A 57,671-nucleotide genomic window follows, 5' to 3' on the forward strand; every position below is an offset into this window, starting at 1 on the left:
GTCTGACCAAAGCGCCTTCTTCTCCAGCAGCTTTAGTTTTAAAAAGTCGATATTCATAATTCTTTTTTTCCAAATATGGAATCAAAGTCTCCAAAGTCCGAGCACCTTTACCTGCACCAGAATTGGGATTTGCAAGGAGATAATAAGTCATAGAATTATTTTACCAAAAATGACAGAGATTTTATGTTTTTAATGATTTTGTCAGTAAATTTAATAAAAAAAGTTACTGACAAAAATAAAAAAATTACTGACAGAAATTCTATCAGTAATTTTTATTTATTTTCTAGATTTAAAATTAGTTTTCCACAGTTTCTGTTTCAACTTCTTCTACTTCTGGAGCATTTGTTAAATCAGCTAAAGGTTCAATGTTACGGTAACGGAACATACCTGTACCAGCAGGAATAATCTTACCGATAATAACATTTTCTTTCAAACCAAGCAAGTGATCTTCTTTACCACGAATTGCGGCATCAGTAAGGACACGAGTTGTTTCTTGGAATGATGCAGCTGACAAGAATGAATTTGTTTCAAGAGAGGCTTTAGTAATACCCATCAAGACTGGACGACCAGTTGCAGGCATTTCACCATTCAAGAGTGCAGTTTCATTCAAAGCTTCAAAGTCAGAAATATCCATCAAAGTACCTGGAAGGATATCAGTTGAACCATTATCCATGACACGAACTTTACGAAGCATTTGGCGAACCATTACCTCGATGTGTTTGTCACCAATTTCAACCCCTTGTGAACGGTAAGTTTTTTGTACTTCACCGAGCAAGTAAGTTTCAACTGACAAAGCATCACGAACTTGAAGCAAGTGTTTAGGTTCGATAGAACCTTGAATCAAAGGTGCACCACGGTGAATAAATTCACCTTCTTCAACCATCAAGACATCAGCCATACCTACAGTATAGCTACGAGTGTCTGTTTTACCTTTAACAGTAATTTCACGAGTACGTGTAGCAGGATCTTCAACGATTGATTCAACTGTACCAGTTACTTCAGTGATGATTGCTTCCCCTTTAGGGTTACGTGCTTCAAAGATTTCTTGAACACGAGGCAAACCTTGAGTGATATCTGAACTTGACGCAACACCACCCGTGTGGAATGTACGCATTGTCAACTGAGTACCAGGTTCACCGATTGATTGAGCGGCGATTGTACCAACAGCTTCACCAACTTCAACAGCATCACCTGTTGCCAAGTTGATACCATAACAATGTTTACATACACCATGTGGAGTTTTACATGTAAATACTGAACGGATAGTTACTTCTTTAACACCAGCATCAATAATTTTACGGGCAATATCTTCAGAAATCAAAGTATCGTCAGCAATAATCATTTCACCAGTTTCTGGATGAAGCACTGATTTACGAGTATAACGACCTACCAAGCGTTCAAAGAGTGGTTCAACCATTTCTTTACCAGTAGCAATATCAGAAATTACAAGTCCACGGTCAGTTCCACAGTCGTCTTCACGAATGATAACATCTTGGGCAACGTCAACCAAACGACGAGTAAGATAACCAGAGTCGGCTGTCTTAAGTGCCGTATCGGTCATCCCTTTACGGGCACCGTGAGTTGAGAAGAACATTTCCAAGACAGAAAGACCTTCACGGAAGTTTGAGATGATAGGCAATTCCATGATTTTACCATTAGGAGCGGCCATCAAACCACGCATACCAGCAAGTTGAGAGAAGTTAGAGATATTACCACGGGCTCCAGAGTCCATCATCATAACGATTGGGTTTGTCAAATCTTGTTCATCAATCAATCGTTTTTCAAGGGCTTCTTTTGCATCACGCCAAACACCTGTAACAGCGTTATAACGTTCATCATCAGTAATCAAACCACGACGGAATTGTTTAGTGATTTGTTCCACACGTTTGTGTGCAGCATCAATGATTTCATGTTTATCTTCAACAACAGGGATATCGGCGATACCCACAGTCAAACCAGCCAAAGTAGATTGGTGGTAACCAAGGTCTTTCAAGCGGTCAAGGTACTCAGATGTAGCTGTTGTACGGTAACGTTTGAAGACCTCAGCGATGATATTTCCAAGATATCCTTTTTTGAATGGACGAACAGTATCAATTCCAGCCAAAACTTCTTTGATATCTTGACCAGCATCCATAAAGAAACGGTCATCAGTTGAAGTTGTCAAGTTAACGTCAGTTGGTTCGTTCAAGTAAGGCATTCCTTCAGGAATGATTGAGTTGAAAATAACTTTACCAACAGTGGTTACCAAGATTTTATCTTTTTGGTTTTCAGTCCAAGGTTTGTTGAGTGATTTTGTTGCGATACCGATACGAGTATGTAAATGTACATAACCATTACGCATTGCAATTTCAACTTCTTCAGGAGTTGCAAAAATCATTCCTTCGCCTTCACGACCTTTTTCTTCCATCGTAAGGTAGTAGTTACCAAGGACCATATCTTGAGATGGTGTAACGACTGGTTTACCATCTTTAGGGTTCAAGATATGTTCAGCAGCAAGCATCAAAAGACGTGCTTCAGCTTGTGCTTCTTCAGACAATGGCAAGTGAATGGCCATTTGGTCACCGTCAAAGTCGGCGTTATAGGCTTCACAAGCAAGTGGGTGAAGACGGATGGCTTTACCATCAATTAAGACTGGTTCAAAAGCTTGAATACCTAAACGGTGAAGCGTAGGTGCGCGGTTAAGAAGAACAGGGTGTTCTTTAACAACTGTTTCAAGTACATCCCAAACATCAGAATCTTGACGTTCAACTTTACGTTTAGCCGCACGAATATTAGCAGCCAATTCTTTCTTAACAAGTTGAGCCATTACGAATGGTTTGAACAACTCAATCGCCATTTCACGCGGAACACCACATTGGTACATTTTGAGTGTTGGACCTACAGCGATAACTGAACGTCCAGAATAGTCAACACGTTTACCAAGCAAGTTTTGACGGAAACGTCCTTGTTTCCCTTTCAACATATGTGAAAGAGATTTCAATGGACGGTTACCAGCACCAGTGATTGGACGACCACGACGACCATTGTCAATCAAAGTATCAACAGCTTCTTGAAGCATCCGTTTTTCATTTTGAACGATAATATTTGGGGCATTAAGTTCCATCAAACGTTTCAAACGGTTATTACGGTTAATAACACGACGGTATAAGTCATTCAAGTCAGATGTGGCAAAACGTCCACCATCCAATTGAACCATTGGACGCAAATCTGGTGGAATAACTGGTAATACGTTTAAGACCATCCAAGATAAAGCATTTCCTGATTTTCTGAAAGCTGACAAAACGTCCAAACGACGAATAATTTTTACACGACGTTGTCCAGTAACTGTTTTGAGCTCTTCTTTGAGTTCAGAAACTTCTTTATCAATATCAACATCGTTCAACAAATCTTGAATCGCTTCAGCACCCATTTTTGCAACGAATGAACCAAAACCATTTTTCAAAAGTTGTTCACGATATTCACGTTCAGTCAAGAGTTGTTTCTTCTCAAGATCAGTTTCTTTAGGATCAATCACAACATAACTTGCAAAGTAAATTACTTCTTCAAGTGCACGTGGACTCATATCAAGAGCAAGTCCCATACGTGATGGAATTCCTTTGAAGTACCAAATGTGTGAAATTGGAGCAGCAAGCTCAATATGTCCCATACGTTCACGACGTGATTTTGCAGTTGTTACTTGAACACCACAAAGTTCACAGACTTGATTTTTGTAGAAAACACCTTTAAGTTTTCCACAAGCACATTCCCAGTCTTTTTGAGGACCGAAAATACGTTCATCAAAGAGTCCTTCACGTTCAGGTTTTTGTGTACGATAGTTAATTGTTTCTGGTTTTTTAACTTCACCGAATGACCAGTAACGAATTTTTTGTGGAGATGCGATACCAATACGCATACTCTCAAATTTATTTACATCAACCAATTCTTTCTCCACTTCTAATAAATTTAACGCTAGACGATTATGAGATTAGAGATTTACTGACAGAAATTTTTGTCAGTAAATCTCTCTCAAAATATTAATTACAAAATCTTATTTTTCAGTATCAGCGTTAATCAAAGCTTCTTCTTCAGCTTCTGCTTGTGCAACAATAGCTTCCTGTGCTTCAAGCATTTCAGGAGTAATTTCTGTATTATCTGGACGAGTCATTACTTCATCTTCATCCAATTCACGTAAGTCAAGAACATTACGGTCAGCATCAAGGACTTTCATATCAAGACCAAGTGATTGTAGCTCTTTAACCAATACGCGGAATGATTCAGGAAGACCTGGTTTAGGAATACGTTCACCTTTAACAATAGCTTCATAAGCGCGCGTACGTCCAATCACGTCATCTGATTTGTAAGTCAAGATTTCTTGAAGAACATTGGCAGCACCATAGGCTTCAAGTGCCCAAACTTCCATTTCCCCAAAACGTTGTCCACCGAACTGCGCTTTACCACCGAGCGGTTGTTGTGTAACGAGTGAGTAAGGACCAACTGAACGAGCATGGAGTTTGTCATCAACCATGTGATGAAGTTTAATCATATACATGACACCGACTGAAATTCGGTTATCAAATGGTTCACCAGTACGTCCGTCATAAAGAACTGTTTTCGCATCATCAGCCATTCCAGCTTCTTTAACGGTATCCCAGATATCTTCATCAGATGCTCCATCAAACACTGGAGTTGCAATGTGAATTCCAAGTGTACGAGCAGCCATACCTAAATGGAGCTCCATAACTTGTCCGATATTCATACGTGATGGTACCCCAAGTGGGTTCAACATGATATCAATAGGTGTTCCATCTGGTAAGTAAGGCATATCTTCCATTGGAACGATGTTTGAAACAACCCCTTTATTACCATGACGTCCGGCCATTTTATCCCCAACGTGAATCTTACGTTTTTGAGCGATGAAGACACGAACAAGTTTATTCACACCTGATGGCAATTCATCACCATTTTCGCGTGTAAATACACGAACGTCATGAACAATACCGCCACCTCCGTGAGGAACACGAAGTGATGTATCACGAACTTCACGAGCTTTTTCACCGAAGATTGCACGAAGCAAACGTTCTTCTGGCGTTGGATCAGTTTCACCTTTAGGAGTTACTTTACCAACAAGCAAGTCGCCATCTTTAACTTCCGCACCAATACGGATAATTCCTGATTCATCGAGGTTTTTGAGCGCTTCATCCCCAACGTTTGGAATTTCTCGAGTAATTTCTTCAGGGCCAAGTTTTGTATCGCGTGTTTCTGATTCATATTCTTCGATGGCAATTGATGTATAAACGTCGTCTTTAATCAAACGTTCTGACATAATTACCGCATCCTCGAAGTTATAACCTTCCCAAGTCATATAAGCAACAAGTGGATTTTGACCAAGGGCCATTTCTCCATTTTCCATAGAAGGTCCATCAGCAATGATGTCCCCTTTCTCAACTTTTTCTCCAAGTCGAGCCAATGGGCGTTGGTTATAAGAAGTTCCTGAGTTTGAACGACGATATTTTGTAATATTGTAAATATCAAGTTCACCAGAAGTACGGCGAACACGAATTTCGTTACCATCAACATACTCAACAACACCAGCATGTTTTGCAAGAAGTGCAGCACCTGAGTCACGAGCAGTTTGATGTTCCATACCAGTACCAATCCAAGGTGCATGTGGGTCAATCAATGGAACTGCTTGACGTTGCATGTTGGCACCCATGAGGGCACGGTTGGAGTCATCGTTTTCTAAGAATGGAATACATGCAGCAGCTACGGCGATAACCTGTTTAGGTGAAACGTCCATATAGTCTGCTGTTGAAGCTTCAACTTCAATATTGTTACCAGTATGACGAGCCATAACTGTTTCGTTAGCAAAGCGGCTATCTTCAGTCAATGGTGAGTTTGCTTGGGCAACAGTATAGTTGTCTTCTTCATCGGCAGTTAAATATTCAACTTCGTCAGTAACCACACCGTTCACACGGTCAACACGACGGTATGGTGACATGATGAAACCATATTCGTTTACTTTGGCATATGATGACAAGTTGTTAATCAAACCGATGTTTGGTCCTTCAGGTGTTTCAATAGGACACATACGGCCATAGTGAGTATAGTGAACGTCACGTACTTCATATGAAGCACGGTCACGTGAGATACCACCAGGTCCTAAGGCAGAAAAACGACGTTTGTGTGAAAGCTCAGATAAAGGATTGTGTTGGTCCATAAATTGTGACAATTGTGATGAACCAAAGAATTCTTTAATTGAAGCTGTTACAGGACGAATGTTAATCAAACCTTGTGGTGTGATATTTTCATTTTCTGAAGATGACATACGTTCGCGAATTACACGTTCCATACGTGAAAGTCCGATACGTACTTGGTTTTGAAGCAATTCACCTACTGAACGGATACGACGGTTACCTAAGTGGTCAATATCGTCTACTTTACCAATTCCTTCAGCAAGACCAAGCCAGTAGCTGATATTTGAAATCACATCGGCTGGTGTCAAGACACGGCATTCTGCATCAGGATTACCATTTGAGAGTAAAGTAACAACACGTTCTGGATCTTTAGGTGAATAAACTTTGATACTTTGCAAAGTAATTGGTTCTGGAATTACAGCGTCGTCAGATGGTTCAACAACAAAGTTTCCAAGACCGTTATCAAGCAATGGTTCGATTAAATCAAGCACATCACGAGTAACAAGAGTATCTGTATTAACAAGAATTTCACCAGTTTCTGGATCAACAATCGGTTCAGCCAAAGTCAAACCAAGCAAACGATTTTTAAGCGCTAATTTCTTGTTAAATTTGTAACGTCCAACAGGTGCGAAGTCATAACGTTTTGGATCGAAGAAACGAGCAACAAGCAAGCCACGTGAGCTATCTGCTGTTTTAGGTTCTCCTGGACGCAAGCGGTCATAGATGTCTTTGAGCGCTTCTTCTACACGAGTGTCAGCTGGGTTTTTATGAACATCTTTTGCAATAGTGTCTGTTAAAAGTTGAGTTTCGCCCAACAATTCAAGGATTTCTTCATCTGAACCAAATCCAAGCGCACGAAGCATAGTTGTAAAAGTTAATTTACGTGTACGGTCAATACGAACATAACCAATGCCTTTAGCATCTGTATCTAACTCAAACCAAGCTCCACGGTTAGGAATGGTTGTATGTCCAAAACTTTCAAGACCGTTTTTATCAGCTTTAAGATGGAAGTATGAACCAGGACTACGTACCAATTGGCTAACGATCAAACGTTCTGAACCGTTATTGATAAATGTCCCCATTTCAGTCATGAGTGGGAAGTCACCAAAGAAGACTTCTTGTGTTTTTAATTCACCAGTTTCTTTATTTACAAGACGGAAGGTTACATAGATAGGTGCTGAATAGTTTGCGTCATGTGCGCGAGCTTCTTCAACAGTGTATTTTGGGGTTTTCATTTCATAACCAACAAATTCGAGTTCCATTGTACCCGCAAAGTTGTCGATTGGAAACATTTCTTTGAAGACATTTGCAAGACCTTCATCGAGGAAGTTTTTATAACTTAATGTTTGAACTTCGATGAGGTTTGGCAAACCGATTACTTCTTTAATACGTGAAAAACTGCGTCTTGTACGGTGTTTACCGTATTTTACGTCATGTCCTGCCAAGTGTTTTCTCCTCTATTTTTTAGATTTGATTAAAAAAGTCTGTGTTTTTGATGAATTTTTAATTAAAAAAACCGAAAAGTCTGTAGTTTGTCTTTTTCATAACTTTTCTGGTTTATTCAATATAAAAGACGCCAAAAAAGCAACGAAAACAGTAGTGTTTCGTTGCTTACAAAGCCTATGGGGACAATATATCCCACAGATTTTGCTGACAAACCATTATTTCCATTATACTATTTTATATGAAAATTTTCAAGCTTTTTCTAGTTTAACGGTCTATTTTTTCAATGATGCTTTTAAATGCTTCTAATTCTGAACGAGATAATGATTGAACTAAAGAAACAAAGGTTTCATTTCGTCTTTGCCCTTCCAATTCTGCCAACATGATATAAGACATTTGATTCCCTATAAATGTTGATAAAAAATCTACCAATATTCTCTTTTCTTCTTCCATGGGAGAATCTGTCAGTAGAAAAAGAGTTCCCAATCTCAAATGATTTCCTTCTATAGGTAGAAAGGTGAGAAATTTATTTGGAAATTTACTCGAAATTTCTTTCACTGGTTCTAAAATTGATTGGCCCATTGGTAGGCTTGCGCTCATTTCATAGTGATTTAATAGTTGACTAGAGATATCTTTTGATATTTTTTGATAGATAAAAAAATTTTGGAGGTTTATATCATCCTGATAAGAATTATCAGAATTAGTAAAACCATAACCTAAACAATTTCGTTTGGTATCTATGATAAAAAGGCTAGACTCTAAAACTTTGGCACTTTTCTCTACCACCTCTTGATAAGCTAGTGGTTTTCCAAGGTCAATAAATGATCTTTTCAAAATAATATTTATGTCTTGGATTTTGTCATAAATTTCTTTCAATTTTTCCCTTTCTCTTCTCAAAAAGCATTTTGAGTATTCTTATGATTACTTTTATAATACCATATAACGCTATAGATGTCAATTTTGTTAGATAATTTGCAAAAATTAATTTTTTAACTAAAATATTGCTATGTTTTTAAATTTTAGGTATTTTATATCCGATAACTATATGATATAATGTATTTGTTACAAATATTAAAAAAATTTATTCAATACATGTTGAGGTGATTTTAATGTTCTATGACCGTCTAAAAACTTTAGTTATTGATTCTCAGAAATCTTTCAACCAGGTCGAAAGAGAGTTGAGATATCCCAGAAACGCCCTTGCTAATTATCGCTTGGGAAAAGAACCTTCTGCCAAAAGATTGACAGAAATTGCTGATTATTTCAATGTCACAACTGAATACCTTCTTGGTAAAGATGACAAGTACAGTTATAATAAGGCAAAGCTTTTGTTTGAATATCTTACATTAGATAATAAACAAAACTTGTTAAATTATATTCAAAATCGAATTGATGAGCTTGAACTTCTTGAAAGAGAGCCCATTTCTTTGAGTACTGAACAATTTGTATTTTGTGGCGACAATACTTGGGCGCTACAAGAAAGCCGCAAAACAATCAAACTGCTCACAAAGCAACTTCCTGATGATTACGATGCAGTTTTTGAACTCGTCGGGGGTCCTTTAGATGCGGAAGCTCCTGGTAATGGAGATTTACTTTTTGTAAAATTTACTGACGCAAATTTTGCAGAGTTGATCCATAATTTCTTGTTGCAACATGACCATTTTGCCAAGCTTTCAGTAAAAGATGAAAAGCTTACTTGTCTAAGCCGTGATGCTGGAAGCCTTGCCGAAGTCCCTGAACTTTTTGGCAAAATTGCTAAAATTTATCGTTTCAGAACTATTTAATTACGAGTTTTCATTAATTTTCAAATTGCTGTTAAAAAGTGCTGATGGAATTCGTCAGCGCTTTTTTGTAAGTGTGATATAATATAAAAAATATCCATAATAGGAGGTCGATATGACAAGGATTCAAGATGATTTATTCGCTACTGTTAATGCTGAATGGTTAGAAAATGCAGAAATTCCTGCTGACAAACCAAGAATTTCAGCTTTTGATGAATTAGTACTAAAAAATGAGAAAAATTTGGCTAAAGATTTAGCTGATTTATCACAAAACCTACCTACTGATAATCCAGAATTGCTTGAAGCAATCAAATTTTATAATAAAGCAGGAGATTGGCAAGCGAGAGAAAAAGCGGATTTTTCTGCCGTAAAAAATGAACTTGCTAAAGTTGAAACTTTAAATACTTTTGAAGATTTTAAAAATAATTTGACTCAACTCGTTTTCCATTCACAGGCTCCTCTTCCATTTTCTTTTAGTGTTGAACCTGATATGAAAGATGCTATTCACTATTCTCTTGGATTCTCTGGCCCGGGCTTGATTTTACCTGATACCACTTATTATAATGATGAACACCCTAGAAAAAAAGAATTACTTGATTTTTGGGCTAAAAATACAAGCGAAATTTTAAAGACATTTGATGTTGAAAATGCAGAAGAGATTGCAAAGTCTGCCCTTAAATTCGATGCTCTTTTAGTTCCGTCAGCAAATACTTCTGAAGAGTGGGCAAAATATGCTGAACTTTATCATCCAATTTCTACTGACAGCTTTGTCAGTAAAGTTAAAAATCTGGATTTAAAATCTTTAATTAAAGATTTAGTAAAAACTGAACCTGATAAAGTCATTGTTTACGAAGATCGTTTTTATGAATCATTTGATTTACTTATCAATGAAGAAAATTGGTCACTCATTAAAGCTTGGATGCTGACTAAAATTGCACGTGGCGCTACTTCTTTCTTCAATGAAGACCTTAGAATTCTTGGTGGAGCTTACGGACGTTTCCTTTCAAATGTTCAAGAAGCAAGAAGTCAAGAAAAACATCAACTTGATTTGACTGAGTCTTATTTTAGCCAAGTGATTGGTTTATTCTATGGTAAAAAATATTTTGGTGAAGCTGCTAAGGCCGATGTCAAACGGATGGTCACTGCAATGATTAAAGTTTACCAAGCACGTTTGTCTAAAAATGAGTGGCTCAGTCAAGAAACAGCTGAAAAAGCCATTGAAAAATTGGATGCTATTACTCCTTTCATTGGTTTCCCAGATAAATTGCCTGAAATTTATAGTCGTTTAAAAACAACTTCTGGCTCTCTCTATGAAGATGCCCTTAAATTCGATGAAATTTTGACTGCTCGAACTTTTGAAAAATTCTCAGAAGATGTTGATAAAACAAGCTGGCATATGCCTGCTCATATGGTCAATGCTTATTATAGTCCTGATAGTAATACAATTGTTTTTCCAGCAGCAATTTTGCAAGCTCCTTTTTACTCTCTTGAACAATCTTCATCACAAAATTATGGTGGAATCGGCGCTGTCATTGCTCATGAAATTTCTCATGCTTTTGATAACAATGGTGCCCAATTCGATAAAGAAGGAAATTTGAACAAATGGTGGTTAGATAAAGATTATGAAGCTTTTGAAGAAAAGCAAAAAGAAATGATTGCACTCTTTGACGGTGTAGAAACCGAAGCTGGTCCAGCAAACGGAAAACTCATTGTGTCAGAAAATATTGCTGACCAAGGAGGAATTACAGCGGCACTGACAGCAGCTAAAGATGAGAAAGACGTTGATTTGAAAGCTTTCTTTAGTCAGTGGGCTAAGATTTGGCGCATGAAAGCAAGTAAAGAATTCCAACAAATGCTTTTGTCAATGGATGTTCATGCACCCGCTAAACTTCGTGCCAATATTCCTCCAACAAATCTCGAAGAATTTTACGAAACTTTTGATGTTAAAGAAACTGATAAGATGTATCGTGCACCAGAAAATCGTCTTAAAATTTGGTAATAATTAATTGAATACAAAAAGTACTTCTAAAATATAGAAGTACTTTTTATTTATTAGAGCAATTCATCTTCAATAATTATTTTCCCTTGAGCTGTAAAAGAAATTCCCTCTTTTTTTAGAAGTTCCATTTGCTCACTTTTAGCAGGCTCTGGCAATCCAATTGTTCTGTCAGAACGGACTACACGCCACCATGGCAGTTCATATTTTTTGGACATTGAATGTAGAATTCTCGAAACCTGACGCGCACCATTTGGCAATCCAGCTAAAGCTCCCACATCTCGATAACTCATGACCTGCCCCTCTTTTAAATTTAGAATAACTTCTAAAATCTTTTTTGTATTTTCGGTAATTTCTGCCATTTATTATCCTTTTTAACTCTTATTAATAAGTCTGTCAGTAACTTTTTTACTGACAGACTTATTTTTTATTAGATATGTAATTTTCGACGAAGTGACAAACCTCTTGGACCAAACCATTTTTCTAGAAGTCCAAGTTTAGCAGCAAACCAGAGATAAGTATAAAAACCTGCACCTCCGGCAATGGCAGCAATAAATACTGAGGCAATTCGACCTGGGCTCTTACCGAAAATAAAACCTAAAATGATTTCGACGATAATAACCACAATAGCCATAAATCCTGTCAGTAAAGTTGCTCCTTGAATTCCGCGAACAGTATTCTTAATTGAAAAATGAGTTAACTCATGTAGTTTTCTAATGAATAAGAAAACACCAACTAAGAATGAAACAGTCGTTGCAAGTAAAGGTCCATAAGTATGGAAAATAAGTATCATTGGAACTTGCAAAACTAATTTAATGACAAGAGTCAGAATGAAAATTCGCATCGCCAAACGTTTATGGTCCATTACTGTCAGTGGAGGATAGACGATCATATAAAGTCCTAACAAGAAAGTTTGTAAAATAGCAAAGACAAACAAACTACTTTGTAATCCAGAAGGAATTTGGTAGAAAATTGTGTAAATCGGTTTAGTCAATAGTGACATTCCAATCACGGCCGGAAGCATAAAACCAACGTATAATTGGAAATTATAACCTACTAACGTTGCAAGTTCACGCCGATTTCCTTGAACATAATGCTCTGTAATCAGAGGGTCTGAAACAGAACCAAGCGTCAATGCGACACCCAACAAGACCATCGTTAATTTATCAGTATTTGCTGAGAAATAACTCATCAGAACAAGCAATTCATTATGACTATAGTTTGTTACCCAAGGCATCATATTCATAAAGGTTGAGTTATCAATAATTTTAAAAATTTGAATAGCTGAACCAATGACAATAAATGGAATGGCTGTGTGTAATGTTGATCTAAAAATTTCTAAAGCATTAATTTTAGATTTTACAGGACCAGGATTAATTAATTTATTAAGATTTCCTGATTTCTGTAAGTAATAGAATAATACAGCATAGGAACCTAACATCCCAATAAAAGCAGCCAAAGTAGATTGTGTCACGGCATTTTGCCAATTGTGCGAACCTAACTTCATGATAGCAAAAGTTGCTGCTAGCATCCAAATGACCCGAACAATTTGTTCCAAAAGCTGACTCATCGCATAAGCTTTCACCTGATTCAGACCTTGGAAATATCCTCGAATAACTGACATCGATGGGAAAATCAAGACAGCCAATGCTAAACTTTTCATGACTGGAATTAAATCTGCGCTATCCTTACCGCCAACAAGGGCTGAGAGTGGACCTGCAAGAAAGAACATGAGCCCTGACGCAACAATTCCAAGAACCAGCATCACGCCGAGCATTTGCCGAACGAGCCGGTAAGCCATGTTAGGGTCATCTAATGTATTATAGCGAGCCACTTCACGCGCAATTGCCGCCGGAATCCCCACCGTTGAAATCAATAGGAAAAGAGCATAGATATTATAACCCATACTAAAGAGGGAGTTGGCCTCATTACCAAAACGCCCCATCCAAGCATACCAAGGAATAATATAAATTACCCCTAGTATTTTCCCAATCATGTCCGCACCAGTCCGCCAAGCAGCACCAGAGAGCATCTGATCTTTTGATTTTGCAGCCGTTTTTGGTGACTGCTGACCTGTATTCATTATTTTTTCTGAATCTTCCATTGTTCCATTTTACCCTAAGTTCTGTATTTTGACAATAAAAGAATGGTTTTAGATCATTAATTCACGATGTCATCTATTACCATCTATAAACAAATGGGACATGCACCAGCTCTTGGCTTGTGCTATAATATAGTGTAATGGGATTTTTTTCCTTAGTTTCCTTGTTTTAGAAAGGTATCGCGAATTTAGCGATAAATAGGCATTCCTCACATGATTAGGCTTGAACAAGTTATAGAAATACTAAAAAAAGATAATAATTTCCGTGAGATTTCTTCTGCTGGCGAATATTATTTCAACTGGGCAAAGGAAGTAAACTTTGACCAACTCTCTTATGATTCACGAAAATCAACAGAAAATACCCTTTTCTTTGCCAAGGGTTTGAATTTTAAAAAAGAATATTTAACAAACTTAGAAGCTGCTTTTTATGTTTCAGAATTTGATTATGAAGTAGCTCTTCCAGCAATTATTGTCACTGATGTTAAACGAGCAATGGCTCTAATCGCTGCAACGTTTTATGATTTTCCACAAAATAAACTCAAAACCTTAGCTTTGACTGGTACAAAAGGAAAAACCACTTCTGCTTATTTTGCTAAAGCAATTCTTGACAAAATGAACGGTGGCAAAACTGCACTTTTATCTACTGCCCAAACAACTTTGGATGGAAAAAATTATTTTAAATCAGAATTGACAACTCCTGAAAGTCTTGATTTACTGGAAATGATGGCAAAAGCGGCTACAAATGGAATGACACATTTGGTCATGGAAGTTTCAAGCCAAGCTTACAAAACAGAACGGGTTTACGGTTTAACATTTGATGTTGGGGTTTTCTTAAACATTTCTCCTGACCACATTGGCCCAGTTGAACATCCAACGCTTGAAGATTATTTTTACTGCAAACGTCAACTTCTCAAAAATTCACGTTATTTTGTTGCTAATTCCGAAATGAATCACTTTGCCATCATTAAAGAGGAACTTAAGGAACGTAAAATTCCACATGCTTTCTATGGTGCTGATTCTGAAAATAAAATTATTGAATCAAAAGGACTTCATTTTGTTACTGACGGTTCTGTCAGTGGAGCATTTGACATTCGCTTATTAGGACGCTTCAACCAAGAAAATGCCTTAGCTACAGCATTAGCAACTAAAGCTTTAGGTGCTTCATTAGAAAATATCCATGACGGTTTAGCTCTTGCTGTTGTTCCAGGACGCATGGAACTTCTTACTGCCAAAAATGGTGCTCACATCTATATTGATTATGCTCACAACGGCCTGTCATTAGAAAATCTTGTTGAAGTTGTTGAAGAACACCATGCTGGTCAGCTTGTTCTAGTCCTTGGTTCAACCGGAAATAAAGGCGAAAGTCGCCGGAAAGATTTCGGACAAGTGATTGAAAAACATCCGCGACTTGATGTCATTTTAACTACTGATGATTCAAATCGAGAAGACCCTAAAATAATTGCTGACGAGATTGCTTCTTTTGTCAGTCGCAGGCTTGATTTTGAACTTGACCGTGAATTGGCAATAAAAAAAGCTGTCAGTAAAACTAAAAGTACTGACGATGCTGTGATTATCGCCGGAAAAGGGACGGATATGTTCCAATTAAAAGACGGAAAACGTCAACCTTATATTGGAGATACAGCTGCTGCTCAAAAATATCTCTAATTTACTGACAAAAATTCTGTCAGTAAATTAATCATAAAAAAACGACTCAATAGGAGTCGTTTTTTCTTTTTCTTCTGACTAGGCAAAAGAATTAACAACAGCAAGAATTCTTTGTAATTCCGCATGAGTTTCATAACTTACAGTATCCGAATAAAGTAATGCTGAAAGATTCCGTGAAGAATAGCCAGCTTTTTCACTTACCTCATCAATATGCAAATTTTTTTCTTTCATTTTGTACAAAATAGCTTCTTTAAAATTGTTTGTAATTTCTTCTTGTTGAAATTGCGAAAGATTGTTAAATTCATCACTTGAATAATTGACCAAATTTTTCGAATTCATCTGCATCGCCTCTTTTATATTTATTTAGTAAAATCAATGACCATTCGGCCTTCAATTTTTCCTGCCTTCATTTCATCAATAATATCATTGATTTCTTCCAGTTTGCGTGTCGCAACAATTGGTTTTACCTTACCTTCTGCTCCAAATTGAAATGCTTCTGCCAAGTCAAGTCTTGTTCCGACAAGTGAACCTGCAACCTCCACTCCATCAAAAACAACTGTTGGAACTGATAAAGTCATCTCAGTATTGGGAAGTGCCACAGCAACCATTTTGCCCATAGGTTTCAAAGAAGCAACCGCTTGTTCAAAAGCAATCCTTGCAACAGCACAAACTATTGCACTTTGTGCTCCTAAGCCGCCAGTTATTTTTTTAATTGCATCAACTGGATTTACATCACCAGAATTGATAATCACATCAGCTCCAATTTTTTTAGCTAAATTTAATTTATCTTGATTAATATCAACAGCAATTACTTTTGCTCCAAAAACATTTTTAGCATATTGAATTGCTAAATTTCCAAGTCCTCCAGCACCAAAAATTACTTGCCAATCACCAGGTTCTACTCCTGATACTTTGATTGCTTTGTAAGTTGTTACTCCAGCACAAGTAATTGAGCTAGCTTCAATTGGGTCAAGTCCGTCTGGAACTTTGACAGCATAATCGGCAACAACAATCGCTTCTTCAGACATTCCGCCATCAGCTGAATATCCTGCATTTTTAACTTCTCGACAAAAAGTTTCATTACCAGATACACAGTATTCACAGTGACCACATCCTTCAAAGAACCAAGCCACTGAAACCCGATCACCAACTTGAAGCGAGCTTACATCAGCTCCAATTTCTTTGACAATTCCAATTCCTTCATGACCAAGAACAGTCCCTGCTTTGTTGCCATAATCACCTGCTGCAACGTGCAAATCGGTATGACAGACTCCACAATACTCCATATCAAGCAAAGCTTCATTAGGTTTGATTGCTCGAAGTTCCTTTTCAACAAGGTCCGCATAACCATCTGGATTGTGTCTTACTACTGCTGCTTTCATAAGAAAGTCTCCTCTATATATAAAGTTTTGTAAACGCATTCTTTTGTTTTATTATATCACTTTTCACTTCATTTTGTATCATTTAAAGTAACAAAAACATCTTGGTTCTTTTAATGTAATCTTTGAACCATTCGTTATCAATTTTTATGAGTCATTTGTGATTTTTCTTCTTCTTTTACGTATAATATAGTAAGAATGAATTTAGAAGCTAAATTAAAAGAAATTTTTGGTTATGACAATTTCCGAAATGGTCAAAAACAAATTATCGAACAAGTCCTAGAGGGCCAGGCCACTCTTGGTATTTTACCCACAGGAGCTGGAAAATCAATCTGCTATCAGTTACCAGCTCTTATTCAACCAGGGCTTACTCTCGTAATCTCCCCACTTATTAGCTTGATGAAAGATCAAGTCGACCAGCTGAATATTGCCGGAATTCCAGCAACATTTATTAACTCTACCTTAGAGGATTCCGAATCTTATCAAAGAATGCGACAGGTTGAAAATGGCGAAATCAAGCTTCTTTTTGTAGCTCCAGAGCGTTTTTCATTAGACTATTTCAATGCCTTTTTACAAAAACTTCCAATTGATTTAGTTGCCATAGACGAAGCACACTGCATTTCACAATGGGGGCACGATTTCAGACCCAGTTATGTCGATTTTGCCTCTCATCTCCAATATTTACCAACAAATCCTACCGTCTTAGCCCTTACGGCCACTGCGACACCAAAAGTTGCAGATGATATTCAAAAACTTCTTTCAATTTCCCCCAGTCATACTATTAAAACCGGTTTTCTTAGAGAAAACTTACGTTTTGAAGTAGTCAAAGGGATGGATAAGAGAACTTTTCTTAAAAATTATCTTAAAAATCAAGAAAGTGAGGCTGCTGGAATTATCTATGCCAGCACTCGTAAAGAAGTTGAAGAAATTTGTGAATGGCTCAACCATAATCATTTCAAAGCCGTTCGTTACCATGCTGGACTGAGTGAACAGGAACGTCAAATGAATCAAGAACTTTTTCTCTTTGACGAAGTGCCAATAATGGTTGCCACTAATGCTTTTGGCATGGGAATCAATAAACCAAATGTTCGATTTGTGATTCATTATGCCCTTCCCGCAACAATTGAAAGTTATTATCAAGAAGCTGGACGAGCAGGACGGGATGGGCTTGAATCTGATGCTATCCTCCTTTTTTCACCAAATGATTTACGAATTCGTAATTTCTTGATTGAGCAAAGTGAAGGTGATGAAGCGCACAAGGAACATGAATACGAAAAGCTTCGACAAATGCAAGCATATACAAGTGCCGAAACCTGTTTGCAACGCTATATCTTGCAATATTTTGGTGATGAAGGTGAAGATTGTAAAAAATGTAGTAATTGTCTTGATGAAAGAGAACTTCTCGATATTACAATTGATGCTCAAAAAGTCCTATCTTGTGTCGTCCGAATGGGTGAACGTTTTGGTAAGACGGCCGTAGCACAAGTTTTGATTGGTTCTAAAAATAAAAATATTGCAAAATGGAATTTTGAATCTCTATCGACTTTTGGAATTATGAAAAACCATTCTCAAAAGACCGTAGGTGAATTAATCGATTTTCTATCTGCTGAAGGTTATTTAAACATTACATCAGGTAAATTCCCACTTCTCCTTCTTTCAGCCCAAGGATTAAAAGTTCTCAAAGGACAAATCAAAGTTTATCGCAAAGCTAGCTTAATTATTGAATCGAAAACAAAAATTTCTCATCATTTTGATGAAGAATGTTTTGCAAGTATTCGTGCACTTCGACTTGAACTAGCCAAGGAAGAAGGCGTCCCTCCTTTCATGATTTTTTCTGATAGTGCCCTTAAAGAAATGGCTCAAGTTCTGCCAGATAGTCCAAGTCAATTTTTACAAATTTCTGGTGTCGGACCTGTTAAACTCGAAAAATATGGAACACTTTTTATCGACAAAATATCTGAATATAAAAAAAGCTGAGCAAACTCAGCTTTTATTTTTTTAAAATAATTTTATTACAAGTTATTTTTCTTTCTATAGTTGCGCATCATGAAGTAGGCAATTACACCAAAGATAAGTGGCCCACCAATCATTGAAATAAATGATGTCAACATTTCAGATAATGCTTTACCAGTTTGGTCAACAGCTGGTAATTGAACATAATTCACAATTGGTTGAATAATTGTGAAGAAGTTAGCCCCACCAACAACAACCAAGACCAAAATTGTCAAGAAGTTCACAACAAAATTTGATTTAAAGAATTCAATTGGTTTAGCAATATTTTTATTCTTCTTGAAGTACCAGAAAGCAATAACAATGAAGAGATAAGGCAAAGTCATAGAAACATTAGCCATATAAGTCAAAATGAGGAAGAATTGACTTGCTCCACCTTGTGAAGTCAAGAAATTCAAAACAATAATTAAGGTAACAATTGCAAATTGGATCCACATTGCAAATTTTGGCATTCCTTCTTCATCAAGTTTTCCTAATTTACCAGGCCAAAGTTTTTCTGGTGTACCAGTAATCAACTGTTTGATTGGACTATAAGTCAAGGTAAAGAAAGCGCCCATGTAAGCAAGCAGCATAGAAAGACCGATATAACGGGCGAAAATACCACCAAGCATATCTGCTCCAGAAGTAGAAAGTCCAAGTGCATGACCAACTGCTTCACCAAGGTTTTGCAAAAGCATGTAAGGAACAGTCCCAAGGTTCATTGATCCATCTTTAATGGCTGGAATCCATTGTGAATAATCAACGAAGAAACCAACACTAAGAATAGCAACAGCATAACCCACAGCAATAATAAGTGCTGATGTGATGATTCCTCGTGGGAAGTTTTTCTCAGGCTCGTGAGTTTGGTCAACTAAACCAGCAATTGATTCAACCCCACCATAAGCAAAAATGGCAAAAACAAGAAAGGCAATAAAGGCAACAATACTACCATCAAAAGTTGGATTAGGAGACGAAGTAAAAGCAGCAAGATTAATTGGTGTTGCTGGATGACCATTAACAACAAGTACAAGGACAGCACCAAGAATTAAAATAACATTGAGTGAAAGGACGGCAACCCCCGCAATAGAGGTGAATTTTTTAATTGTTTCCACACCTTTTGAAACCATAAAGGTAATCAATGCCATCCAAATTACAGCTGCAATTGAAATCCAAAGTAATGAAGGGGTGTGTGTTGAGTTACCAAAAATCAAATTGACCATTGGAATCAAAATTTTATTGGCAACACTTACCATCCAGATAACATAAGAAGCATACCACATGAATGTTCCAACGAAGGCGAAGGTTGGGTTAACCGCCTCACTCATCCATGAATAAATTCCTCCTTTTTCATCTTTAAATGCTGAACCCATTTCCGTTACCATAAAGGCAAAAGGGAGGAAAAAGAGCAGGGCTCCAATAATATACCAAGGAATGGCGCCGTAGCCCATTTGGTAGAAAGCGACAGGGATATTCCCAAAACCAAAGACTGTCGTAAATATCATCAACGAGAGTCCTACGAGTGAGAGTTTACCTTTTGTGTTTTGTGACATAATCTTTCCTTTTACATTTATTGACTTATCATCAGTCAATTTTATTTTTAAAGTCTTGAATAATAGCTCAATTTTACTAACAAAGTTGTCAGTAAAATATTTAGAAACAGAATAATATTTTATACAGTAGCAGAAAGTTATCGAAAAGTAGCAATTAGTCTGAAAATTATAAGATAAGCGCAAAGCAAGCCGCTCATGAAGATTTTTAATCAAAAACCTTCTTGGGCGACTTGTTCTTTTATTATCGAGCTTAAAAACTAATTACTCTCTCTTTTTCTTTTATTTTACTACTTCATTGTTCAAACGAATGATTTCAAGCAAAGTATCTACTGCTTTTTCCATTGTTTGTACAGAAACAAATTCAAAACGTCCGTGCATGTTTTCACCACCTGCAAAAAGGTTTGGTGTTGGAAGTCCCATAAATGAAATTTTAGACCCATCAGTTCCACCACGGATTGGTTCAATAATTGGGACAATATCAAGATTTTCCATTGCTTTTTTAGCAATATCAATAATTGACATATCTTTTTCAATGATTTGAGCCATGTTGTAGTATTGGTCTTTAATAACTGGTTTCACACGGTTTTGACCAAGTTCAGCATTCATTTTATCTGCAATCTCTTGCATCAAAGCTTTACGTTCGTTGAATTTACCTTCTTCATGGTCACGAATGATATATTGAGCTCTTGCTTCTTCTGGTGTACCATCAAGTTTCAAAAGATGGAAGAAACCTTCACGGCCTTCGGTTTTTTCAGGACGGTCAAATTCTGGAAGTGCATTGTGGTAGTCAATTGCTAATTGCAATGCATTAACCATTGTATTTTTTGCTGTCCCTGGGTGAACATTTTTACCTTGGAACTCAATCACTGCACCAGCTGCTGAGAAAGTTTCATATTGAAGTTCTCCAAGTGGTCCACCATCTACAGTGTAAGCAAAGTCAACATCAAAGTCAGCTACGTCAAATTTATCAGCACCTACACCAATTTCTTCATCAGGACCAAATCCAACACGAATTTCACCGTGTTCAAAATCAGGATTAATATTCAAAAGATAGTCGGCTAAAGTCATGATTTCAGCTACACCAGATTTATCATCTGAACCAAGCAAAGTTGTTCCGTCAGTATGAACTAAAGTTTGCCCTTTGTAGTTTTTAAGATTTGGGAAATCTTTTGGATCAAGTGTAAACTCAGTATCACCAAGTTTAATCACAGATTCACCATCATAATTTTCCAAAATTTGTGGGTTAACACCCTCTGCATTGAAATCAGCGGTATCCAAGTGAGCTAAAAGTCCAATTTTGCGTACTTTTTTATCTGTATTTGCAGGAATTGTACCAATAACATAACCATTTGATTCAAGATAATGAACATCTTTGAGACCAAGGGCTTTCATATCTTCACCCATTTTGTGGGCAAATTCTACGAGCGCTTGAGTTGAAGGTGTTGTTGTGCTGTTTTCATCTGAACGTGTATTTACTTTAACATATTCAAGAAAACGTGGTAACAGTTTTTCGTACTTCATTTGTTCTCCTTAAATTTATTCTAATAGCCTAATTGTCTCCAAGTGAGATGAATGGCTCAATAGCTGTGGTTTGTTGAATTTGAGCAATAATGAAAGATTTAGCATCAGCATATTTCTGCTCTGGAATCACTTGTTCTGAAAATTTCAAAAGACATTTGTATTCTTTTTCCGAAATTTTTTCAATATACTTATATTTCTCCAGCACATTGACAAAAATATCCGGTTTAGATTTGACAACTTCTTTACGCATAAATTTCAAAAGAAAAGTGGTCATATACTTAAGCGCATATTCTGGGTCAACATCGCCAATCATTTGATAAACCTCTGTTTCAAGCGGAGTTAAAGGTAAATTTTTGGCTACTTTATCAAAATAATTGGCAAGTGATTGTGGAATTTCAGTATTCTGTGGATATTCTTTGTAAGAAAAAGATGTCATGAAATTCAAGATAACTTGATTCGTTTGATTAGTCAAAGATTGATAAAGCATACTTTGGGATAATAGCTTTTCAATCCGTGACTCCTTTTCAATAAAAATTGGAGCTTCGTAGATGTTTTCCTGCGGTTCAGCAATTTTGTCTTTTAAAGTTTCCCAATCAAACTCACTGTCATTAAAAACATGAAATCCCAGCGAATAACGTTTATCAGAACGTAAGATTAACCCAGCAGCAATAAATGAGTCAATTTGCCGGTCAATATTTTTTACGTCAGCAAAATCTTTATGAATCTGTCTGAGCATGACTTCATCATGTTGTGCTAAATATTCTATCAAATCTTTAAAAAAGGGCTGACTTGTCAGCCGATTTTCATTATAGATTTTAATAGTCATTATTTATTGAAGCTTTCAGTCAATTGTGGAACAACTTGTTTTTTACGTGAAACAGCGCCAGCAAGGAAGGCGTGGTCATCTGCAAGGGTAAAGTTGAAAGCTGCTTCTGATTTTTCTGGATGTGCACCCAACGCAATGATTTCAGAGTTTGAGTTAACAATGTCAGTAATCATAAAGACAAAGTCATCGTATCCATTTACTGTCATTGAAGCATTAATAGCTGCTTTAATATCTGAAAGACGTTCTAAAACTTCTGGAATATCAACTGTATTAACTTGTGCAATACGAACATTTGAACCATTCAATTCAAAAGTTTTTGCATCAATATCAATCAATTCTTCTGCTGTTTTAGTTGATAAATTTGTTCCAGCTTTGAGCATTGCAAGTCCATATTCTTCAAGGTTAACACCAGCAATTTCAGCAAGTTCTTTAGCAACTTTATGGTCTGTTACATGCGTCGTTGGTGATTTCAAAAGCAAAGTATCTGAAATCAAACCTGAAAGTAAAAGTCCAGCAACTTCTTTAGGGATTTCAACATTTGCTTCAAGGAATTTACGGTAAACAATTGATGACGCAGAACCAACAGGTTCAACAGTCATAAACAAAGGAGCTGCTGTATTAAAGTTAGCCACACGGTGATGGTCAACTACACCATAAATTGTTAAGTCTTCAATATCAGAAATTGATTGTTGGAACTCATTGTGGTCAGTCAAAATTACTGTATCCACACCCTCTTCTTTTGCTGATTTTACTACACGTGGAGCTTTCACGCCAAAGTAATCCAATACGAATTGTGTTTCTTCATTTGGAGTTCCAAGGGCAACTACTTCAGTGTTAAGGGCACCATTTGGACGGTGGTTGCTCAAATATGAAAATCCATATGATGAGCCGATAGCGTCAGTATCAGGTTTTTGATGACCAAAAACAAGTATTTTATCAGACATTTTTTTACCTCATTTTAAAAATTTTTAATTTCCCACTTAAACTTCTAGTTTTAACTAAAAATTATTTGGGTTATCATCCCTTAAATTATACCAAAAAATGGCTGATTAAGCACATTTTCATTTTCGTTTAGGACTGATTTTATCCGAGTGTTCATTTTGTAACAAAAAAATGAATCTGAATAACTTCAAATTCATTTTTATTTTTTATCTTATACGTTCTAAGTAATCTTGATAAGATTCTGTATTCATGATTTCTTTAGCATTATAAACGCGATCTTTTGTTGGAGGTTTCACACCTTCAAGCGGATATTTCCAACCTAATTCACGCCATTTAAATTCGCCCATTGTATGGTAAGGTAAAATTTCAAATTTCAAGACATTTTTTAAAGTTTTTACAAATTCACCTAATTGAACTAAATCTTCATCAAAATCACTTTCACCAGGAACAAGAACGTGACGAACCCACATTGCATTACCACGATCTGATAAATACTGTGCAAAAGCTAAAATATTATCGTTTTTATTAGCTGTCAATTCTTTGTGTCGTTCTGGATTTATTTCTTTAATGTCTAATAATACTAAGTCGGTATAATCTAGCAATTCATCAATTTTTTCGGTTACATATTTATCAGTTAAATATGGTTGAGCCGCTGTATCAAGTGTTGTATGAATACCGAGAGATTTTGCATATTTGAAAAGAGCTAATACAAAGTCAATTTGAAGGAGCGCCTCACCACCAGAAACGGTAATTCCACCTTTCTCTCCCCAAAACCCTCTAAAACGAAGTGCCTCATCCATGACATCTTCTACGGTACGCTCTGTCGCTTTATCTGACTTTAATGCCCAAGTATCAGGGTTGTGACAATACTTGCAACGCATCCGACAGCCTTGCATGAAAATAATAAAACGGACCCCAGGGCCATCAACAGAACCAAAAGATTCAGTTGAATGAATCAGTCCAGTAACTTTTTTAAGTTCATCTATATTCTCTGACATCATCTTCTCCAATTCAAAACACTATTTCACACCCCTATCATACCGCAATTCATTGATTTTATCAAATCAAATTCTGTCAATAAAAGTTACAGATAAGGACTCTGTCAGTATAAATTTTTAGTAAATTATTTCTTGTCAGCCCCTAAATGTAAGGGCTTATCTAAAAAATTATCAGTTTTATTCTATAAAAAAACTGACAGAATTTCTGTCAGTAATTTTTTTAAATTTCTGTTTCTTCTGGTTCGACATCAAATTCAACACGAAGTTTAACCACACGTTTTCCAGAAACTTCTAAACTTGTCAGTGAAAAATGGTCTTCATCATTGTCCACTTTGCAGACAATTTGTTGTCCTTTGGCTGGAATTTTACCAGTTGTCGCTAAGAAATAACCTGCAATTGTATCAACGTCATTGCTTTCAAGATGTGTATCAAATTCTTCATTGAAGTCATTCAAGGTCATTTTCCCTTGGACAACATAGAGATTTTCACCGATTTTGAAGACTTCTTCTTCAGCAATATCGGTTTCGTCATCAATTTCACCAACGATTTCTTCTAGTAAATCTTCTAAGGTAACTACGCCTTCAACACCACCATATTCGTTTAATAATACAGCCATTTGATTTTGAGTTTTACGCATTTGACGCATTAAGTCATCAACAAAGATTGTTTCAGGAACAAACAAAGGTTCTTGAAGAATTTCTCGTAAGTCAATATCATCAAAACCATGGTCAAAAGAATATCTTAAAAGTTTTTTCACATGTAAAATTCCCAGAATATTATCTTTATCATCATCATAAACTGGCACCCGTGAATAAGTTTCACTTAGAATAGCGGTAATATTTTCACGAGAATCATCATTAATATCAATCATGAAAGCATCCGTTCTTGGAACCATGATTTCACGCGCAACCAACTCGTCTAAGCTGAACACCCCAGTAATCATTTCACGCTCATTAGCGTCAAGTGCTTCATCATTTGTATTAAGTAAATACTCAATCTCATCTCGAGTCATCCCTTCATCCAAATCATCAAATTTCATTGGAGTCAATCGGCTTAAGACATTTGTTGAACTTGCTAAAAACCAAACGAAAGGTTTCATCACTTTTCCCAAAAATTGGATAGGTGGTGCGACTCTTAAGGCCAATTTTTCTTTGAGGTTTTGGGCAATTCGTTTCGGATAAAGTTCACCAAATACGAGTGAGACATAAGTTAAGACAGCTAAAACAATAATTTGAGCCAAAGTTTTAGCTAGAGCTGTTCCACCTAACAGTGGAGCTAAACGTGAAGATAAGGCTTCGGCCAAACTAGCCCCCGCTAAAATATTAATCAAAGTAATCCCAATTTGAATCGTTGAGAGGAAATTACTTGGTTGATTAAGGATATTAACAAGGTTGATATATTTCTTATCACCTTCGCTAGCCTTTTGTTCTACTTTCGTCCGGCTGAGACTGACCATGGCCATCTCACTGGCTGAAAAGAAGGCATTTAAAGCTGTTAAAAAAATAAGTAAAAGAATCTGCAAGAGTATCGATACACTCTCGGGATCAGGGTTTGACATTAGTGCTCCTTGAGAAAAATATTATAGTGTTTATTTTAACACTCAAAACTTTGCCAACTCAAATTTAATGAAAATGAGAGTTAACAATTTAGATAGAATTATTATATCATATTTTTGTTCTCATTTTGAAATAATTTTTCTTTGTTCGGCTTTATGATTATTATAAAGGCTATTGGCAAATTTAACAATCTCTTTGACTAAGCAATAAGCAGGAACAGCGATAATCATTCCTAGAATTCCATACAAACTTCCAGAAATTAACATGAGAATCATAACGGTTACTGGATGAACTTTAACGGCTGATCCCACAATTTTAGGATAAACTAGATTACCATCAAGCTGTTGCAAAACAAGCACATAGATAACGGCAATAAGTGCTGTTACTGGTCGATTAAAGGCCACCGTTACTATCATTGGTAAAACACCAATATATGGTCCCGCATAAGGAATGAGATTTGTTACTCCAGCAAAGAGTGCGAAAAGAAAGGCATAAGGAATTCCAAGAACCATGTAACCAATAAAGACGACAATAAAGACAAGCAAGGCATCAAGCGCAACTCCTGAAATATAACGTGAAATCGTATGATTCATATTTTCAAGTAGTTCAAAGATATTCAATCTATCTTCGGTCAAAACATTTTCCTTCAAAAATGGAATAATTTTTTCGCCATCTTTAAGCATATAATAAAGCAAGATTGGTACCAAAATCATTACCATAACAATGCTTGTAATGATACCAACGATACTTCCAACACTAACCGTGATACTATTAAGCAAATTGTGCAAAATATCAGTATACGAAAGATTTAATTTCTCAACAAGACTATTAACATCAAGTTGGTCGTAGATTTGAGCGAATCGTGGATTATGTTGAAGCCCTTCAATCCAAGCCCTAACTTGTGGATAAGCTTTTCCAGTTGCATTAATTAGACTTGTCAACTGTGAAATTAAGCTTGGAATGACTGAGGCAATTGCAAAAATAATCATTCCTAAGATTAATAAAAGAACAATAAAAATTCCTAATACCTTTTTTATTCTTAACTTCTCTTCCATGAAAGTAACAACAGGATTAAAAACATAATATAAAAACCCTGCAATAATAAATGGGACAAATAAGAGCGTCAACAATGTTTTAATGGGTTGAAATACAAAATCAATCTGAGACAAGAGAAAGATTAACAAAGTAACGGCTAATATTTCCACTGTCCAGAAGAATAATTTACTATTTTTGAACATAAATTTCCTTTATTTAATTTATTTTTGTCTTTCTTAAAATAAATGATTGAATAATTGTTATTTTAAATAACTTATTTCTGCTATTTTTAGACTATTTATATTATAATAAATCCAAGGCTTTTAAGCAAACTAATCTTTAGGAGAAATTATGGAAATTAGAGTAACTCGTGATACTATGTCTGATATTTATTTTGATGCTTTACGGATTCGTAATCAAGTTTTTGTAAAAGAACAAGGCGTCCCTTATGAACTTGAAGTTGGAAACGCTCTTGAAGAGGCTTCTTCTGTTCATTTCGTTCTTTATGACGGTGGTCTTGCCAAAGGTACCGTTCGTTTGCTTGCTGATTTGGATAAAAAAACAGCGCTAATTCAACGAATGGCTATTTTAAAAGAAGCAAGAGGTCATGGTTATGCAAAGCTTTTAATTGACCGTCTGATTGAATTTGCTAAAGAAAGCAAATTAAATAAATTAGAACTTCATGCACAACTTTCTGCCAAAGGTTTATATAGCAAATACGGCTTTAATGAGGTAGGACAAGTTTTTGAAGAAGCCGGAATTCAACATATTCAAATGGAAAGAACAATTCATTAATTGAAGACTAAGCCATGAAAAAAATTACTGACAGCCTGTCAGTAATTTATTTTATTAATTGAGCAACTCTTTTTTTTAGTTCAGGTAAAAGTTCAGGCTCAAACCAAAGATTTTTGGCTAACCAAATATTATTTCGTGGGCTGGGATGAACAAGCGGAAAATATTTTGGTAAGTAGGCTTCAAAATTACGAATCACTTCTGTTGTTTTTGCTGATGATTTTAAATTTAAATAATACTTTATGGCATAAGAACCTACTAGAATAAAAAGTTCAATCTCAGGCATTTCTTCTAAAAGTGCTTTATGCCATTTTTGAGCAAAACCTGCCCGAGGTGGCAGATCACCTGATTTTCCTTTTCCAGGAAAATAAAAATCTAAAGGCAAAATAGATATTTTATTTGACTCATAAAAAGTGGCTCGGTCAATTCCAAGCCAATCACGCAGGCGGTCACCTGATGGATCATTCCAAAAGAGTCGTGATTCTTGTGCTCGAATGCCTGGCGCCTGACCAATAATACAAATCTTTGCTTCTTTATGAACAGAATAAAGCGGCTCTATCCCTTCTTTTGTATATTTTTTGTTCTGTGGGTCAGCTTTAATCGCTTCAAAAATTTCCTTAAATTTATCCATTTTCTTTCCTTAAAAGCGTAATCTAAGTTTATAGATTACGCTTTTTATTGTAAAATTTACTGACAGAAAGCTTATCTGATAAATATTTCTAAGATAAATCCTGTCAGTAAAATGCGACCGAAGGGAGCATTTTATCGGTGAACAAAGGAACTGGCAGTGAAGCTAACAGTTCTCTCAAATGCGACCAAAGGCGAACATTTTCTAGGCAGTTCTGTCAATTCATTGAACTAAGTATTTTAATTACAGAGGAACATGCTTACAGTTTTATCAACCCTCTACACTTACTGACAAGTCTTTTAATTACAAGTCTAAATTTCCATCAGTCTTATTTTTCCAATTTTACTTTCAAATACTGACCAGTATAGCTGTCAGCAACTTTTGCTACCTCTTCTGGTCTTCCTTTGGCAAGAATTGTTCCACCACCAGCACCACCTTCTGGACCTAAGTCGATGATGTAATCTGCTGTTTTAATGACATCCAAATTATGCTCAATGACAACAATCGTATTTCCTTGTTCAACCAAACGGTCTAATACTTGAATCAGGGTCGCAATATCTTCACTGTGCAAACCAGTTGTTGGTTCATCCAAGATATAAAACGCTTTACCATTTGAACGTTTTTGTAATTCAGAAGCTAATTTCATCCGTTGAGCTTCTCCACCTGATAAAGTAGTTGCTGGTTGTCCAAGCGTCACATATCCCAAACCTACATCAACAATCGTTTGGAGTTTACGTTCAATTTTTGGAATATGACGGAAGAATTCCAATCCATCAGACACGCGCATATCTAGTACTTCCGAAATATTCTTCCCTTTATAATGAACTTCTAAAGTTTCTGAATTGTAGCGTCTGCCATGGCAAACTTCACATGGAACATAAACATCTGGCAAGAAATGCATTTCAATCTTGATGATTCCATCACCAGAACAGGCTTCACAACGTCCACCTTTGACATTAAATGAGAAACGTCCTTTTTTATAGCCACGAATTTTTGCTTCATTTGTATTGGCAAATAAATCACGAATGTCATCAAAGACGCTGGTATAAGTTGCCGGATTTGAACGTGGAGTTCGACCAATTGGACTTTGGTCAATATCAATCAAACGCTCAATTCCTTCATAACCAGTAATTTTTTTATGCTTACCAGGTTTATCTGAGTTGTGATTCAATTTTTGAGCTAATGATTTCTTTAAAATACTGTTAACTAAAGTTGATTTACCAGAACCAGAAACCCCAGTTACAGCCGTCATAACTCCCATTGGAAACTCAACATCAAGGTTTTGCAAGTTGTTCTCACTTGCACCTGTAATCTTAACCATTTTTTTCTTATCAATGGCTCGACGTTTTTCAGGAACTGGAATGGCTCTTTTTCCTGACAAATATTGCCCTGTCAGTGATTTTTTATTTTTCATGACTTGTTTTGGTGTTCCAGAGGCAATAATTTCACCTCCTAAATCGCCTGCCCCAGGACCAACATCAATAAGCCAATCGGCTGCCATCATCGTGTCCTCATCATGTTCAACGACAATTAAGGTATTCCCCAAATCACGCATCTTTTGTAAAGACTCAATCAGTCTGTCATTATCTCTTTGATGTAAACCAATGGAAGGTTCATCCAAAATATACAAAACGCCTGATAAATTTGAACCAATCTGTGTCGCTAAACGAATACGTTGTGACTCTCCACCAGAGAGTGTTCCGCTTGAACGAGATAGCGTGAGATAATCCAAACCAACATTTTTCAAGAAAGTCAAACGGTCTTTAATTTCTTTCAAAATAGGTTTTGCGATAATTTCATTATTTGCAGAAAGAACTAAACTTTTCACATAATCAAGCGTATCGCCAATTGACAGAATTGAAAATTCAGCAATATTTTTCTCACCCACTTTAACAGAAAGTGCTTGATCATTTAAACGATAACCATGACAAGTCGTACAAGTCAATTCAGTCATGTAAGAACGCGCCATTTCTCTGGCTGACTCGCTCATTCCTGAACGATAACGACGCCAAAGATTAGGAATGACCCCAACAAAGGTCATATCTTGGTCACGTAATCCAAAATCTCCTTCGTGCATAAAATGGAAAAGTTTATCTCCATTACCATATAAAACAATTTGTTGTTCTTTTTCTGACAGTTTTTCCCAAGGCTTATCTAAATCAATGCCGAATTGCTCCATTGCTTGCTCTAAAAGAGCAGGGTAATAAGTTGAGGCTTTCCCATACCAATAGATAATTGCTCCCTCACGCAGTGTTTTGCTTGTATCAGGAATCAATAAATCGACATCGGGTTCCAATTTAACTCCTAAACCATCACAATCTGGGCATGAGCCAAAAGGAGCATTGAATGAGAAAAGACGTGGTTCAAGTTCTGGAACAGTAAAACCACAAACTGGACAGGCGTAAAATTCACTAAACAAAAGCTCTGAACCATCCATTTTATCAACAATAACATAACCCTCAGCCTGATGAAGCGCAGCCTCTACAGAGTCAAACAGACGCGAACGAATTCCTTCTTTTACAACAATACGGTCAATGACAATTTCAATGTTGTGCTTTTTATTTTTATCAAGTTCTGGAGCTTCTGAAATATCATAAACTTCACCGTCAACACGAACACGAACATAACCATCTTTTTGGATACGCTCAAACATTTTGACATGAGTCCCTTTTTTGGTACGCACGACAGGAGCGAGAATTTGTAAACGTGTTTTTTCAGGAAGCTCAAGAATTTGTTCAACAATTTCTTCAACTGACTGTGCCGAAATTTTTCCATGACCATTCACACAATATGGCGTCCCAACACGGGCATATAATAGACGCAAATAGTCATTAATTTCCGTAACCGTCCCGACTGTTGAACGAGGATTTTTAGAAGTTGTTTTTTGGTCAATAGAAATTGCTGGCGACAAACCATCAATTGAATCAACATCTGGCTTATCCATATTTCCTAAAAACTGTCTAGCATAAGCTGACAAAGATTCAACATATCGACGTTGACCTTCTGCATATAAAGTTTCAAAGGCCAGAGATGATTTTCCAGACCCTGAAACCCCAGTAACAACAACTAATTTATCTCTTGGAATTTCAACATCTATATTTTTTAAATTGTGCTCACGTGCACCGTGTATTACTATTTTATCTTGTGGCATTTATTTTCCTTTTATTATTTTGTTTGGTCTGAATAGGTTGGCACGTTCTCCATACCGCAGGTATCCATTAGTACTAAGACGAAATGGCTCTCGCTAAGTGAGCAAAGTCCACTAGTCGAATCGGACGTGCACCATGAACTACTCTCTAATCTTGTATATTCATGTTTTTTTATTTTTTAAAATAATGTTCTACTTCATCTTCGAGTGCTTGAATATCATGTTTGACTTGCTCACCCATTTCATGGTTAGATTTTTCGATAGCTTCCATCGTATTTCTAGCCATCTTTCGAGCTTCATTCATAATGGAACGGCAACCTGCATCATCCGTTTCTTTCATTTTTTCATCATATTCTATATGAATTTTTCTTGTAAATTCATTGATGTCATGCATCAATGTCTCAAAATTTGAGCGGACCTTGATCTGTGTATTTTCAAAATAAGGCTTACGGTCATCAATCACCAGATTTAAAAGCATCATTTGATAATTTAAATCTGCTGCATTACGATCTCTTGACATCGTATTCTCATTAATACGAATAATGCGTCGCTGATTACTAGAGTCATTTGTATTTTCAAAATGACGTTGTTCTAAGCGATCCATGTTAAGTTGAATTGTTACTCGCATCAACACTTGTGAGATATGAAGATAATCATAAAACCATTTAATAAAATCGTCTTTTTGCTTATGAAGCATTTCGATAGATAAAGTGGTTGAATGACGTCTTTTTCCAGCTTGATATTCCGCAAAAGCAATAACTGCAGTTACAATTATTGCAAGACTTGAAAGAATCGTAAGTGAAGTAATCATACTCTTATTATACCACGAATGGCAAGCTAGCTCTTAACTTTGGCTACGTTAAATGATATAATCTGACTATGAAATTATATTTAGTCAGACATGGTGAAACGAGAAATATTCAGCAAAATTTGCTGATGGGTTGGTCAAAGAGTCCTCTCACTGACAGAGGAATTCAGCAGTCCGAAATTTTAGCTGACAAACTTTCGTCAGTAAAATTTGACTTGATTTTATCATCAGATTTACAAGGAACTAAGGAAACTGCAACGATAATTTCTAATAAAATAGGCGCCTTACTACTCTTTGAACCTTTATTACGTGAACGAGGCCTTGGAAAATTGGAAAATCAAACAAAAGAAAATCGAGATTGGGCACAACTTAATATAGAAAATGAAGAAAATCTTGCTTTAGGTATTGAATCTCTTACTTCTGTTCATGAACGTGCTAAAATGTTTTTAGAAAAACTTCCTCAACTTTTTCCTTCTGCTCAAAATATTCTCATTGTTTCTCACAATGGAATGATTAATCAATTTCAAAAGATTTGGGAGCCTACTCATGAATTTACTCCTTTTGAATTTCTCACTATTTTAGAAAAAAACTTATGAACCAATATTTTACTTACATTTTACAATGCTCAGATAAGACTCTCTACTGTGGCTATACCACTGATTTAGAAAAAAGACTTGCCACTCATAACTCTGGTAAAGGGGCGAAATACACAAAAACAAGATTGCCAGTTAAGCTGCTTGCCTCTGTTGATTTTGATAATAAAAATGATGCCATGTCTTGTGAATGGTGGTTTAAACATAAACTTGTTCGCAAACAAAAATTGTCACTTATCAAAAATGATTTAATCAAAGAAAAGTTTATTGAATACCTAGAACTCAAACAAAAGAAAAACATTCATTTAAAATGAATGTTTTTTATTATTATGGTTTTTTCTTTCGATAAGTAAAGTAAGAAAGGAGGCAAATCACTAGAGCAAAGACTGACAAAGTCCATGGATTAGTGACAATTTGCATGATGAAGATAATTGTTAAAGCAATAAGTACAACAAGTGTTGCCAACTTAACAAACCAATTCGTTACTTCTTTATGTTTAAAATATAAAACAAGAGCAGCAACTAAAAGGAGAATCCAAACGATTGTAATCGTAAATGAAATCGAACCAGCCACAAATTGCCAGAATCCATCACCCAAAATTGCTGACAAAAGTACACCAATAAACAAAACAAATGATGAAACTAAAATCGCATTCGTTGGGACTTGGTTTTTAGATAATTTGCCCAATCTTTGACCCACATAAGAATTTGAACCTTGAATGCGTGAATAGAGTGAGCGTGAAGTGGCATAAATTGCTGAGTTAACCGCTGAGAAAATTGCAATAACAATAATTACGAGAACGATTTTATCAGCATGTGGAATTCCTACTCGAGCAAAAATTGTAGCAAATGGACTTGCTGCATCTGGATTTGAAACTTCGCTCCATGGCAATAAATGCAAGAATAAAAAGATTGGAATAACATAAAAACTAATAATCCGAATTAAAACACCTCGAATAGCTCTCGGAATCGCTACTTTTGGATTTTCCGTTTCAGCAACTGTAATTGCTGCCAATTCAGAACCACCAAATGAGAAAATAACAACTAATAATGAAGTTAAAAATCCTGAAAAGCCATTAGGAGCAAAGCTTGGTGCTGTACTTTTAGTCGATACTTTTTGAGCGGTATCAGCAACAAAACCAAGATGAGCATCATTAATAACTAATAAATAAATTCCGAGTGCAATTAAAATTAAAATAACAGCGACTTTAATAAAGGCAAGCCAATATTCTGTTTCAGCAAAAGCTCTCACTGACCAGAGATTGATTGCTGTTCCAAGAACTGCTACAATCAGGGCGAAAACCCATAATGGCACTCCAGGAATTAGCATGGCAAGGAAAGTTGATACCCCTGCTTCTTCTGCAATTAGGACGGCCATCCAAGTTGCCCAGTAAACCCAGTCCGCAAAATGCGCCCAGTGGTCCCCAATAAAAGGAGCAACAACTCCGGCCATTCCAGCCTTATGTTCATCTTGATGGATGACCATTTTCCCAACACCATACATGACGACATAAAGTGTCAGTCCAGCTAAGATGTATGAGAGTAATACACTTGGCCCAGCCTGTGCAATGACTTTTCCAGAACCTAAAAAAAGTCCTGAACCAATCGCTCCCCCAAGTGAGAGCATAACAATGTGGCGAGTCTGTAAAGAAGACTTCAAGCCTGTAGAATTTTCCATAAAATTCCTCTTTTCTATTGTGTGAAAGCAAAGCTTTCTTTTATAAGTTCCCTTCCATTCATCTAGCAAAACCCTGCTTGGAGTCGGTCTTTACGATTAATTTTACTTTAGAGTCGAAAGAAAGGGTAAAAAAATTAAAAAAGAAAGACCAGATAGTTTTTACTATCCGGTCTTCTTTGAATCCCGGCGCAGAAACTTGAGTATACTCAAAAGTTGTATCTACGCCAATTGCATAAACACAAACTATCTGCACCAAAAATAAAAGACTGTAGATTGTTGTGTTTTCATGCGGACTCCTTTTCTTAATTTTTTATAATTATACTTTTTTATTGACAATAATGCAAGGCTCAGCCTAAAAAAATGCTGACAGAAATTTTTTAACTCTGTCAGTCATTTTAAGATAGTCTAATATTTCTGTCATAGGATAGCTGTGACTGCTTTAGCAGTTTACAGATATGCTAATATTTCTGTCAGTAACTTTTCATTTTAACATTTGGTCAATGATTTCGTGGGATTTTAGAATATTTTCTTGTTTAAGTTCTGTCAGTAATTCTTGACGATTTTGACCATCAAATTTTTCAACCGCTAGAACCATGGCAGAAATGATTTCATCAAAACCACGATTGTATGTCGCACTTTGCCAACCACTTATTCCAAATTTTTGACGATCAATTCCTGTAAATTTTTCAAGTTCGCACAGTTCTGACAAGCGAAGGCTTTCTCTAGGACTTTCTACTGTAAATTCTTCAGTAAAGGCACCAGCTTCTAAGTTCATTGTGGCAATTCCACTCGTTGTCGCTGTTTCTAGCATAACAATGGCTCTTGTTAATTGCCCGTCTTGATTCTTCTTTAATGAATAATTGACTTCTAAAATCTCATCATCTAGCAAATAAATCAAGGTGTCCAGAGGGTGAATAAAAATATCGTACATTGAAAATGTAATTTTTTCACTGGCAGAATTTGCTAAATTTTTACTTACTTTCACCATATTTTTATCTGGGAGAGCTTTTAATTTAGCTGTTTGTGGTGCAAATCTGCGATTAAAAGCGACGACAAATAAAGTATTATTTTGGTCAGCAATTTTTTGCAATTCTTTTACTTCGGCTAATTTTTCTGAAACAGGTTTATCCATTAAAACAGGAACTCCCGCTGACAAATATCTTTTAGCTAACTCAAAATGTTGAGAAGTTGCCGCATGAATAATAACCAAATCCACAGTTTCTAGTGCTGACAAGTCCTCTGTCGCATATTCAAATTTATAATGTTTGCGAACTTCTTCAGCTTTTTCCCACTGACGAGAATACAAAATAAAACGATGGTCCGCCTGCATTTTCGCATAAACTGGTAAATAAGCCTTACTTGCAATATTTGATGTTGCCCCAATGACTCCAATAATCATACTTTTTCCGTTCTCCTTAACCTCTTATTATTTATTTTTTATGCGAATCGCCTGAATAAATTACAATGACCATTCCCTGATTGAATGAAACTTTCATTTGGTCACTGATAAATTCATTACTAGCATAGATTTGACTAAAATTATCCTCTGCTTTCAAAGGATATTTTGCTTCTTCAATGGCTAAACTATCCTTTGTTTCTACCTGAACAAATCCAACATATTGGTAAGTCGGCTTTCTTTTTAGTAAATGCTGACCAGGCAACAAGTAGGTCACCAAATTTTGTTGGTCAACTAAGGTCATTTTGGGAGCGAGGACTTGATATTTTGGTCGTGTTGCTAAATAAGCATTGGTCAGTAAATGGTCCAAACGTCCACCTAAAGCACCAGCAATTACAATTTCCGCATCAGCAAAATACTCTAAAACAAAATCTAAAGCCGCTTCTAAATCTGTCAAATCTTTTTCAGCAGGCAATTTAATCAATCTGTCAGTACTGACAGAAATTTTTTCAAGTTCAATTTTACTGACAGAATCAAAATCACCAATTGCCAGAGCCAATTGATAACCTTTTTCCACTAAAAATAGTGACCCTCTATCCACACCAATATATTTATCAAAACTTTCATTGGGTATAAAATCTGGCAAACCAGCCACAATCAATATTTTCATCTCTCATCCCCTGAGCCTGAAATCTTGCCATGGCTCAACCGACTCTCTAATTTCTCAATGTTTTCACTCGCAATTTGTTCAAGAGAAATTCCTAGATAACGTGCACTCGTTGCTACATACCAAAGAATATCACCAAGCTCCTGACCGATGGCCTTTTTATCATTGACTGACAGCTTTCCCTCTTGGTCGCGGATAACTTTTTTTACCTTGTCAGCCACTTCACCTGCTTCACCAGATAATCCCAAAACTTTATCCACAAATGCAAAATCTACTTCATTTTGACTCTCTATTTTTTTATTCAAATCAAATTTGATAATTGCTTTTTGGTAAGCATCTAAATCCATTTTCTCCCCTTTAAGATTACAAAATTACTTTTTAAATTTTTTTCTCATTTTCACTTCCATAAAAATATCAGCTAAAATTGCCAAAACCATTTCCTGATAATCTGCTTCATCAACCAAAGCATGACGTAAACAACCTTGTTCATAATAAAGGTCACAAAGTTGTCTAAAAAGTCTGTGGTATTGTGCCACTTCATCTGGCAATCCTCGCATATTTTCATAAGCCATGTTGACAAATAATAAAAGCATCACCTCTTCATCAAGATTTTCTGGTTTGATTAAATATGAACGATAAGCACTAATGACAAACTCTGCAATAAAATCGGCCACAAACTGCGAATCAAGATAATCATATTTATAAATCTCATAGGTCATCAAAGCTCTTTCAGCCATTCGCTCAGCCAACTGTCTTGTTGCCAAATCTATCATTGCTTCATATTCATCATCCGACCACTTCATCCGAGGTTCTTCATTATTTTTCATAAGTTAATTATATCACAGTCTTGCAAAGGCTATCATTCTCCAAATTTATTAATCATTTCATACAATATTCTTTTAAAACTAGCATTAAACCTCCTAAATAGTAAAAATAAAAAACCTCTTAAAATAGAGGTTTTTTATTAAGGTTGGATACGATTAATCATACGTGGGAATGGAATGGCTTCACGAATGTGTTCTGTCCCAGCGACAAAAGTGACCATACGTTCAAGACCAAGTCCGAAACCAGCATGAGGAACTGAACCAAATTTACGAAGTTCTAAATACCAATCATAATCTTTAGGATCTAAACCGAAATCAGCAATTTTCTTAAGTAACAAATCATAATCAGTTTCACGTTCTGAACCACCAATGATTTCACCATAACCTTCTGGAGCCAAAAGGTCAGCACACAAAACGCGTTCTGGGTTACCAGGGACTGGTTTCATGTAGAAAGCTTTGAAACTTGCAGGATAGTTGACGATAAATGTTGGAACACCATAGTAATTTGAAATCCATGTTTCATGAGGCGAACCGAAGTCATCCCCATGTTCTACATGCTCATAATCTGTATCTTCATCATTTTCGTGTGCTTGCAACAAATCAATAGCATCATCATAAGAAACACGTTTGAAAGGTGTATCAATATACTTTTGCAACATGCTTGTATCACGTTCAAGTGTTTCAAGAGCATAAGCAGCATTATCCAAAACACCTTGAATCAAAGCTTTCACATACGCTTCTTGAATATCCAATGATTCATCATGAGTAACAAATGGATATTCTGCATCCATCATCCAAAATTCTGTCAAATGACGACGAGTTTTTGATTTTTCCGCACGGAATACTGGCCCAAAGTCGAAAACACGTCCAAGAGCCATTGCTCCTGCTTCAAGATAAAGTTGTCCTGATTGCGACAAGAAAGCAGAATTACCAAAATAATCTGTTTCAAAGAGTTCTGTTGTGTTTTCAGCAGCATTTCCTGAAAGAATTGGGCTATCAAACTTAATGAAGCCATTTTTCGCAAAGAAATCATAACTTGCATAGATGATTGCATTACGCACTTGCATCATTGCCATTTGACGTTTTGAACGCAACCATAAATGGCGGTTATCAAGGAGGAATTCAACGCCGTGTTCTTTTGGTGTAATTGGATAATCATGTGATTGACCAATCACTTCCAAATCAGTCACATCAAGTTCATAACCAAATTTTGAACGTGAATCTTCTTTAACGACACCTGTCACATAAACTGAAGTTTCTTGTGAGAGATGTTTAATTTCATCAAATTTAGCTGTTCCTTCTTCTTCACCAAAGTTTTCAATCATATTTGGTTTGAAAACAACAGCTTGGAAAAATGCTGTTCCATCGCGAAGTTGAAGAAATTGAAGTTTTCCTTTACCTGATTTGTCAGCAACCCAAGCGCCGATTTTTACTGTTTCACCAACATGGTCTTTGACGTCGATGATTGAAATTAAGTCTTTCATAAATAAGTCCTTCTATATTTTAATTTTATAATTTTCAAATAATACTTTTAAAACTTTTCAAGCCAGATTTCTTTTAAAGTTTTTAAATCTTCTTTGAATTCTTTAGTGGTTTGGAGCTCATCTTTTTCTAATTCTTCAAGAACTTCCAATTCAAAATCAGCTGTTTTTGCTGCTTTTTCAATGGCATAAGGTAAGCCAATTCCCGTTTTTTTGGCAAATTCAAAACGATTTTTTACACCTGCTAAGTCTGGTGCTATATCAATATAGCGTTCATTCGTTTCGAGATTCTTATAAGCAACAACTGCTCCAACTTTTTTTGAAAGTTTATAGGCCGATTTTGCTTCTTTTTTATCGATCATTCATTCATCCAATCTTTTAAACGTGCCACTGCAACTTCTAAATTTTCAAGGCTTGTTGCATAGCTCAAGCGCACATTTTCCGGCGAACCAAAACCTGCTCCTGTAACCAAGGCTACACCTGCTTCTTCAAGAATAGCAGTTGTAAAATCAGTCACATCACTATAGCCTTTCATCGCCATTGCCTGAGTCACTTTCGGGAATAAATAGAAAGCACCATTTGGTTTTACAAGTTCAAATCCTGGAACCTCAGAAAGTTGACCATAAATGATATTTAAACGTTCTTCAAATGCTGCATGCATTATCTCAAAACTATTATCTCTTTCTTCAAAAGCTTCTATTGCTGCGTATTGAGCAACAGCAGTTGGATTAGAAGTCGTTTGGCTCGCAATCTTAGTCATCGCAGAAATAATTTCTGGGTCACCTACAGCTAGCCCAATCCGCCAACCAGTCATTGCAAATGTTTTAGAAACACCATTAATCACTGTCGTTCTTTTCCGAATTTCATCAGATAGACTTGAAATTGCTGTAAATTCCGCTCCATTATAAACTAAGCGATGATAAATATCATCTGCCAAAATTAATAAATCATGAGCGACAGCCCAATCTCCAATGGCTGTTAATTCCTCTTTAGAATAAATCATTCCTGTTGGATTAGAAGGTGAATTGAGTAATAAAATTTTGCTTTTACTTGTTCTTGCTTCTTCTAATTGCTCAACTGTAACTTTGAAATTATTTTCTTGCTTGGCTTCTACAATTACCGGATTTCCTCCAGCCATTTTCACTTGGTCAACATAAGAAACCCAGTAAGGAGCAGGAATGATTACCTCATCGTTAGGGTCAACAGTTGCCATAAAGTAAGCATAAAGAGCAAACTTTGCTCCAGCTGTAATCAATATTTCATTTGGTTGAATTTCATAATTATAAAAACGCGTCCAATAATGTTGAACTGCATTTTTTAATTCTGGAAGTCCACCAGCTTGTGTATAAAAGCTCGCCTTACCATTATCGATTGCTTCAATAGCTGCTTGACCAATTATTCTTGGTGTTGAAAAGTCTGGCTGCCCAAGTGTCAGGTCAATAATATCTCGCCCTTGTGCTTTTAATGCTTTTGCGCGATTTGCCGCAGCAAGAGTGACGGACTCATCCATTTTTAATACAAAATCAGAATTTTTTTTCATATCAACTCTTTTCCTGACTCAAAGTCATAAACTTTAAAACCATTGCTATTATTTACTTCCCAAGCCGGCTTCCCTTTGTAAAGCGCTAAGACAACTGATTTCGTATCTTTTGTCGTTAAGCTTGCTGGTGAAACCCCTTGCGATAATTTAACTTCTTTAATTTTACCAGATTTTTTTGGAATTAGAATTCCAATTTCTTGATTCGCTTTATTAAGGCCAACAATTGAATAAGTCACGGTGTCAGTTGCAGCAATATCAAATCCTGTCGCTTTAACTAAATCTGTTTTTTCTGTGGCAATGTCAATCGCTTGCGCTCGAACGGAATGATAGGGATTTAGACTCTTCCAAAAGAAAAGACTGATAGACAAATAAATGGCTAAAATTATCACTAAAATTCCAATTATAATTTGCGAATGTCGAGTCATTTTTCGCTTTTTCATATTTTTCTTCTTTCAAAATTTGAGAAAATCTTTTTTCAAAGATTATTTGAAGGCTTATTAGTAAAATTTCTCATGATTAGGAAAAAATAATTTGTCCAATTTCCCATTTTAAGTTTTTGCTTAAACATGTTTTATTATATCAAAAAATTCTTGATTTCGCTGATTGTGTCTAGTAAATTCAGCATTTTTACAGGTAAAGTTTCTGAAAGATTTTTTCGCATTCTTTTGGCGTAAGATTTCCCTGCAAGTCTTTTATCTAATACGACAATACTTGAGTACTGATTTTTACGACGATTTACCCGACCAATGGCCTGCCGTAATTTTAAAGTTGCCATTGGAACATTAAAATCATAGAAAGGATTTTCAAACTTTTGAGCATATTTTTTAGTTAAAATATCATCAGGCGTTGCAAAAGGAAGTCTTGGAATAACAAGAATCACTTGATTTTGCTTATCAAAATCGACTCCCTCCCAAAAAGAACCCAAACCTAATAAAATTTTTCCTTCACCTTTATCAAATTTTTTCTTGATTTGGGCTGGACTCCCATTAATATCTTGTGCTAAAATCTCAAACCCTTCAGCAGATAATTTCTCAGCAACAAAAGTCAAAGCCATTTTTGAAGTAAATAAGACCACCATTGGCAAATTCAATTTTGAAAGTTCTCCAATTGAATTTGCTGTGTAATCTGCATAATCAATTAAGCTTAGATTTTTGATATTAGGCGCATCTGTCACCGTCAGCAATTGCTGATTAGTGGCTTGATTTCCTTCAATTTTGAAAAAGCGATAGTCTGTAAAACCAAGTAAGTCAGGAAATGACGGTTTGTCTTTAGATAATGACAATGTCGCTCCCAACATAAAAAGTTTGGTATTTTTAGGAATCAATCGTTCAAAATTATAAAAATCTTGGTCACTCGCATAAAGCATCCCATTTTCACGCCAGACAATTTGATTATCAGCTTCTAAAAGTGCTGACAGATTTCTCAAGCCAAGTTCATCAGCATCTATCTTTATTTTATTTAAATCAAGTTCTTTTTTATTAAGATGAAAAACTAGACTCTCTTGAAGCCTTTTGGTCAGCTGGGGATTTTCACTTGTTTCAGCATCAATTTTTATCAGTTCGTCAGTAATTTTTAAAGATTTTTGACCCGCATTTTCCATGATAGGAAATAATTGTTGAGCCTCATCAACAACAAGAACACGATTTTCCAAAAAAGTTTCAGGATAGTCAGCTAAACGTTCAATCAAATAGGCATGATTCACCACTTTAATTTCAGCCTGTTCAGCTTCTTTTTGGGCTTTCAACCAAAAATCCTGTTCATAATGAAGCTGTTTTGTATTGACATAGCCATCATGGCGAATGACTTCAAAATAGTCATCATTAGTCATGACTTTTGAAACTTCATCCAATTCGCCTGTTCTTGTTTCTGTCAACCAAATTAAAATTTTCATTTTAAAAATTTCAAAATTTTTGCCGTCAGTATTATTTAATAAAAGCTCAGAAAATTTTCTCAGAGAAATGTAATTTTTAGTCCCAACAATCTTGGCCATTTTTAATCCAAATGTTTTCCCAAGTTTTGGTGCCACATCATTTACTAATTGCTTTTGGAGAACTTTGGTTGCCGTTGAAACGACCAAACCTTTTCCTGAGGCCAAAACTGGCAGTAAATAACCATAAGTTTTTCCAAGTCCTGTCGGTGCCTCAATAAAACTTGCTTGTAAATGTGTAAGCTCTGTTTCCATTAAATGAGCTAATTTTTCTTGTTTTGAGCGAGAAGCCAAGCCCAATCTACTGATATTTTCTGAAAAATTTGCTGACAAGGCTGTCAGGGGACTTTTTTTACTGACAGAAGCCCTAAACTTACGCGTCGCAATATTATGAACCACTTTAAAGCCAGCTGGTCGAATTTTTGTTTTATCCAACTGCTCTTGTAAAAAAGTTTTACTTTCAAAAAGTAAATTGTCCGAATGTCTAAGCAACTCTTCCAAAACGCTTCTTGGTAACTTTTGGATTTTTGCTTCTATTTTCAGCAATAATTCAGCTGTCGCATAAGCATCCGAAACTGCGGCATGCGGATGGTCATGTGCTAAATCTAACTTTTCGCTCAATGATTCTAAACCATATTTTTCAAAAGTTGGATAAAAAACACGCGCCAAATCGACTGTATCGACACGCAACATTTCATTAAATTCCAAACCAGCATTAAGAAAACTTTTTTCTAAAAGTCCATAATCAAACCTAGCATTATGAGCAACAAAAACACTGTCTGTCAGTAATTCTCGCACTTTTGCAGCAACTTCTGAAAACTCAGGAGCCGTCTTTAACTGTTTATCTGACAAACCTGTCAGTTCACTAATCCTTGGAAGCAAAGGTTCATGTGGATTGACTTCAGTGGAAAAAGTTTCAACAATTTCTCCATCTTCAACAAGAACAATCCCAATCTGTATAATTTTATTTTCACTACTATGAGCATCGGTCGCTTCCAGATCCACCACAGCATATCGAGTCATATTTTTCACCTATTTCTTACAGTTTTCTTTAAGTTCATAAGTCATCAAAATTTGCTGACAGACTTTCAATAGAGAACTTCTATTTCTGTCAGTAATTTTTTCCACTATTTTAAAGAAATTCACTTCATCAATTATACCATAAACCATTTTTTAACAGTTTTCTTTTTACAAATTGACAAAATAAGAGTAAAATTAAAATATAGATAAAAACTTATGAAGGAGTCGCCTATGTTAGATAACTATAAGAAAATCCTTGTTGGTATTGATGGTTCGGTAGAAGCTACTAAAGCTTTTGACAAAGCAGTTGCAACAGCACTTCGTAACGATGCTGAACTCGTTATCGCTAACGTCATTGACCTTCGTGCCTTCCAATCTATCTCAGCCTATGATTCAGTTGTTGCTGATGATACACACAAAGGTGCTGAAAACCTCATTAATGACTTTGCTGACGAAGCAAAAAAAGCTGGCGTTAAAAAAGTCAAAACTCGTGTTGAATTTGGTTCTCCAAAAGTCATGCTTGGCCAAACTCTTCCAAAAGAAGAAGAAATTAGCCTCATTGTTCTTGGAGCAACTGGTCTTTCTTACATTGAACGTATCTTTATCGGTTCAGTGGCGGATTACATTATCAAAAATGCACCATGCGATGTCCTCGTCGTTCGTCAATAAAATAAAAAAAGCGGAGCCTCTTAAAGCTCCGTTTTTTTTATACCTCAAATACAATCTACACTCGTTTAACTTCTAAAATATGAGGAGTAATTTTATCCATTTCAATAATAGTAATTTTTAAATTATCAAATTCGAAAGTCTGTCCTACCTCAAGTGGCTCATTTTGCTCTAGTGAATAATTTGTAATAAACCCACTAATCGTTTTACTTAAATTATTTTGAGCCAAATCAATATTAAATAGTTCTTCAAATTCAGATAAAAGCAATTTACCATCTACCTGATAAGTAGTCGGAGAAAGCTTTACTACCAATTCTTTCTCATGATCTTCTTCATCCTGAATATCACCAACTAACTCTTCAAGAATATCTTCAATTGTCACAAGTCCACTTGTCCCACCATACTCGTCCAATAGAATAGCAAAATGTTTATGCTCTTTTTGCATCTCTGAGAGTAATAACTTTACGGGAATAGTATCAATAAATATAATAGGTTCTTGCATGATTTTCTTTATTTCTTGACCGGGAGCAGTTAAATACTCTTTAATCAAATTTTGAAGCGTAACATAGCCTAAAATATCATCTTTAGTTTTAGCAATAATAGGGAAACGAGTGTGCCCTTTTTTAATCGCAAATTTTAAAGCTTCTTCAATCGAAACATCAACGGGAATCGTCTCCATATCTAATCTCGACACCATGATATCCTTAGCTATCAAATCATCAAATTCAAAGACATTGTTGAGATATTCGTACTCTTTTTCGTTGATTTCCCCTTTAATAAAACTTTGATTAGCAATTAAAATTAACTCTTCTTCTGAATGGATTTCATCACCTTCAGTAGCCAAACTTAAATTAAACAATTTACCAATTGAACTTGCTGAAGCATTTAATAACCACACAAAAGGATAGGTAAGTTTATAAAAATAATGGAGCGGAGCAGCAACCGTTAAAACAACTCCTTCAGTTTTTGTAATACTTAAAGATTTTGGAATAAGTTCTCCGATTACCACATGAACAAAAGTAATTAATAAAAAGGCTAAAATAATAGACAAGCTGTCTAATAACGCAGAAGGTAGAGGAACATAAGACAAGAGGGGAGCTAAAATACTATGCATCGTACTTTCACCTACCCACCCAATTGCCAACGAAGTCAAAGTGATTCCAAGTTGACAGGCACTTAAATAAGAATCAAGGTGATTGACGATATTAAGTGCTAATTTTGCCCTTTTATTATTTTCTTTTTCTAATGTTTCTAAACGACTTTTACGTATTTTTACCAGCGAAAATTCAGCCGCAACAAAAAATGCCGTAAGAAAAATCATTAAAACTATTATAAATAAATGTAAAATCACTATTTTTTCCTTAATTTCTCTCTATTATTTCTCGAATTTCTTTTTAGGATTGCTATACTTAAAACTAATATTTAAAAAATACTTCTTGAATTCAAAGAACGTAATGAATATCCCTCCTATTTACTCGATTAAATATTTATCAATTTAACTCTAAAATATCTTCCTCATTGACAATAGGAAAGTTTTTAAATTCCTTCTCATTTTTCAAGGATTCTGACAAACTTATTTTCCTGATTCTTTGATTACCATAAGTTGAAAAATAATAACTTAGAGTTTCTGAGCACATATATGCCGAATAACAAGTGAAATCACTTGCTCCATGCTCAGTTATAACAATTCCTTTTGGAATACTTACAGATTCTAATATATGATGACAAAGCGTAATAGCGGCTAATTCATTACTTGGTTTCTCAGCGTAGTTTTTTAAATAAGCTGTTCTAACAAATCTTGAAGGAGGCGTAAAATCTCCTGGAAAGCCAAAAGTACCTGAACCTTGACTAAATGGTTTTAATGTCTTTCCTAATAGTTCGATACTTTCTTTTTGATTAGGTGTAAAAGAAAGATAATTTCTTAAATTAGTTTCGTGCCATTGGTAATCTGGACTATTTGTCATCACTCCAATTGAATCTTTTATAATTGAAAGTCCACCTTGCCTTGGTTCAATAATCAAACTTTGACCACTAGAATCAGAAAAAATAAAATGTAAAGGAGGCGTAAGACCTAAGGTTGGATTAGTATCATTAATAATAACAAATTTCTTATCAAAGAAATCAATGATTTCTTCTAAATTACTCGCTTGAGTGAGGACCGTTGGAATAACCATATCAGGTGAAATTCCCTTTTGATTTTTTTTGATATTCTCACTATAGTCAGCATAGCCTGGGAAATACAAAGTCGCACCCATTAACCCTTTTTCATTGATTCCATCAAAGAGTACTGGATGCCCCTCTTCCATCGCACCCATCCCTAAACAAGCATAGGATGTTTCAATTGTCTCTTCATTAGAGTGGGCAATTCCTATCTCCTTGTTTCTTGGAATAAAAAGAATTTGTTCCGCCATTTCTATTTGAAAATCCATTGTACGAGAAAGAAAATGTTTATTATCTTGACTCTCTAGTGTAAAACTACTACATCCAATCATCTTTTGTACCTCCAATGTATTCTATTAACTTAATTATACATCAATTAGCAAAAGAGTTCAAAATCACTTTTTTATGATTTATAATTTAAATAGAGGCTTTGAAAATGCTCGATATAATCCTTCTCAAGTGAGAGTCCTTCACTTAAGTAGCCCTCAAAAGAACCAAAATTTTCATTCATTATTTCTCTGGCATGAAATAAATAGTTCTTATCCACAGTAAGAGCAATCTGTAATCCCTCAATTTGGTCTTCAGTGAGTTTTTCTTTTAATGAATTGATAATTTCTTGATTCACCTCTTTGCGAGCAATATTCGTTTTGAGATAATCCTTCATAATCTCCTCATCAGAAGCTCCTGCCAGTCTTAAAAGCAAGGCAGCCGCAAATCCAGTTCTATCTTTTCCAGCAAAACAATGAAAATAAACAGCTTGTTTTTGCTCTAAAAGATCCAGTAAAAAAGCTCGATATCCTTCTAAAGCAGACTTACTGATGACGATACTTTCATAAGTTTTCATCATCGCCTCACTAATATCTGTGGCATTAATAATCATATCCTGTAAAGAGCCATTATTTCCTGAAGTTTCAGAAGCTAAAATATCTATATTTTCATATTTAATTCCTTTGAGTTCAACATCTGGTTGAGTAGTGACCTCTTCTTGCCCCCTAAAATCATAAATTTTCCCAATTTGGAATTTATTCGTAAGAATTTTTTTATCCTCAGCTGTTAAATCGGTCAACTGACCTCCTCTAAAAAATATATTCTTTTTTAGTCCGGATTCTTTTGAGTTTTGTGCCTGAATATCTCTAAAATTTACTAGCATATTGCCTCCTCGATTAATTATTAGTTAGGCTTATTATAGCATTTTTAAATTAATTAATTTTTAAATTCATAAGTTCAAATCTTAAAAATCATCAAACAAAAGAAGCTCAAATCATAAATTTGAGCTTCTTTGACTTTAGAATTGCGAAAACTAAAGTGAGGGTATTTTTACAAAAAACTTGTAAACAAAAGTTAAATAAAACTATTTGGTGGCTAACTTATCAGAAGAAACACCAATTTCTGACCAAGTATTCATTGCACCATAGTCAAGCGTCATCCCAACTACACGTTTGTTTACTGGTGTGTAGTTCAAAGTATAGTTTGTTGGAACAACATAAGCTTTTTTATTCATATCTTCTTGATATTTAACGAAAGCTGCTTTACGGTAAGTTGGATTTTCAGACTTGGCAGAATCAATATCATTTAAATCCTTAGTGATTTCTGAATCATTAAAGTGACCAAAGTTATAAGGTGCTGCTGCTGAGAACAAATCTTGTTGCGAAGGTTCTGATGACAATGACCAAGCACCGTCAGTGATATCCCAGTCATTTGCTCCTGGAGGAGTGGTCATATGATCAACCCAAGAATTAAATTCCATCAATTTACCATTGTAAAGACTAACTTTCACCCCAATTTTCTTCCATTGTTGGATGTAGTTTTGAGCAATGGTTTCAGAGTTTGCATCACCTACACGAGCCGCATAAACCAGCGATAATTCTTTTCCATCTTTTTCACGGTAGCCTGTAGATTTATTCAATTTCCATCCATCTTCATCCAAAAGTTTATTCGCTTTATCAAGGTCTTGTTTTTCATATCCTTTAACTGATGGACTCGTAAATTGCTTAAAGATTGGCGGAATCAAACTATTTGCAGGAGTTGAAAGTCCGTTTGAGAACTTATTATCCACTTCTGCGACATTACGGGCATAACCAATGGCTTGACGAACATTTTGATCTTGCAATGGCGTTTTACGGTCTTGGACACTAATTGAATTTTTAGTATCATAATGTCCAAGATTATAGTACATCAAGGAAATATATAGTGCTTGTTGTCCTAAAACCTTGTATCCCTTTAAGTTTTTTACTTGTTTATACTGACTATTAGCCATCGAATTGATAAAGTCGTATTTATGCGCAGAAAGGGCTGCGACTGATTTTGCGGTTGATACAATTTCATAAGTAATCGAATTTAGTTTTGGTTTTTTACCCCAATAGTAAGGATTTGGGACATATTTAATAGATTCACCGGCAACCACATTTTCCGGTTTAAAAGGCCCTGTAACTAATGGTTTCGTTGTCGTTTTTGGACTAGAAGCCAAATCTTTAGGAGCGACATCTTTCAAATATTGATAAGGCGCTACCGTTTCAAGGAAGTAACCATTTCCTGATTGTGTCATCCCTGGTTTCATTTCTTTAAATTGAACCTTGATGACTTTTCCGTTTTCACCATCAGGGAAAGTAATTCCTGAGATTGTTTTAGCTTTACCCGCATGATAATCACTCAAGCCAACAATATTTGCCAGAGAATCAGTCCAACGGTCGGAGCCATAAGCAGGATTAGCAATCGTTTCATAAGTGAACTCATAATCTTTAGCCGTTACTTCTGAGCCATCAGACCATTTCAAATCTTTACGAAGCGTAATCGTTGCTGTTTTTGCTTTTTGGTCTAGGCTGACATTAGCAGGTCCCCCATTGATAAATTTAAAGGAACTGTTAGTAAAGAAGAGAGCATCTTGACCTCCTCCAGGATTCGACATCACATTAAAAGTGGCATCATCAGAAAGTCCTGCCAACCATTCAGCTTTCATCGGAGAATCGCTTTGATAAGCGACTTTTAAATTTCCACCTTTGATTGCCTTGTCTGGATTTTGATAAGCAACGTCAAAGTTACCCGCTTTTAATTTTTTTGTACTTGTACTTGAGCTTTGGTTAGAGCCACAAGCACTTAGGAGGGCAGCTGCTAAAACTACACTACTTGCCAATAAAGTTACTTTTATTTTGTTCATCTTAGTTTCTCCAATAATTTCTTTTTATTTCTTACTTCAATATAATATTTAATTTATCATATCCATTTTTAATAGATAAACATTTTTATCACTCTTGAATGTTGTTTATCTTGTAGCTTGTCTTTGGTCAGCCACTCGTCTGAGCGCATTTCCGATAAAGATAATGGCAAGCACCACAATTAGGATGACCACTGTTGCTGGAACCCAAGTCCAAGGCTTATCAGTCATTGTCTCTGGATTAGTTGCTTCATTTATCATTGTCCCCAAAGATGGTGTCCCTGCTGGAAGTCCAAAACCTAAGAAAGAAAGCCCTGTTTCTAAACCAATATTTCCAGCAAAAACAAGCGTTGCTTCAGCAATGACTAAGGTGGACAAGTTGGGCCATATTTCCCGAAACATAATTTTAAAATCAGAGGTTCCCGAAGTTTTTGATGCTCGAACATAATCTCGATTGACTTCCGTCATTGTTCTTGCCCGAATTAAACGCGTTGTCCCTATCCAACTAAAAATACTGATAATCCCAATCAAAGACCAAGAATTAAACCGTGGGATGATAGTTACAAAAACAATAATGATCATCAATGATGGTAAAATCATAACAAAATCAGTGAAACGCATGAAGATTAAATCAAATCTCCCACCAAAGTAGCCCGTAATTACCCCTAATATATTTCCTACAACTAAAGTAATAAGTGTAACTGCAAAAGCGATATTGAAAGAGTTTCGTGCAGAAATCATTAACATCATGATGATATCTCGACCACCATTATCAGTTCCCAGTAAATGTCCATTTGTCAGTGGTGCAAGATACTGGTCCATAATATTAACATCAACATAATTTGATTGTTTTAAAAACATCGAGTAAATATAAACGATTAGAAAGACAGCAACTAGGAAAAGTGCTGAAATCAGTGCTAATTTGTCATTCTTTAGTTCTTCTTTGATTGAGTGAACTAATGATAAAGAATTTTTGTGTTTTTTTTCTGTCATTTTCACTCCTTATTGAATCCGAATTCGTGGGTCAACCATTGCCATGATAATATCCGACAGGAGGGCTCCAAGAAGTCCCAAAAAACCATTTAATAAAATCAAAGCCGTAATCATTGAATAATCTCGCCCAGTGATTGAAGTAATAAAAAGTTGTCCTAAGCCAGGATAGCCAAAAATTGTTTCAGCAAAGATTGCTCCTCCCAAGAGTCCAGTAATCACAAATCCAAAATTAGAAGCAATTGGTAATGAGGCATTTCTCAAAATATGACGTCTAAAAATCACTTTTTCCTTAACCCCTTTGGCTCGAGCCGTTCGTACATAATCTTGTGTTTGTTCATCTAAAATTCCTGAGCGGAAGTAAGTAAAGATTCCAACTGTTCCAAAGACCGCCAAACTAAATGCTGGAAGAATCATGTGATAAATCTTACTAAAGAAAACAGGAATTGTTCCCATCGCATTTGGACTTACCGTCCCACCTGTCGGAAACCAATTAAGACTATAACCAAAGATAAAGATAATCAAGAGATAGAATACGTAAGGTGGAATACCAAAAGTAATTGAATTATAGGTCAACCACAATTGGTCTTGCCATTTTCCTTCATTTCGAGCTGCAACTATCGACATTGGAATAGCAAATAAGTAAGTTAAAATAACTGACAAAAGTGACATCCAAAAAGTATTAACCGCTCTATGTCCAATGACAGTCATCACGGGCTCTTTGAGATTATAGGACATTCCTAAATTCCCATGTATGGCATTCCCTAGCCACCTGAGATACTGCTCCCACCAAGGGTCATATAAACCTGCTGCCCGTCTTAATGCTTCAACTTCATGTGGGTCGGTATGAGGACCAATCAACCCTGAAAAAGGATCACCAGGCATCAATTTAGCAAAGAAGAAAATAAGAATACTCAAGATAAATAATTGAGGAATCATCAATAAAATACGTCTAATAATTACTTTCCACATTTTCCCCTCCTTTTGGCAAAGCAGCCCAATGACTTTCACTTAATTTTTGTAAGGGCAAAGCGTGTCCGTCTTTATCATAAAAGTTTGCTTTTTTATCCTCAAAGTCTTGTTCAACTTTTAGACGGTTTTTCCGATTTTCCGCTCTTCTTGTAACATCAATCGAAGGGATAGCAGATAAGAGTCGTTTAGTATAAATGTGCTGTGGCTCATCAAAAATATCTCTTCGTGTTCCTTTTTCGACAATTCGACCGTTGTGCATGACTGCAATATTATCGGTCATATGGCGGACAACCCCTAAATCATGAGAAATAAAAAGAAATGCAATTCCCAAGTCTTTTTGAATGAGCTTCATGAAATTCAAAACCTGAGCTTGAACAGATAAGTCTAATGCCGAAACTGGTTCATCTGCCACAATTAACTTAGGATTAGTAGCAACTGCCCGTGCGATTCCAATTCTTTGTTGTTGACCTCCAGAAAATTGGAAAGGATACTGTTCTAAAGCTTGTTTAGGTAGTCCAACAATATCCAATAATTCATGAATCCGTTTATTTTCTGTCTTAGCATCTAATTTTTCAAAATTTCGAATAGGCTCCGCAATGATATCGTAAATTGTTTTCCGTGGATTCAAACTCGAAAATGCATCTTGAAAAATCATTTGAACATCTTTATTGTATTTGAGGTGGTTTCTTATCTTTTTTTTGCTGACATCTTGTCCTTTGTAAATCAATTGTCCTGATGTCATTTGTTCTAAACCAACAATTGTTTTGCCAATCGTTGATTTTCCAGAGCCAGATTCACCAACTAAACCGACAGTTTCTCCTTCATGAATTGTTAAATCTACTCCATCAACGGCTAAAACATTATCTGTCACTCGATTAAAGAAACCAGATCGAATAGGATAATAAACTTTTAAGTCCTTTAAATTAAGAATTTCGCTCACTTTTTATCCCCTTTCAATTTTTGAGCTGGAAATTCAAATTTTTCCCAAGCCTGACCTCGAACAAAATGATTTGGAGAAATTTCAGTCATTTTTTCCGAAATTACTTTTTGAGCTTCTTCTTTCATCCAAGGCACTCGAGCGAGAAATAAATCTTTGTCATACTCAATTTCTGACAGAGAAGGCACGGACCCTGGAATCACATATAAATCATCCGAAACTGTTTCGGCAGATGGATTTGAACGCAAAAGTGACCGGGTGTATGGATGTTTGGGATTTTGAAAAATCTCTTCAACAGAAGCTTTTTCGACGAGTTGTCCGGCATACATCACCGCCACTGTATCAGCAACTTCAGCAACAACCCCTAAATCATGAGTAATTAGAATAACCCCAGCATTCTTCTTCTTTTGTACTTCTAAAATCAAGTCTAAAATCTGAGCTTGAATGGTAACGTCTAAAGCAGTCGTTGGCTCATCAGCAATAATCAAATCTGGGTCATTGGCAATGGCTATTGCAATCATTACTCTTTGTCTCATCCCGCCTGAAAGTTGGTGAGGAAATTGATTAACGACTCTTTTAGGATTTGGAATTCCTACTTGTTCTAAAAGTTGAAAGCTTCTACTTTCATACTGATTTTCTGGATAAACATCATGCACGGCCAACATTTCCTTGATTTGCTGCCCAATTTTCATCAATGGATTAAGCGCAGTGAGTGGATTTTGAAAAATCATTCCAACTTTACTTCCTCGAATACTTGCCATGGAATCACCCGTTTTACCAATCACTTCTTCATCATCCAATAAAATGGAGCCTGTAATTTGAGTTTGATTTGGGTTATGTAATCCCATAACAGCAGTTGCAAAAGTTGACTTCCCAGAACCGGATTCCCCAACAATGGCTAAAACTTCACCACGTCTAAGCCTTAAATCAATATCATAAATTGCTTTTTGAAATTTACCAGCAATCCGAAAAGCAACACTCACTTGTTTTGTTTCCAAAATATTTTCACTTTCCACATTTACCTCCATTCTGTATTCTTATTTATACTCAATGTCTTTTATTGAAAACAAATTACTTTTGTTTCAAAACAAGAACTTACGGTATTATATTCTTTTTTATTAATTTTTGCAACAATTTAGTATATTCGGAATAAAAAAACACTCCCCTAATGTCATAATTAAGAGAGTGTCTGATTAAAATATAAAAAATCTGCTAGAAAACCAGCAGATTTTTTAAGATAATTATTTAGCCAAAGCTTTTTTTGCTTCTTCAGCAAGTGCAGTAAATGCAGCAGCATCAGCGATTGCGATGTCAGCAAGCATTTTACGGTTTACTTCGATATCAGCTAATTTCAAACCGTGCATCAATTTGCTGTATGAAAGACCATTCATACGTGCAGCTGCATTGATACGTGCAATCCATAATTTACGGAAGTCGCGTTTCTTTTGACGACGATCGCGGAATGCGTAGTAGTATGAATTCATGACTTGCTCTTTAGCAGTCTTGAAGAGTTTATGTTTAGCTCCGTAGTAACCTTTAGCGAGCTTTAAAATACGTTTACGGCGTTTGCGAGTTGCAACGCTACCTTTAACACGTGCCATGTGTGTTCTCCTTTAATTCTTAGTAGATTTCAATTTTGTCATAATGACAAATTTATTTTTTTATTGAGTTGGAGCAAGAAAATTCAGTTCTACCTATTTAGAGATTTCTCTAAAATTAGATGACTTATTTCATTGTCCCTCTTAGTCGCTTACGCTCCTGCGAGGATTGCTCCAATGCAGCGAACAATGTTCGCTTAACGCATTGTCGCAACCATACGACGGATACGTTTGAAGTCCCCTTTAGAAACCATAGAAGATTTACGAAGTTGACGACGTTGTTTTACAGTTTTACCGTGGAAACGGTGAGAAGTGTAAGCACGGAAGCGTTTAAGACCGCCGTTACCTGTACGTTTGAAACGTTTAGCAGATGCGCGGTGAGTTTTTTGTTTTGGCATTGTAATTCTCCTTAATTTATATCAGTTGGCAGAAAAAATTATTCTGCACCTCTATTCATTTTAAACATTCGTTTTCAATGAATAGAGAGGTGAAAGGTTAACCTTTCAGACGGTTGTCTTGTTAAGACCTATTTTTTAATAGGTGCAAGTTGCAAGAACATTTGACGACCATCCATTTTGGCTCTTTGTTCAACAACAGCAACTTCTTTTGTTGCTTGCGCGAACTTGTCCATTACTTGACGACCCACATCTTGGTGAGTAATCATCCGACCTTTAAATCGGATTGAAACCTTAACTTTATCGCCTTTTTCAAGAAACTTGATGGCTTGACGAAGCTTTGTATCAAAGTCGTTTTGGTCAATTACTGGTGACAAACGGACTTCTTTTACAGAAACAACAGCTTGTTTTTTCTTTGCTTCTTTTTGTTTTTTCTTTTGCTCAAACATGAATTTTGTATAATCCATGATTTTTGCAACAGGTGGTTCTTGGTTTGAAATTAAAACCAAGTCCATGTTAAGATTTTCAGCTTGCATTAGCGCCTCAGACGTTGGTGTGACACCTAATTGTTCACCCTCAGCGCCAATGAGACGAACCTCACGAGCACGGATTGCACCGTTCATCATAGGTTTTCTATTGTCTTGTTTAGCTATGTTCGTTCTCCTTCTAATATGATGTGAAAGTTGACTAAGATTTAGGAAACTTCTTTTTTAAAGAAAAACAAAAGCGGAACGACAATCTCGCCCCGCTCATGAAAACATTCGTTTTTGAATAATTCCATTCGTTTGCCCAGGGCTATAACCTCTAAGGCGAGAAGCGGGTGCTTCTGCTTTTCAACTCTATTATTCTATCAATTATTTAAAGACTTGTCAAGTCCTAATTCTTTTTATTATTTATAGTGAAATTTATCTCTAATTCTGATTATAATTCTAATTTTTTGACACTTATAGAATACAATTTTAGAATATGGCTTTAGTCTTGTCAATTCAACATTTTTTCTATAATTTCAAACACCATATCATTCAATAAAATGAAAATAAAATGATAAAATAATTATAATAAACTAAAATTATCGAAAGGAGAATAAAATGTCAGATATTCAACTCATTACAATTTTTAATACCAGTGCTACAGAAACTCCCAATCAACTCAAAACCTATCAAGTGATGGATGACAATTCTCTACGACTTTTTCAAGTGTCATCAGCATCAAATTAAAAATAGAAAGGATTATCTATGACTCCACTAGATTTAACTCATCTTACTGAAGATATCAAAAAAACAAAAAACTGGTCAATTCATCGGAAAAGAATGTATGCCATGGGTTTAATGCATGAGCTTTATATTACTGATGGTTCAAATAACGAAAATGAACATTCAATTATTCCTGCAAGTGACCGTTTGTTAACTGCGCAATTGGTCAGTGAAGTTCTTGACCAGCTGATTGAATATGATGAAATTTCGATTTTTGAGGAAATGGTCGAAAATCATAAAACAACTTGTCCCTCTATTCAATTTTCACATATTCTATCTTTTGATGACGAAGCAGGCATCCAATATATTTTAAATTCTAATAGTTGGCTAAAGGTTTTACGTGGTTCAAATGACATAGCTCTTGTTATTACTGGTAATCTTGTTGGTGATTTTACTTTTTACCTTGAAAGTTCTAACGAAACTTTTGAAGAAAAAAAGATTACTTTTAACAAAAATGGAATTTATCGGTTGTCTAACAAGCCTATTGACAGACTTTATTTAGCTGCTGACTCTTTAAAACTAGTCCAATAATAAAAAAACGGTTAATCACCGTTTTTTTCTATAAATGAATCAAAAAAATCTTGAATGTTTGTAAATTCATAATCAGCAATCGTTTCTTTTTCAGGTCCAATATATGCTGTCTTCATTCCCAACTCTTGGGCGGGTTTGATGTCATGTTCGATAAGATCTCCAACCATTAAAGTCTCAGACGCTTGGAAATTTTCTTTGGTGAGCACATTTTTAAAGGCACGCGCATCTGGTTTCAGATAGCCTGTTTCACCAGAGATGTAAACCGAAAATAATTTTTCAACTTGAGAACGACGTAATTTTTCTCTCTGCTCCACATGCCCCCCATTACTTAATAGGGCAAGTTTGTAGTTTTTGGAAAGTTTTTTTAGATTTTGGATGAGTTGTTCATCAGGCTCTATCAATTCAAACAATCTATTCAAGAATTTTTTGAAAAAGCCCGTAAGATAATTTTCATCGACTTTCAAATCAAAATATTCGATAGTCAAGCTTAATCTTTCTTCTCTTAGCTCTTCAATCGTTATTTTTCTTTGATGGACTTGTGGCCAAAGCAATTCATCAAATTCATGGTATTTCTCCATGAAACGATTGAGTTCTTGGTCAGTAAATGGTCCTAATTGTTCTGAAAAAAGTTGGCGGTGAGCTAATTCCCAATATTTTTCTTTAAAAGGGAAAAGTGTATTGTCCCAATCAAAAATAATATTTTTTATTTCTGTCATCTATTTCCCTCATTCCTTGTTTAAGCCTATTTTATCAACTTTTAAAGTATTCCACAAGAAAAAAAGTTACTGACGAAAATTTTAAGTTGCTTCCTCAGTGCCAAAACACAAGGACTCTCCCGCAAATTTTCTGTCAGTAACTTTTTGTCAGTAAAATTTAAATTTTTAATTATTTTCCTTCAAGGTAAACCATGAGAATACTGATGTCAGCAGGATTTACACCTGAAATCCGACTCGCTTGTCCCAGCGTTTCTGGATTTATTTTTTTGAATTTTTGACGAGCTTCAGTAGCAATTGAGTCAAGCTTATCCCAATCCATATTTTTAGGAATTCGTTTCGCTTCCAAGCGATGCATTTTGTCCACTTGGTCCATTGCTTTTTTGATGTAGCCTTCATAAGTAATTTCAGTTTCAATCAATTCAATGACGGTACGGTCAATCTTTTCTGGTGCTTGTCCGATAAAATCGATGACTTCATTGTAGTGAACTTCAGGTCGTTTCAAAAATTCTGCACCTGTCAGCGCATCTTTAATTGGTCCAAAGCCCAATTTTCCTAATTTTTCTTGTGTATCAGGCAAAGGTTTGAGTTTTTCTGAATTCAATCGTTTCATTTCACGGTCAAATTGAGCCATTTTTGCTTGGTAATGTTCCCATTGCTCATCTGAAACAAGGCCCACTTGACGGCCAATTTCAGTCAAACGGCGATCAGCATTATCATGGCGAAGAATTAAACGGTATTCTGCACGTGATGTCAAAAGACGATATGGTTCCAGTGTTCCCTTAGTTACCAAATCATCAATCATTACCCCAATATAGGCTTCACTACGTTTTAAGATAAATTCAGGCT

Annotated in this window: 52 protein-coding genes and 1 other annotated feature (2 of these 53 cut by a window edge); of the genes, 10 read left to right on the forward strand and 42 right to left on the reverse strand. The window is 35.7% G+C overall.

From position 1 onward, the window contains the following. The 4 genes from ACRYLU_RS08905 to ACRYLU_RS08920 all read right to left on the reverse strand — a co-directional run. Nucleotides 1-151, reverse strand: the 5' portion of a protein-coding gene (locus tag ACRYLU_RS08905) for a diacylglycerol/lipid kinase family protein (RefSeq protein ID WP_445080884.1). 758 nt of this gene lie to the left of the window's left edge; 151 of the gene's 909 nt are visible here — the first part of the coding sequence; it begins with the start codon at nt 149-151; its stop codon lies off the left edge, out of view. A 144-nt stretch (nt 152-295) separates the two neighbouring features. Continuing rightward, nucleotides 296-3,919 (reverse strand): DNA-directed RNA polymerase subunit beta', encoded by a 3,624-nt coding sequence (gene rpoC / locus ACRYLU_RS08910; protein ID WP_179884593.1) that lies wholly within the window; start codon nt 3,917-3,919, stop codon nt 296-298. 108 nt (nt 3,920-4,027) lie between these two features. After that, on the reverse strand, nt 4,028-7,618 hold the full coding sequence (rpoB, locus tag ACRYLU_RS08915) for a DNA-directed RNA polymerase subunit beta (RefSeq protein ID WP_038601867.1): 3,591 nt from the start codon (nt 7,616-7,618) through the stop codon (nt 4,028-4,030). Nucleotides 7,619-7,883: 265 nt separating this feature from the next. Further along, nucleotides 7,884-8,492 carry a transcriptional regulator gene (locus ACRYLU_RS08920; protein ID WP_445080885.1) on the reverse strand — a complete coding sequence of 203 codons (609 nt, stop codon included), beginning with the start codon at nt 8,490-8,492 and terminating at the stop codon, nt 7,884-7,886. Nucleotides 8,493-8,725: 233 nt separating this feature from the next. Between ACRYLU_RS08920 and ACRYLU_RS08925 the strand changes: the two genes are divergently transcribed. Together ACRYLU_RS08925 and pepO are read left to right on the forward strand one after the other, a co-directional pair. Beyond that, the gene (locus ACRYLU_RS08925; RefSeq protein ID WP_017864929.1) at nt 8,726-9,400 is read left to right on the forward strand and encodes a helix-turn-helix domain-containing protein; all 675 of its coding nucleotides are present in this window, start codon (nt 8,726-8,728) and stop codon (nt 9,398-9,400) included. A 112-nt stretch (nt 9,401-9,512) separates the two neighbouring features. Further along, on the forward strand, nt 9,513-11,396 hold the full coding sequence (pepO, locus tag ACRYLU_RS08930) for an endopeptidase PepO (RefSeq protein WP_445080886.1): 1,884 nt from the start codon (nt 9,513-9,515) through the stop codon (nt 11,394-11,396). 53 nt (nt 11,397-11,449) lie between these two features. Here the strand turns inward: pepO and ACRYLU_RS08935 are convergent, their stop codons facing one another. Both ACRYLU_RS08935 and ACRYLU_RS08940 read right to left on the reverse strand, forming a co-directional pair. Then, entirely contained in the window at nt 11,450-11,755 is a 306-nt protein-coding gene (locus tag ACRYLU_RS08935) for an MGMT family protein (RefSeq protein WP_003130332.1), read from the reverse strand. A gap of 68 nt (nt 11,756-11,823) precedes the next feature. Continuing rightward, nucleotides 11,824-13,497 carry a putative polysaccharide biosynthesis protein gene (locus ACRYLU_RS08940; RefSeq protein WP_058205208.1) on the reverse strand — a complete coding sequence of 558 codons (1,674 nt, stop codon included), beginning with the start codon at nt 13,495-13,497 and terminating at the stop codon, nt 11,824-11,826. Between the two features lie 210 nt (nt 13,498-13,707). On the opposite strand from ACRYLU_RS08940, the gene ACRYLU_RS08945 reads away from it, so the two are divergent. Then, nucleotides 13,708-15,159, forward strand: coding sequence for a UDP-N-acetylmuramoyl-L-alanyl-D-glutamate--2,6-diaminopimelate ligase (locus ACRYLU_RS08945; RefSeq protein ID WP_195362545.1), 1,452 nt, complete (start codon nt 13,708-13,710; stop codon nt 15,157-15,159). 78 nt (nt 15,160-15,237) lie between these two features. Here ACRYLU_RS08945 and ACRYLU_RS08950 read toward each other — a convergent pair whose 3' ends face one another. Both ACRYLU_RS08950 and adhP read right to left on the reverse strand, forming a co-directional pair. Beyond that, the gene (locus ACRYLU_RS08950; protein WP_017864931.1) at nt 15,238-15,498 is read right to left on the reverse strand and encodes a hypothetical protein; all 261 of its coding nucleotides are present in this window, start codon (nt 15,496-15,498) and stop codon (nt 15,238-15,240) included. A 20-nt stretch (nt 15,499-15,518) separates the two neighbouring features. Continuing rightward, entirely contained in the window at nt 15,519-16,541 is a 1,023-nt protein-coding gene (adhP, locus tag ACRYLU_RS08955) for an alcohol dehydrogenase AdhP (RefSeq protein ID WP_445080887.1), read from the reverse strand. Between the two features lie 195 nt (nt 16,542-16,736). Between adhP and recQ the strand changes: the two genes are divergently transcribed. Continuing rightward, nucleotides 16,737-18,515, forward strand: coding sequence for a DNA helicase RecQ (gene recQ, locus ACRYLU_RS08960; protein WP_195362546.1), 1,779 nt, complete (start codon nt 16,737-16,739; stop codon nt 18,513-18,515). A gap of 35 nt (nt 18,516-18,550) precedes the next feature. Here the strand turns inward: recQ and yjeM are convergent, their stop codons facing one another. The 7 genes from yjeM to ACRYLU_RS08995 all read right to left on the reverse strand — a co-directional run bounded on the left by yjeM (nt 18,551) and on the right by ACRYLU_RS08995 (nt 27,158). Then, nucleotides 18,551-20,077: a glutamate/gamma-aminobutyrate family transporter YjeM gene (gene yjeM, locus ACRYLU_RS08965; protein WP_445080888.1), complete on the reverse strand. Its 1,527-nt coding sequence runs from the start codon at nt 20,075-20,077 to the stop codon at nt 18,551-18,553. Nucleotides 20,078-20,356: 279 nt separating this feature from the next. After that, nucleotides 20,357-21,598, reverse strand: coding sequence for a peptidase T (gene pepT / locus ACRYLU_RS08970; protein WP_003130321.1), 1,242 nt, complete (start codon nt 21,596-21,598; stop codon nt 20,357-20,359). Nucleotides 21,599-21,626: 28 nt separating this feature from the next. After that, nucleotides 21,627-22,424, reverse strand: a complete 798-nt coding sequence (locus ACRYLU_RS08975) for a DUF1803 domain-containing protein (RefSeq protein ID WP_058205213.1) — start codon at nt 22,422-22,424, stop codon at nt 21,627-21,629. Then, nucleotides 22,424-23,368 carry a manganese-dependent inorganic pyrophosphatase gene (locus ACRYLU_RS08980; RefSeq protein WP_029344360.1) on the reverse strand — a complete coding sequence of 315 codons (945 nt, stop codon included), beginning with the start codon at nt 23,366-23,368 and terminating at the stop codon, nt 22,424-22,426. The genes ACRYLU_RS08975 and ACRYLU_RS08980 overlap by 1 nt, the downstream gene beginning before the upstream one ends. A 204-nt stretch (nt 23,369-23,572) precedes the next feature. Next, entirely contained in the window at nt 23,573-24,367 is a 795-nt protein-coding gene (pflA, locus tag ACRYLU_RS08985; RefSeq protein WP_038601896.1) for a pyruvate formate-lyase-activating protein, read from the reverse strand. Between the two features lie 217 nt (nt 24,368-24,584). Beyond that, nucleotides 24,585-25,922, reverse strand: coding sequence for a hemolysin family protein (locus ACRYLU_RS08990; protein WP_015426970.1), 1,338 nt, complete (start codon nt 25,920-25,922; stop codon nt 24,585-24,587). 120 nt (nt 25,923-26,042) lie between these two features. After that, complete coding sequence (locus ACRYLU_RS08995; RefSeq protein WP_010906150.1) at nt 26,043-27,158, reverse strand: AI-2E family transporter; 1,116 nt, start codon at nt 27,156-27,158, stop codon at nt 26,043-26,045. A gap of 148 nt (nt 27,159-27,306) precedes the next feature. Here ACRYLU_RS08995 and ACRYLU_RS09000 point away from each other — a divergent pair, with 148 nt between their 5' ends. Then, a complete protein-coding gene (locus ACRYLU_RS09000) occupies nt 27,307-27,750 on the forward strand; it encodes a GNAT family N-acetyltransferase (protein ID WP_038601900.1) in 444 nt (147 codons plus the stop codon). 46 nt (nt 27,751-27,796) lie between these two features. Here ACRYLU_RS09000 and ACRYLU_RS09005 read toward each other — a convergent pair whose 3' ends face one another. The 3 genes from ACRYLU_RS09005 to ACRYLU_RS09015 form a co-directional block, all read right to left on the reverse strand. After that, nucleotides 27,797-28,378: a uracil-DNA glycosylase family protein gene (locus ACRYLU_RS09005; protein WP_260310424.1), complete on the reverse strand. Its 582-nt coding sequence runs from the start codon at nt 28,376-28,378 to the stop codon at nt 27,797-27,799. Nucleotides 28,379-28,703: 325 nt separating this feature from the next. Then, nucleotides 28,704-31,526, reverse strand: coding sequence for an excinuclease ABC subunit UvrA (gene uvrA / locus ACRYLU_RS09010; protein ID WP_104141460.1), 2,823 nt, complete (start codon nt 31,524-31,526; stop codon nt 28,704-28,706). A 169-nt stretch (nt 31,527-31,695) separates the two neighbouring features. After that, complete coding sequence (locus tag ACRYLU_RS09015) at nt 31,696-32,334, reverse strand: hypothetical protein (RefSeq protein ID WP_038601908.1); 639 nt, start codon at nt 32,332-32,334, stop codon at nt 31,696-31,698. A 68-nt stretch (nt 32,335-32,402) separates the two neighbouring features. Here ACRYLU_RS09015 and ACRYLU_RS09020 point away from each other — a divergent pair, with 68 nt between their 5' ends. Both ACRYLU_RS09020 and ACRYLU_RS09025 read left to right on the forward strand, forming a co-directional pair. Then, nucleotides 32,403-32,927 carry a histidine phosphatase family protein gene (locus ACRYLU_RS09020; RefSeq protein WP_058205217.1) on the forward strand — a complete coding sequence of 175 codons (525 nt, stop codon included), beginning with the start codon at nt 32,403-32,405 and terminating at the stop codon, nt 32,925-32,927. Next, nucleotides 32,924-33,238, forward strand: coding sequence for a GIY-YIG nuclease family protein (locus ACRYLU_RS09025; protein ID WP_010906152.1), 315 nt, complete (start codon nt 32,924-32,926; stop codon nt 33,236-33,238). Before ACRYLU_RS09020 ends, ACRYLU_RS09025 begins: the two co-directional genes overlap by 4 nt. Before the next feature lie 13 nt (nt 33,239-33,251). Here ACRYLU_RS09025 and ACRYLU_RS09030 read toward each other — a convergent pair whose 3' ends face one another. The 11 genes from ACRYLU_RS09030 to ACRYLU_RS09080 form a co-directional block, all read right to left on the reverse strand. Further along, entirely contained in the window at nt 33,252-34,601 is a 1,350-nt protein-coding gene (locus tag ACRYLU_RS09030) for an amino acid permease (RefSeq protein ID WP_445080889.1), read from the reverse strand. 481 nt (nt 34,602-35,082) lie between these two features. After that, nucleotides 35,083-36,000: a Gfo/Idh/MocA family protein gene (locus ACRYLU_RS09035; RefSeq protein WP_038601917.1), complete on the reverse strand. Its 918-nt coding sequence runs from the start codon at nt 35,998-36,000 to the stop codon at nt 35,083-35,085. Nucleotides 36,001-36,031: 31 nt separating this feature from the next. Continuing rightward, the gene (locus ACRYLU_RS09040) at nt 36,032-36,667 is read right to left on the reverse strand and encodes a thiamine diphosphokinase (protein ID WP_038601920.1); all 636 of its coding nucleotides are present in this window, start codon (nt 36,665-36,667) and stop codon (nt 36,032-36,034) included. Next, nucleotides 36,664-37,011, reverse strand: coding sequence for a nucleoside triphosphate pyrophosphohydrolase family protein (locus tag ACRYLU_RS09045; protein WP_146978229.1), 348 nt, complete (start codon nt 37,009-37,011; stop codon nt 36,664-36,666). The genes ACRYLU_RS09040 and ACRYLU_RS09045 overlap by 4 nt, the downstream gene beginning before the upstream one ends. A 24-nt stretch (nt 37,012-37,035) precedes the next feature. Continuing rightward, nucleotides 37,036-37,491: a hypothetical protein gene (locus ACRYLU_RS09050; protein ID WP_038601924.1), complete on the reverse strand. Its 456-nt coding sequence runs from the start codon at nt 37,489-37,491 to the stop codon at nt 37,036-37,038. A 137-nt stretch (nt 37,492-37,628) separates the two neighbouring features. Continuing rightward, nucleotides 37,629-38,972, reverse strand: a complete 1,344-nt coding sequence (gene asnS / locus ACRYLU_RS09055) for an asparagine--tRNA ligase (protein WP_012898402.1) — start codon at nt 38,970-38,972, stop codon at nt 37,629-37,631. 47 nt (nt 38,973-39,019) lie between these two features. After that, entirely contained in the window at nt 39,020-39,331 is a 312-nt protein-coding gene (locus ACRYLU_RS09060) for a hypothetical protein (protein ID WP_012898403.1), read from the reverse strand. Continuing rightward, on the reverse strand, nt 39,328-40,509 hold the full coding sequence (locus ACRYLU_RS09065) for a pyridoxal phosphate-dependent aminotransferase (protein WP_098393275.1): 1,182 nt from the start codon (nt 40,507-40,509) through the stop codon (nt 39,328-39,330). The genes ACRYLU_RS09060 and ACRYLU_RS09065 overlap by 4 nt, the downstream gene beginning before the upstream one ends. Then, nucleotides 40,506-40,949 carry a cell wall elongation regulator TseB-like domain-containing protein gene (locus tag ACRYLU_RS09070; RefSeq protein ID WP_003130291.1) on the reverse strand — a complete coding sequence of 148 codons (444 nt, stop codon included), beginning with the start codon at nt 40,947-40,949 and terminating at the stop codon, nt 40,506-40,508. Before ACRYLU_RS09070 ends, ACRYLU_RS09065 begins: the two co-directional genes overlap by 4 nt. A gap of 134 nt (nt 40,950-41,083) precedes the next feature. Beyond that, a complete protein-coding gene (locus ACRYLU_RS09075; protein WP_445080890.1) occupies nt 41,084-43,459 on the reverse strand; it encodes an ATP-dependent DNA helicase DinG in 2,376 nt (791 codons plus the stop codon). Nucleotides 43,460-43,468: 9 nt separating this feature from the next. Then, a complete protein-coding gene (locus ACRYLU_RS09080; protein ID WP_003130287.1) occupies nt 43,469-43,606 on the reverse strand; it encodes a hypothetical protein in 138 nt (45 codons plus the stop codon). Nucleotides 43,607-43,687: 81 nt separating this feature from the next. On the opposite strand from ACRYLU_RS09080, the gene ACRYLU_RS09085 reads away from it, so the two are divergent. Then, the gene (locus ACRYLU_RS09085; RefSeq protein ID WP_010906159.1) at nt 43,688-44,125 is read left to right on the forward strand and encodes a universal stress protein; all 438 of its coding nucleotides are present in this window, start codon (nt 43,688-43,690) and stop codon (nt 44,123-44,125) included. Nucleotides 44,126-44,180: 55 nt separating this feature from the next. On the opposite strand, the gene ACRYLU_RS09090 is transcribed toward ACRYLU_RS09085, so the two are convergent. The 11 genes from ACRYLU_RS09090 to infC form a co-directional block, all read right to left on the reverse strand. Further along, nucleotides 44,181-45,473 carry a hemolysin family protein gene (locus ACRYLU_RS09090; protein WP_445080891.1) on the reverse strand — a complete coding sequence of 431 codons (1,293 nt, stop codon included), beginning with the start codon at nt 45,471-45,473 and terminating at the stop codon, nt 44,181-44,183. A 139-nt stretch (nt 45,474-45,612) separates the two neighbouring features. Beyond that, nucleotides 45,613-46,614: a choloylglycine hydrolase family protein gene (locus ACRYLU_RS09095; RefSeq protein WP_058205220.1), complete on the reverse strand. Its 1,002-nt coding sequence runs from the start codon at nt 46,612-46,614 to the stop codon at nt 45,613-45,615. Between the two features lie 71 nt (nt 46,615-46,685). Next, nucleotides 46,686-47,432, reverse strand: a complete 747-nt coding sequence (locus tag ACRYLU_RS09100) for a tyrosine-protein phosphatase (protein WP_012898406.1) — start codon at nt 47,430-47,432, stop codon at nt 46,686-46,688. Nucleotides 47,433-47,633: 201 nt separating this feature from the next. Beyond that, a complete protein-coding gene (locus tag ACRYLU_RS09105; protein ID WP_445080892.1) occupies nt 47,634-49,436 on the reverse strand; it encodes an oligopeptide ABC transporter substrate-binding protein in 1,803 nt (600 codons plus the stop codon). A gap of 105 nt (nt 49,437-49,541) precedes the next feature. Further along, nucleotides 49,542-50,426, reverse strand: coding sequence for a murein tripeptide/oligopeptide ABC transporter permease OppC (gene oppC, locus ACRYLU_RS09110; RefSeq protein ID WP_014017416.1), 885 nt, complete (start codon nt 50,424-50,426; stop codon nt 49,542-49,544). A 9-nt stretch (nt 50,427-50,435) separates the two neighbouring features. Beyond that, entirely contained in the window at nt 50,436-51,395 is a 960-nt protein-coding gene (oppB, locus tag ACRYLU_RS09115) for a murein tripeptide/oligopeptide ABC transporter permease OppB (protein ID WP_021722649.1), read from the reverse strand. After that, complete coding sequence (oppF, locus tag ACRYLU_RS09120) at nt 51,376-52,335, reverse strand: murein tripeptide/oligopeptide ABC transporter ATP-binding protein OppF (RefSeq protein ID WP_021468831.1); 960 nt, start codon at nt 52,333-52,335, stop codon at nt 51,376-51,378. The genes oppB and oppF overlap by 20 nt, the downstream gene beginning before the upstream one ends. Continuing rightward, a complete protein-coding gene (oppD, locus tag ACRYLU_RS09125) occupies nt 52,332-53,348 on the reverse strand; it encodes a murein tripeptide/oligopeptide ABC transporter ATP-binding protein OppD (RefSeq protein WP_445080893.1) in 1,017 nt (338 codons plus the stop codon). The genes oppF and oppD overlap by 4 nt, the downstream gene beginning before the upstream one ends. A 225-nt stretch (nt 53,349-53,573) precedes the next feature. Then, on the reverse strand, nt 53,574-53,933 hold the full coding sequence (gene rplT, locus ACRYLU_RS09130) for a 50S ribosomal protein L20 (protein ID WP_003132352.1): 360 nt from the start codon (nt 53,931-53,933) through the stop codon (nt 53,574-53,576). A gap of 194 nt (nt 53,934-54,127) precedes the next feature. Then, nucleotides 54,128-54,328, reverse strand: a complete 201-nt coding sequence (rpmI, locus tag ACRYLU_RS09135; protein WP_003132353.1) for a 50S ribosomal protein L35 — start codon at nt 54,326-54,328, stop codon at nt 54,128-54,130. A gap of 128 nt (nt 54,329-54,456) precedes the next feature. Further along, nucleotides 54,457-54,951 (reverse strand): translation initiation factor IF-3, encoded by a 495-nt coding sequence (infC, locus tag ACRYLU_RS09140; protein ID WP_003132354.1) that lies wholly within the window; start codon nt 54,949-54,951, stop codon nt 54,457-54,459. A gap of 86 nt (nt 54,952-55,037) precedes the next feature. Continuing rightward, nucleotides 55,038-55,163, reverse strand: a sequence feature (ribosomal protein L20 leader region). A gap of 250 nt (nt 55,164-55,413) precedes the next feature. On the opposite strand from infC, the gene ACRYLU_RS09145 reads away from it, so the two are divergent. After that, nucleotides 55,414-55,542 (forward strand): hypothetical protein, encoded by a 129-nt coding sequence (locus tag ACRYLU_RS09145; RefSeq protein ID WP_003132356.1) that lies wholly within the window; start codon nt 55,414-55,416, stop codon nt 55,540-55,542. A gap of 18 nt (nt 55,543-55,560) precedes the next feature. Beyond that, nucleotides 55,561-56,109: a hypothetical protein gene (locus ACRYLU_RS09150; RefSeq protein WP_012898413.1), complete on the forward strand. Its 549-nt coding sequence runs from the start codon at nt 55,561-55,563 to the stop codon at nt 56,107-56,109. Between the two features lie 11 nt (nt 56,110-56,120). Here the strand turns inward: ACRYLU_RS09150 and ACRYLU_RS09155 are convergent, their stop codons facing one another. Together ACRYLU_RS09155 and mnmG are read right to left on the reverse strand one after the other, a co-directional pair. Then, nucleotides 56,121-56,825, reverse strand: a complete 705-nt coding sequence (locus ACRYLU_RS09155; RefSeq protein ID WP_098393270.1) for an HAD family hydrolase — start codon at nt 56,823-56,825, stop codon at nt 56,121-56,123. Between the two features lie 169 nt (nt 56,826-56,994). After that, a protein-coding gene (gene mnmG, locus ACRYLU_RS09160) for a tRNA uridine-5-carboxymethylaminomethyl(34) synthesis enzyme MnmG (protein WP_015427015.1) crosses the window boundary here: on the reverse strand, nt 56,995-57,671 show its end. 1,201 nt of this gene lie beyond the right edge of the window; only the last 677 of its 1,878 coding nucleotides appear in the window; its start codon lies off the right edge, out of view — the gene reads right to left on this strand; the stop codon is at nt 56,995-56,997.

It is taken from the genome of Lactococcus sp. KTH0-1S, from assembly GCF_052544945.1.

Excerpts from the sequence above, each read along its gene's own strand:
- ACRYLU_RS09015 (WP_038601908.1), bottom strand. The coding sequence starts at position 32,334 with ATGATTACTTCACTTACGATTCTTTCAAGTCTTGCAATAATTGTAACT.
- ACRYLU_RS09060 (WP_012898403.1), bottom strand. The coding sequence starts at position 39,331 with ATGATCGATAAAAAAGAAGCAAAATCGGCCTATAAACTTTCAAAAAAA.
- ACRYLU_RS09155 (WP_098393270.1), bottom strand. The coding sequence starts at position 56,825 with ATGACAGAAATAAAAAATATTATTTTTGATTGGGACAATACACTTTTC.
- ACRYLU_RS09150 (WP_012898413.1), top strand. The coding sequence starts at position 55,561 with ATGACTCCACTAGATTTAACTCATCTTACTGAAGATATCAAAAAAACA.
- oppB (WP_021722649.1), bottom strand. The coding sequence starts at position 51,395 with ATGTGGAAAGTAATTATTAGACGTATTTTATTGATGATTCCTCAATTA.
- ACRYLU_RS08990 (WP_015426970.1), bottom strand. The coding sequence starts at position 25,922 with ATGTCAAACCCTGATCCCGAGAGTGTATCGATACTCTTGCAGATTCTT.
- oppC (WP_014017416.1), bottom strand. The coding sequence starts at position 50,426 with ATGACAGAAAAAAAACACAAAAATTCTTTATCATTAGTTCACTCAATC.
- ACRYLU_RS09045 (WP_146978229.1), bottom strand. The coding sequence starts at position 37,011 with ATGGATTTAGATGCTTACCAAAAAGCAATTATCAAATTTGATTTGAAT.
- ACRYLU_RS08925 (WP_017864929.1), top strand. The coding sequence starts at position 8,726 with ATGTTCTATGACCGTCTAAAAACTTTAGTTATTGATTCTCAGAAATCT.
- uvrA (WP_104141460.1), bottom strand. The coding sequence starts at position 31,526 with ATGCCACAAGATAAAATAGTAATACACGGTGCACGTGAGCACAATTTA.
- ACRYLU_RS09080 (WP_003130287.1), bottom strand. The coding sequence starts at position 43,606 with ATGGTTTATGGTATAATTGATGAAGTGAATTTCTTTAAAATAGTGGAA.
- ACRYLU_RS09105 (WP_445080892.1), bottom strand. The coding sequence starts at position 49,436 with ATGAACAAAATAAAAGTAACTTTATTGGCAAGTAGTGTAGTTTTAGCA.
- ACRYLU_RS09085 (WP_010906159.1), top strand. The coding sequence starts at position 43,688 with ATGTTAGATAACTATAAGAAAATCCTTGTTGGTATTGATGGTTCGGTA.
- ACRYLU_RS08980 (WP_029344360.1), bottom strand. The coding sequence starts at position 23,368 with ATGTCTGATAAAATACTTGTTTTTGGTCATCAAAAACCTGATACTGAC.
- ACRYLU_RS08935 (WP_003130332.1), bottom strand. The coding sequence starts at position 11,755 with ATGGCAGAAATTACCGAAAATACAAAAAAGATTTTAGAAGTTATTCTA.
- ACRYLU_RS08950 (WP_017864931.1), bottom strand. The coding sequence starts at position 15,498 with ATGAATTCGAAAAATTTGGTCAATTATTCAAGTGATGAATTTAACAAT.
- recQ (WP_195362546.1), top strand. The coding sequence starts at position 16,737 with ATGAATTTAGAAGCTAAATTAAAAGAAATTTTTGGTTATGACAATTTC.
- ACRYLU_RS09035 (WP_038601917.1), bottom strand. The coding sequence starts at position 36,000 with ATGATTATTGGAGTCATTGGGGCAACATCAAATATTGCAAGTAAGGCT.
- pepO (WP_445080886.1), top strand. The coding sequence starts at position 9,513 with ATGACAAGGATTCAAGATGATTTATTCGCTACTGTTAATGCTGAATGG.
- pepT (WP_003130321.1), bottom strand. The coding sequence starts at position 21,598 with ATGAAGTACGAAAAACTGTTACCACGTTTTCTTGAATATGTTAAAGTA.
- ACRYLU_RS09000 (WP_038601900.1), top strand. The coding sequence starts at position 27,307 with ATGGAAATTAGAGTAACTCGTGATACTATGTCTGATATTTATTTTGAT.
- ACRYLU_RS09075 (WP_445080890.1), bottom strand. The coding sequence starts at position 43,459 with ATGACTCGATATGCTGTGGTGGATCTGGAAGCGACCGATGCTCATAGT.
- ACRYLU_RS08940 (WP_058205208.1), bottom strand. The coding sequence starts at position 13,497 with ATGGAAGATTCAGAAAAAATAATGAATACAGGTCAGCAGTCACCAAAA.
- ACRYLU_RS08945 (WP_195362545.1), top strand. The coding sequence starts at position 13,708 with ATGATTAGGCTTGAACAAGTTATAGAAATACTAAAAAAAGATAATAAT.
- infC (WP_003132354.1), bottom strand. The coding sequence starts at position 54,951 with ATGATGAACGGTGCAATCCGTGCTCGTGAGGTTCGTCTCATTGGCGCT.
- ACRYLU_RS09040 (WP_038601920.1), bottom strand. The coding sequence starts at position 36,667 with ATGAAAATATTGATTGTGGCTGGTTTGCCAGATTTTATACCCAATGAA.
- ACRYLU_RS09030 (WP_445080889.1), bottom strand. The coding sequence starts at position 34,601 with ATGGAAAATTCTACAGGCTTGAAGTCTTCTTTACAGACTCGCCACATT.
- ACRYLU_RS08975 (WP_058205213.1), bottom strand. The coding sequence starts at position 22,424 with ATGACTATTAAAATCTATAATGAAAATCGGCTGACAAGTCAGCCCTTT.
- ACRYLU_RS09065 (WP_098393275.1), bottom strand. The coding sequence starts at position 40,509 with ATGAAAAAAAATTCTGATTTTGTATTAAAAATGGATGAGTCCGTCACT.
- yjeM (WP_445080888.1), bottom strand. The coding sequence starts at position 20,077 with ATGTCACAAAACACAAAAGGTAAACTCTCACTCGTAGGACTCTCGTTG.
- ACRYLU_RS09095 (WP_058205220.1), bottom strand. The coding sequence starts at position 46,614 with ATGATTGGATGTAGTAGTTTTACACTAGAGAGTCAAGATAATAAACAT.
- ACRYLU_RS09020 (WP_058205217.1), top strand. The coding sequence starts at position 32,403 with ATGAAATTATATTTAGTCAGACATGGTGAAACGAGAAATATTCAGCAA.
- ACRYLU_RS09100 (WP_012898406.1), bottom strand. The coding sequence starts at position 47,432 with ATGCTAGTAAATTTTAGAGATATTCAGGCACAAAACTCAAAAGAATCC.
- adhP (WP_445080887.1), bottom strand. The coding sequence starts at position 16,541 with ATGAAAGCAGCAGTAGTAAGACACAATCCAGATGGTTATGCGGACCTT.
- ACRYLU_RS09050 (WP_038601924.1), bottom strand. The coding sequence starts at position 37,491 with ATGAAAAATAATGAAGAACCTCGGATGAAGTGGTCGGATGATGAATAT.
- asnS (WP_012898402.1), bottom strand. The coding sequence starts at position 38,972 with ATGAAAGACTTAATTTCAATCATCGACGTCAAAGACCATGTTGGTGAA.
- ACRYLU_RS09145 (WP_003132356.1), top strand. The coding sequence starts at position 55,414 with ATGTCAGATATTCAACTCATTACAATTTTTAATACCAGTGCTACAGAA.
- ACRYLU_RS09005 (WP_260310424.1), bottom strand. The coding sequence starts at position 28,378 with ATGGATAAATTTAAGGAAATTTTTGAAGCGATTAAAGCTGACCCACAG.
- rplT (WP_003132352.1), bottom strand. The coding sequence starts at position 53,933 with ATGGCACGTGTTAAAGGTAGCGTTGCAACTCGCAAACGCCGTAAACGT.
- rpmI (WP_003132353.1), bottom strand. The coding sequence starts at position 54,328 with ATGCCAAAACAAAAAACTCACCGCGCATCTGCTAAACGTTTCAAACGT.
- ACRYLU_RS08995 (WP_010906150.1), bottom strand. The coding sequence starts at position 27,158 with ATGTTCAAAAATAGTAAATTATTCTTCTGGACAGTGGAAATATTAGCC.
- ACRYLU_RS09025 (WP_010906152.1), top strand. The coding sequence starts at position 32,924 with ATGAACCAATATTTTACTTACATTTTACAATGCTCAGATAAGACTCTC.
- pflA (WP_038601896.1), bottom strand. The coding sequence starts at position 24,367 with ATGATGTCAGAGAATATAGATGAACTTAAAAAAGTTACTGGACTGATT.
- ACRYLU_RS09070 (WP_003130291.1), bottom strand. The coding sequence starts at position 40,949 with ATGAAAAAGCGAAAAATGACTCGACATTCGCAAATTATAATTGGAATT.